Source organism: Streptomyces sp. NPDC058751, from assembly GCF_042746485.1.
Classification (GTDB): Bacteria; Actinomycetota; Actinomycetes; order Streptomycetales; family Streptomycetaceae; genus Streptomyces.
The window spans coordinates 779-50560 of record NZ_JBHYPZ010000062.1; the positions used below are offsets into that span (position 1 = coordinate 779).

Genomic DNA, 49782 nt, shown 5'->3' on the forward strand with positions numbered 1-49782 from the left:
CGCGGTAGGGGTGTAGGTCGGGGGGGGCTGCCGCGGGGGGGTCGCTCTGTTTCACTGGGGGGGGGTCCCCCCCGGGGGGGGGGGCAGGGGGGGGGGTGGGTCCCCGCCCCCCCCGCGCGGTGGGCCTGCCAACCCTCCGGCGGAGTGTCTCGTTTGACCTCAGGTCCACCGCTTCGAACCGTAGACCAAGGAAGCGATATGTCGGAGACCCCGTCCATCCTCACCGCCCCTCTTCCACCGCTTTCCGCCCAGGCAGCACGCCTCATCGAGCTTGGCGTGCACGAACTCGCGGGGATTCCCGCAGACGACCTGCACGCCTTCGCCGAAAGCGCCGACTGTGAAGAGGGCGACGCCCTGCTCGCCGTCCTCCCCGGTCGCGCCCCTGCTTCCACCCTCGCGCCGTTGCTTGACCGTGCCGGTAAGCAAGGCTTCGTTGTCACCGACATGACTGACGTCGACCGCTTCACCCCCTGTGCCGTTGAACTGCCCGACGCTCCTCTTTACCTCGTCACAGGCCTCGACCGCGGTGACCACCTGGCCAACTGGAGCCCTGACGAAGCACTGCCCGCTCTCGCCAAGGAGAGCCGCACCCCGCTGCTGCTCACCGAAGGCATCCACTGGATTCTCCAGCAGCCGGCGATCCTCGAGCGCAACCGCTGCTTCATGACCATCGGCTCCCGGCTGCGCAAGGACAACGGCGCCCTGGACGCCCGCACACCGGCGATCTGGATCAGCAACGGCACGGGACGAGACGGCCGCGAGCGACGCAACGCCCCGAAAGTCGGCTGGTGCTGGTGGGGCAACCGTCACACCTGGCTGGGTTTCGCCTCCGCCATGGACCGCAGGATCTAGCAGCACGTCATAAGACCCCAGGCCAGAAACCGTCCGGACGATCATATGACTGCCCCCTGGCTGGGTAACTGACATGAGTATGGGACGGGGTGATCTGGCGGATGCCGCGTGGCAGCGACTACGACCGTTCCTGCCGGTCGGCAGTGGACGTTGCCTCCTTGCTCAGCCTGCCCGCGCGATCGGTCAGCTTGCCGCTTCTTCTCGGCGATGTGCCGCAGGCTCTCCTGCAGAGCGGCGACCTCGCCCGGCCACCGGATCCGATGGGCCTCTTCAAGTCGTCGACAAGTGTTCGCCTCGATCTTCATCAGCCACGGGGCCTGGGCCGAGTCGAGTCGAGTCGAGTCGAGTCGAGTCGAGTCGAGTCGAAGCATCGGACAGCGGACGCACGCTGCCCTGCCCTGAACTACCGCTTGGATATCGCCGAATGAGCTGTCGAGCTCAGCCATGCCGGTAGGCGGTCGGGCACGGGCCCTACGACTCTCAGTACATCTTCCCGATCTCCCATGCTCGCGCCCGCTCTCCGGCGTTCTCCGGGTGGATTCGCTCGGCCAGGCACTGCCGGTGGGAGATGACGGTGTGGCTTCCTGGGCCGTCGTTGCTCCGCGAGTCCAGGACGAGGGCGTCTCCACCTGGGCTCAACGTGATCCGTTCACCACAGAAGTCGCAGCGCCAGGCCAGCGACTCCAGGTCGGCAGGCCGGATGCTGAGCCGCACTGACACCGGCGGACGCCAGCACTGTATCTGCTCGATCACCGCATCGATCTGCGAACCGACGGGTGGAAAGAGCGCGAGCAGTTCGGCATGGCTGCTCGTGGTCCGGGAGAACTGCTGGATCATGTCGATGGAGGCCGACAGACCGGCGTTCTCGTAACCGACGATCTCGACAACCACACCCCACGGGTGATGGCTGAGGACCCTGGCCTGAACCTTCTGGCCAGGCATGAGCGCCAGACTCTCCGTCTCGAACCTTTCCATGAACCCCTTCCCCGTCCTTATAGTCGCAGGCCTTGCGCTGTGGTTGCTCGAAGACGTCCCAGGTCACTTGGTCTGTTCTTCGTGGTCCGGGCTCAGACGCCCTGCTTCCGCGCCGTCAGCTGGAAGAGCCGAGCGGTGTGCATGTAGGGCGGACGCGCGGTCGTGGCGAGTTCCAGTTGCTCGAGGTCGGCGTAGAACGCCGGGTCGTACTTTCGCGCGTCGTCGGTGATGTAGTCGCAGAAGCTGCGGATGCCGTAGTGCTGTACGTCCTGGCAGCCGAGGCTCCGCAGGACAGGGATGATCTCTTCGGCCGTGTGGAGTGTCACCGCCGAGTCGAACGTCTGGGCCCGGGACCGGTCCGTGCCGAGCGCGGCCAGCGCGGCGGCGGGGTCGGTCTCGCGAACGGCGATGTTCAAGGCTGCCGAGTGACGGTTGATCGCCATCATCGAGAACAGCCCGCCGGACTTCAGCGGGGCGAGGGCCGTGGCGAGGACGCCCGGCACGTCGTCCACGTACTGGAGAAGGTTGTGGCACAGGACCACGTCGAACGCTCCATCGGCGATATCGGCGGGCAGAGCGGTCACGTCGGCGTGCACGCATGTGATCAGCTCCGTCAGGCCGGCCGTCGAGGCCCGCTCGGTCGCGGCGGCGAGCATGGCGGGTGCGTGGTCGACGATGGTGACGTGATGTCCGCGGGCGGCCAGGCGCATCGCGTCACCGCCGTCGCCTCCGGCGAGGTCGAGTATCCGCAACGGACCGTCGCCCAGGTCGTCGAGATGACGGGCGAGGTTCGCCTCGGCGATCGCGTACCGCAGACGGCCCCAGGGGGCGTCCTGCCATTCCTGCCAGGTGGTCATCGCGCTGTTGAACTTCTCGGGAGCTCCAGGCATCCGGCGACGATAACCGAGTGACGTCGCCCGCGTTCCCGCCGGCCGACGACACCGTGAGCGGGGCGTTCTCGCTCGGTGACGAGGTCCGCGGGGTGACCGTCCGCCACACGGATCTCGAGGACCAGGAGCAGAGGCACACCTTCGAACGCTCCTGGGCGGAGCGAGATCCCGGCATGGAGCTGGTGCGGCCGGCGTACGAGCGGTGTGGTCCGGGCCGTCCCACGGCCGCCTACGTCCATGAGGCAACCGCCGCGACGGTCTCGTCGAGGGTGCGGATCAGCGGCCGTAAGAGCCCCGTCAAGGCCGGATGCGCCGCCGTAAGGGAGCCGTCAACGGCGGCCGGATCCGGTCACGGCGGCGGTTTCCTCTAACTGTCCGATCAACCGAACCTCACTTCAGGAGTTCGCGATGGCCGATCTGGCCTTCGTCGTCACCGTGCTCGCGGGTTTCGCGCTGGTGGCCCTTGTCGCCAAGGGGGTGACGAAGCTGTGACCGCCGAGAACGTCGTCGGCCTGATCGTGGCCGTCGCCCTGCTGGGTTATCTCGTCCTCGCCCTGGTTTTCCCGGAGAGGTTCTGACGGTGACATCAGCTTCTGTCGCAGCGGACGGCATGAGCCCTGTCCTCGCCGGCGTCCTCCAGTTGCTCGCCCTCACAGGCGCGCTGGCGCTTGCCTACATCCCCGTCGGCAATTACATGGCCCGGGTCTACTCCTCCACCAGGCACCTCAGGGCGGAGAAGTGGATCTACAAGGGCATCGGTGCCGATCCCGACGCGGAGATGACCTGGCCCGCCTATCTGCGCGGTGTCCTGGCCTTCTCCGCGGTCAGCGTCCTGTTCCTGTATCTGCTCCAGCGGCTGCAGGGCGTGCTGCCGGGGTCGTTGCACTTCGACTCGGTCGACCCGGCACAGTCGTTCAACACGGCCGTGTCGTTCGTGACGAACACCAACTGGCAGTCGTACTACGGCGAGCAGACCATGGGCCACGTCGTGCAGACCGCCGGTCTGGCCGTGCAGAACTTCGTCTCCGCGGCCGTCGGCATGGCGGTCGCGGTGGCGCTGGTACGGGGCTTTGCACGGTCGCGCACCGGTGAGCTGGGCAACTTCTGGACCGACCTGGTGCGCGGAACGCTGCGCATCCTGCTTCCGGGTGCCGCGATCGCCGCGGTGGTCCTCGTCGCCTGCGGGGCGATCCAGAACTTCTCCGGCATTCACGAGGTCGGACAGTTCACTGGTGGCTCGCAGCAGTGGAACGGCGGCGCGGTCGCCTCCCAGGAGGCCATCAAGGAGCTCGGCACCAACGGCGGCGGCTACTTCAACGCCAACAGCGCCCACCCCTTCGAGAACCCGACCCCGTTCACCAACCTCTTCGAGATCTTCCTGATCCTGGTGATCCCGTTCTCACTGACCCGGACCTTCGGCGTGATGGTCGGCTCGGTGAAGCAGGGCTACGCGATCCTCGCCACGATGGCCACCATCTGGATCGGCTTCACCGCGCTGATGATGTGGACCGAGTTCGCCCACCACGGTCCCGCGCTGCAGGCCGCGGGCGCCGCGATGGAGGGCAAGGAGACCCGCTTCGGTGTCGGCGCCTCGTCGATCTTCGCCGTGGCGACGACACTCACCTCGACCGGCGCGGTGGACTCCTTCCACTCCTCGTTCACCGGGCTCGGCGGCGGCATCACCCTGCTGGGCATGCAGCTCGGCGAGATCGCGCCCGGCGGCACCGGGTCCGGTCTCTACGGCATGCTGATCATGGCGGTCATCGCGGTGTTCATCGCCGGTCTGATGGTCGGCCGCACCCCCGAGTACCTGGGCAAGAAGATCGGCGGCCGCGAGATGAAGCTCGCCGCCTGCTACATCCTCATCACCCCCGCCTTGGTGCTGGTCCTCACCGCCGCCTCCATGGCGCTGCCGACCCCGCCGCACTCGATGCTCAACTCCGGCGCGCACGGATTCTCCGAGGTGCTGTACGCCTTCACCTCGGCGGCCAACAACAACGGCTCGGCCTTCGCCGGTCTGAACGCGAACACCGACTGGTACAACACGACGACCGGGCTCGCGATGCTGCTCGGCCGTTTCCTGCCGATGATCTTCGTGCTGGCGCTGGCCGGCTCGCTCGCCGGACAGCAGCCGGTCCCGGTGACGGCCGGCACCCTGCGCACCGAGAAACCGCTGTTCACCGGTCTGCTGGTGGGCGCGATCCTGATCATCACCGGTCTGACCTACTTCCCGGCCCTCGCCCTGGGCCCGCTGGCCGAGGGGCTGGCGTGATGACGACCCGCACAGAGAACCCAGAGGACTCCATGTCCGCAACCACACCCACCATGGCGCCGCACCGCGACGTCCTCACCGGGCACAAGCCGGCCGAGGGCCGTGTCGGAGCGGGCCTGTTCGACCCCAAGCAGCTCATCAGGTCCGTACCGGAGGCGTTCCGCAAGCTCGATCCGCGGGTGATGGTCAAGGCGCCTGTGATGTTCGTGGTGTGGATCGGCTCGGTCCTGACCACCGTGTTCTCCTTCCAGCACCCGGGTGACTGGTTCGGCTGGACGATCAGCGCCTGGCTGTGGCTCACCGTCGTCTTCGCCAACCTGGCGGAGGCGGTGGCCGAAGGGCGCGGCAAGGCGCAGGCGGACACCCTGCGCAGGGCCAAGACCGACACGGTCGCCCGCCGCCTGCTGGAGGACGGCGCCGGTTCCGAGGAACAGGTGCCGGGCACCGCGCTGACGATCGGCGACCTGGTCGTCTGCGAGGCCGGTGACATCATCCCCGGCGACGGTGACGTCGTCGAGGGCGTGGCCTCGGTGGACGAGTCGGCCATCACCGGTGAGTCGGCCCCGGTCATCCGGGAGTCCGGCGGCGACCGCTCCGCCGTCACCGGCGGCACGAAGGTGCTCTCCGACCGGATCGTCGTCAAGATCACGACGAAGCCCGGTGAGACCTTCATCGACCGGATGATCAACCTGGTCGAGGGCGCGGCCCGGCAGAAGACACCCAACGAGATCGCGCTCAACATCCTTCTCGCGTCCCTGACGATCGTCTTCCTGCTGGCCTGCGCCACACTGCCGCCGCTCGCGGACTACGCGGGCACCCACCTCACGATGGTCGTGCTGGTGGCCCTGCTGGTCTGTCTGATCCCGACCACCATCGGCGCCCTGCTCTCCGCGATCGGCATCGCCGGCATGGACCGGCTGGTGCAGCGCAACGTGCTCGCCATGTCCGGACGGGCGGTCGAGGCCGCCGGGGACGTCTCGACGCTGCTGCTGGACAAGACCGGCACCATCACGCTCGGCAACCGGCAGGCGTCCGAGTTCGTCCCGGTGACGGGGACGACCGAGGCCGAGGCCGCCGACGCCGCCCAGCTCTCCTCCCTGGCCGACGAGACGCCCGAGGGCCGCTCCGTCGTCGTCCTGGCGAAGGAGAAGTACGGACTGCGCGAACGCCACCAGGGCGAGCTCACGGGCGCCGAGTGGGTCGCCTTCACCGCCCAGACCCGTATGTCGGGCGTCGACGTCGGTGGACGGAAGATCCGCAAGGGCGCCACCGCCTCGGTCGTCGCCTGGGTCGAGGAGCAGGGCGGGACGGTCTCCGAGGACGCGGACGGCATCGCGGGCGGCATCTCCGCAGCCGGCGGCACCCCGCTGCTCGTCGCCGTGTCCGACGCACGCGGTGCACGGATCCTCGGTGTCATCCACCTCAAGGACGTCGTCAAGGACGGCATGCGCGAGCGGTTCGACGAGCTGCGCCGCATGGGCATCAAGACCGTCATGATCACGGGCGACAACCCGCTGACGGCCAAGGCGATCGCCGAGGAGGCGGGCGTCGACGACTTCCTCGCGGAGGCCACCCCCGAGGACAAGATGGCGCTCATCAAGCGGGAACAGGCAGGCGGCAAGCTCGTCGCGATGACCGGCGACGGCACCAACGACGCCCCCGCGCTCGCCCAGGCCGACGTCGGCGTGGCCATGAACACCGGGACCTCGGCCGCCAAGGAGGCCGGGAACATGGTCGACCTGGACTCCGACCCGACCAAGCTCATCGAGATCGTCGAGATCGGCAAGCAACTGCTCATCACCCGGGGCGCGCTGACCACGTTCTCCATCGCCAACGACGTCGCCAAGTACTTCGCGATCATCCCGGCGCTGTTCGCCGCGGTCTACCCCAGCCTGGACAAGCTCAACATCATGGACCTGTCCTCGCCCGACTCCGCGATCCTCTCCGCCGTCGTCTTCAACGCACTGATCATCATTGCGCTGGTCCCGCTGTCCCTGAAGGGTGTGCGCTACCGCCCGACGAGCGCCGACAGGATGCTCCGCCGCAACCTCGGGATCTACGGCCTCGGCGGGCTGGTCGTCCCGTTCGTCGGCATCAAGATCATCGACCTTCTCGTCTCCCTCGTTCCCTGGCTGTAACTCCTCGAAAGCGTGCTGACGCCATGAACAACTCCGTGACCAACACCGCCCGGCTGCTCGGGGCGGGCCTGCGCGCCCTCCTCATGCTGACCCTGGTGACCGGCGTCGTCTACCCGCTGGCCGTCACCGGCATCGCGCAAGGGCTGTTCGGGAACAAGGCGAACGGCTCCGAGATCAAGGCGGACGGCAGGGTGGTCGGCTCGTCCCTGATAGGGCAGTCGTACGACCTGCCGCCGAAGAAGGGCCAGGAGACACCCGACCCGGACCTGAAGTGGTTCCAGGGCCGCCCCGCGAACGGGCTCGGCACCAACAGCGTCAACACCCGGTACAAGCTGGTCCTTTCCGGCGCCACCAACCTCGCCGCCGACAGCAAGGACCTCGTCCGGCAGGTCGAGGACGCCAAGGCCGCCGTCGTCGAGGACAACTCGGTGCCCGGCCACGAGGTCAGGCCCTCGGACGTCCCCGCGGACGCGGTCGCCTCCTCCGGCTCCGGCCTGGACCCGGCCATCTCCCCTCGGTACGCCGAACTGCAGGTGCACCGGGTCGCCGCGAAGAACGGACTGCCGGTCGGCGCGGTGCGGAAGCTGGTCGAGGAGCGGACGCAGGGCCGCACCCTCGGCTTCATCGGCGAGCCGCGGGTGAACGTCCTGGAACTCAACATCGCGCTCAAGGAACTCGTGGCGAGGAATTGACCGCCTTGGAAGACATCCGCCACGAACATCGACGGTATCCCGGCCCCGGTGAACGTGCAGGTCGTCGTCGATGCCGACAGCCACACCTGCGCCATCGGCCTCGTAGGCGGCCGGCCGCCCTCCGGCGCAAGACCAAGATCGCTCCTTGGGGTTCGACCCAGCGGCATCACGGGTGGACCCTGCCTCTCGGCGTCATCTTGTATCGGCTCTTTGACACAAGATTCCGTCTACGGCATCTTGTACTAGTCACTTGATACAAGATGATCCGAGGGGACCTCTCCATGCTCGAAACCGCCCCGCTCCAACGCCGCTTCCTCGAGCACGCCGATCACTTCGCCCGCTGGTCGGGGCTGGCCGTCGGCATCATCACCGCGCAGGCGATCTCCACACTGGGGAACGTCGAATTCGAGCAGCGCGTCGTCTTCTGCATCACGGCCTTCGGCCTGTGCGCGGTGGCAGGCGTGCTTCTCGCCGACGCGCTGACCCTGGTCCCTCAGGACGTGGTACGCACCGCGAGTCTCGTCCCTCGTCTGGTCAGAAACCACGTACCACCACGCATGGGTCCCCTGATCGCCCTTCAGGGGATCTCACTCACCGCGCTGCTGGCGATCACGGCCGTCACGGCTTCCGTCGACCCCGACCGCGTCTTCAGCACGGGGAAGGTCGTAGCCGTCACCTGCAACGGGATGCGGACGACGCTCGGTCCCTGGCCCGGCCTGTACTACAGCCTTCCGATGTTCGGCGCGCTCGCCATAGCCACTCCGACCTGCGTGTGGGCCCTGCGCCGCATCGCCGACGGAGCAGGCGGGGAGCAGCAGCGTCGCGACCGTGCGTGGGCGGTGACCGGGGCCTGGGGCCTGCTGGTGTCGAGCCAGCAGTTGTACGCCGTACTGATGGTCTCCGTCTCACTGACGGACACGGGCTGTGCCGGTGCGATGGGCGCACTCACCTTCTGGGTGTTCTACCCTCTGGCACTGCTGAACCTGTTCACCGTCGTCTGGTCCCTGGTCACCCTCGTGACCCCGAGGGCCGTGAGCGACGACGGGGCCGAGGAGTTCCCCGACCATGAATGATCCCGCCGTCCGCGTCGACACCACCAGTCAGGTGCCCCCGTACGCTCAGATCCGCGCCCAGCTCGGCGCGCTGATCCTCACCGGACGGCTGGCCGAGGGGGACCGGCTGCCGACCGTGCGCCAGTTGGCCACGGACCTCGGTCTCGCCCCAGGAACCGTGGCCCGCGCCTACCGTGAGCTGGAAGCCGCAGAGCTGATCCGCACCCGCCGCGGGGCGGGTTCCCGGGTCGCGGCACTCCCGGCCGGCCCGGCCCGGCCCCACCCCTCCCAACTCACCACCCTCGCACGCGACTTCACGTCGGCCGCCCGTGCGCTGGGCGCCGACACCGAAGCCATCCTGACCGCCGTCCGCGAAGCCCTGGACCCGAACCGTCCCTAGTACTCCCCAGGTGGTGCCCCACGGCCCGGTCCGGGTCGGAGAGAAGGTCCCCAAGGTGATTCCGTCGCTCGGAGAGCTGCCCGATCGTGATCGTTCTCGGTTCGTCGGGTACGTCGGGTACGTCGTGGAGTTCATCGCCCGACACGGGCCAGAAGCAGTCGTGCTCGAGCCTCAGCGCCCTGGCCGCACCGGTCGCGCGGGTCGGCCCGTCACTCGTAGCGGTACTTCAGCGAATCCGCCTCCGCCCGCTCGATGTCGGCGATCGTCAGCTCCGGCGTCCGCAGCTGGGCCAGCGTCACCTCGGCCGAGGCCGGCTGGGCGTCCGCCGGCGGCCACTGCTCCGGCTTCCAGGCTCCACTGCGCAGGAGCGACTTGGGGCAGTGCGGGTAGACCTCCTCGATCCCCAGCACCAGCGCACTGGCCGGGGGTTTGCCCACGGCGGTCAGCCGCGACAACAGCTCCGGGCGGGTGGAGACACAGGCCCGGCCGTTCACCCTGAGCGTCGTGGTGCGTCCCGGGATGACGAACAGCAGCCCGGCCCGTCCGGTGGCGACGACGTTCTGCAGGGTGTCCAGACGCTTGTTGCCGGTCGCGTCCGGTATCGCCACCGTCCGCGCGTCCAGGACGGCGACGAACCCGGCGGGACCGCCGCGCGGGGAAACGTCGCAGTTGCCCTCGGCGTCCGTGCTGGCGACCAGGACCAGCGACGAGCAGCCGATCAACCGTCGGGTCTGCTCGGTGAGTTCGGCCGTCTGCTTGCGTACGGCCGTGTCCTTGGGCAGTTCGTAGACCCGGCGCAACGCGTCCTGATCGGGCACGGCGTCGAGGCGGAGCGAGTCGAATGCACTGCTTGCAAGGGATGTGGTCATGCCGCCGACCCTAACGGGCCGTCCTGCGACTGATCTTGGTCGATGAGCGCGGGGACACGGAGACGGTCGTGCCTGCGGATCTCGTCGGCGGTCACACTCCGACGAAGCTCACCGTCTCCGTCATGTCCGCCCGCCCGGTACGCAGCCGGGGCACACCTTCCCTCTCGAATCCCACCGAGACACCGCAGAACAGCACGAGCCCGTCATCGGCTCCGACCGTCTGGCCGACGGTCCTGCGGTACATCGTCCACATCACCTGGGGACAGGTGTGCACCCCTTCCGCCCGCAGCAGCAGCATGACCGTCTGCAAGTACATCCCCGCATCCCCCCATTGCCCGGGACCCATCGTGCGGTCGAGGTAGCAGAACAGCACGACCGGCGCCCCGAACGCCCCCGAGTTCAAAGCGGCGATCTTCATGGGTCTGCCGGGGTCGTCACGCTCGATTCCCAGCGCTTCGTACCGCTGGGCGGCCGCGGCGGAGAAGCGGTCCAGATACGGCGAGGACAACTCGGCCGGATACATCGGATACTCCCGCTCGTCGCCCGGGTCTCCCGCGAGCGCCCTGGCCGTCGCACGCTTCTTCAGCTCGGCCAAGGGCTCGCCTGCCACGACATAGACATGCCACGGCTGGAGATTTCCGCTCGACGGAGCCCGCGCGGCAGCGGCCAGCACTCGTTCGAGAACCTCTTTGGGCACCGGCTCATCACTGAACGCCCGCACGGCCCGGCGGCTGTCCACGGCTTCGTACACATCCACGTGACTCTCGTCCTCTCGCTCGACGACAACCACCTCTCTACCCTCTTGAGCACGCGTCAGGGGAGTTCGCCGACGGGGCGGAGGGGCGACGCCGTGCCGTCGGCGCCCGGAGATGTCAGTAGCGCCAGGCGAAGGCGGCGCCCTCCCGCGGGTCACCCGGGCAGACGGCCTCGGCGACCCGGTGCGCGAAGCGCCGGTAGGCGGCCTCCTGCCCGGTGGTCAGCACCCGCGGGACCGGTTCGCCGACATCAGCCCGAACGGGCGCCGCGAGCAGCGGCCGCAGCAGGGCCAGGTCCTCCGGCGCGGGCTCGGGACGGAGCGTTTCCAGCAGGATCCGCAGGTGGCCGCACAGGCTGGAGGCGGTGGAGGGGCCGAGCGGGTAGGGGTGGTGTTCGGCGATCCGGTCCAGCAGCGCGGCGCCGTGCAGCCGCCCGGCGAGGGCCTGCGCCAGGCGGTCCAGCACGGCCGCGAGCGTGTCCAGGTCGCGCACCGCGAGCTCCACCAGGTACACGGGTATGTGTTCGCGTCCGTCGGGTCCGCGCAGGCCACTGCCCCGGGCGACCCGGTCGCGTTCCGACACGGCCTGCCGGTACACGCGGTCGCTCACCGATTCCGCGGGGTCCGTGCGTTCCACGGGTTCGGCGAAGTCGTCGGCGGGCTCGGGAACGTGGGTACGCAGCGCTTCGGGGAGGGCGGCGCGCAGCGCCTCCCACGCCGCCAGGGCCGCCACCGGGTCGATGCCGTCCGGCAGCCGCGCCGGATCCCGCTCGGCCGCGGCGGCGAGGGGGCGAGGAGCATGGAGTGCGCCCGGTGGAAGTCCCGGAGCCACGCGGGGTCGCCCGGCACGAGGCGCTCGCAGCGGACGGCCGCCGTGCCGGGAGTGTCTTCGCCGAGCGCCACAGGATCCTCCGGAGTCAGACGGTTTCAGGCAAGCGCGGACGGTCGTACGTACGGACCCGTCCGACGGCACCATCACCATATCGTCAAGATGACGATATGCGAGAGGTTTCCCTGGACCTCCCTGGTTCCGGCCCGGCTCGGCGGCAGCGGCCCGTCGTACGGCCTCCACGGCGGTCGGACTCCCGTTGCCCGGGTCAGGCGCCGACGTGTTCGGTGAGGCAGACGTACTGCGGGGGTTGCCGGCCGTCGAGGCTGCCGTAGTCCAGGACCGCGGGGTAGGTCAGACGGGTTCCGGGGTACAGGGCCGTGCAGTTCTGCTCGGTGTCGTAGAAGACGATCGCGTAGTCCCCCGACGCGTCCTGGGCACCGGCGGGGTCCACCAGGTCGGCGCCGCACTGGTAGCCGGGGGCGTTCATCAGCAGCACGCCGTCACGGGAGGTGTCGCTGCCGCTGCCGGTCCAGGCCACGCAGTAGAAGACTCCCGGGTCTCCGCCCGTGGACGGCTCGGAGATGATGTTGACCCTCTGCAGGACGGGCGGGCCACCGCACAGGCTGTCGATGTCCTTGACGTAGTACGGGGAACCGACGGCGCAGACCTTCTCCTTGGACTCGCAGACAGCGTCGCCCGTGGGGGTCTTGTAGGTGACCGGCAGGCACGTGGCGGACCCGGTCGCCGCCGGGGCCTTCTTCTCCTGACCGGCTTCCGGAGTGCCCGCCGCCCGGGAGGCGGTCGCCGCTTCCGGCGATGTGGTCACCGCCGCGGAACGCCGACCCGGGGATGCCGTGGCGGAGGCCGTCGTGCCCGCCCCGGCCCGCGTACCCCGCTGTCCGTCCCGGTCCTGTTCCACGATCAGGCGGACGCCGGCGGCGGCCACGGCGAACCCGGTCACGGCGGCCGCGGCAGTGAGCCAGAGGCGGCGGCGGGCGACCCTGCGCAGGGCCAGGCTCCAGGCCGGGTCGTCCTCGACGGCGGGCAGGCCCTCCCACCCGGCCGTCACCAGGTCACCCGCCAGGGTCGGCGCCTCGGCCCCGGGCTGGAGGACCTGCGTGCTCTGGACGGCGAGCAGTGCCGTGCACCGCCCGGCCAGCGCGGCGGCCGCGGGCCGCTCCTCCGGCGTTTTGGCCAGCGCGGACGTCACCAGGACCAGGAGGTCCTCGGGGACCCCGGCGAGGTCGGGGTCGGCGGACATCACCCGGGCCGCGACCGCGTCCGGCGCGCCGGTGCCGAACGGGAGGCGTCCGGTGGCGGCGTAGGCGATCAGTGCTCCCCAGGCGAAGACGTCCCCGGCCGGCCCCACGGCGCCGGTGCGGTAGCCCTCGGGGCTGATCCAGCCCGTGGTGCCGGTCATCACGCCGGTCCGGGTGACCGAGGTGCCGTCCAGGGCGTGGGCGATGCCGAAGTCCAGCACCCTCGGCCCGTCCGGGGCCAGGATGACGTTGCCCGGCTTCACGTCGCGGTGCACCACCCCGGCCTGGTGGACGGCCGCCAGCGCGGCCGCGGTCCCGACCGCCAGCGCGTACAGCCGGGCACCGGACAGGGGGCCGTGCTCGGCGATGTGCTCGCCGAGCGTGGGGCCGGGCACGTACGGGGTGGCCAGCCAGGGAACGGCAGCACCGGGGTCCGCGGCGAGCACCGGCACCAGACAGGGCCCCGTGATCCGCCGGGACACCTCGACCTCCCGCTTGAACCGGGCCCGGAACTCCTCGTCGCCGGCCTGCGCCGGGTGGACCACCTTGACCGCCACACGCCGCCCGCCCGGATCCAGGGCCGCATGGACCGTTCCCATACCGCCCGAACCCAGCCGGCCGATGACCCGGTACGGACCGATCCGGCCCGGATCACCGGGCCGCGCAGAACGAACACGCATGGACAACGACGCCCCCACAGACAAGAACACCCCGACCGCGCCGATCGGGCCCGCAACTGTCTCACGCGCCGTCCGGCCGCGACCGAGCGGTGCGGGACAGCCGGAACCCCCTCCCACGTCCTGCCGAAGAAGGGAAGGAACGCCCCGGAACCTCCGGTCCAGAACGCGTGCGCCCGTGCGTACGGCGCCAGGCGGACCGCCTACGCTCCATCACATGCGCAGCGTTCTCGTGTTCCCCGCAGGTGAGCGGACCGAGACCATCGCCTCGCTCGATCAGCACCTGCCCCAGCGGCGGAATCCATGGACTCTGGACGGCAACGGCCAGAGGGGTGTCGGCCGTCGGTTCGGATGCCCCGGGCAACAACACGAGTTGCCTCGGCGTCAGGTTCGTGCGCCGCCAAGAAGGCGGTCTCGGGCAGGTGGGTCCCCTCCGCACGACAGAAACCACATTCGAGATCATGAGGAGCTCCGGCGAGAGCTCCGGGCTCCGGAAGACGGTCCCGAGGTGAAGCGGCTCGGCGTCGTGGGTGAGGGGTTCTTCGAGTCGTCGGTCGATGCGGAGACGCCCAAGGAAGGCAGTGGGATCGCCGGGGCGGCCGGGTTGCGATGCATGCCGGAAGTGATTCCATGGAAGAAGGCGTCGGCGCACCGCGAATCCTCCGTCCCGAGAACCGCTCCCGGAACTCGCAAGGAGAACGCACCATGACGAGCGTCGTCCGCCACCCACCCGGCAAGGAGCGACCACGCGCCGCGCCGATGGCGACACTGGACGTCCGACGGGCGGGAACCCGGATCGGACAGGGTCTCGTGGGCCGCTGGCACAGCCTGACGATCCGTCTGGAAGCCCGCCGCGGGGCCACCCGGCCCAGGAAGTGGCGCCGGTACCTCTCCTACGCCAACGTCACCAGGACGATCTGGCTCGTCGCCGTGCTGGCACTGCTCGCCTGGGTCGGGGAGGGCCTGTACATCGTCATCTCACAGCAGACGACCGGCTTCGAGACCTGGCGGCAGGGCAACGACGGGTTCGACACCGTCTTCAAGTTCGTCGGTCCGATCCTCGCCGCCTCGATCGCCGCCACGCTCTTCCTGTTCTGGTGGTACCGCTGGACCAAACGACGCTACCTGACCAAAGCACTGAGGGATCCCCACAAGTTGGTGCCCACCGCAGGGCACGACACCGCCGAGATCGTGGGCCGCGAGGAGATCGCCCAGGTCATCGCCGAACGGCTGCGGGAGCGTGCCACCCGTCGGCCTTATCTCCTCGTCGGCGGCGTCGGAGCCGGGAAGACCGCCGTCCTCGTACGGCTCACCGAACTCCTGGCCCGCCAGAACGCCGTACCGGTGCCGATCCGGCTGAGGGACGCGGCCGACGGGTCCGACCTGAACTTCGAACGCCTCGCCAGGCGGCGCTTCGCCGAGGAGGCTCCCAAGGGCATCCTGGCGCGCGGCAAGACCGACCGGGTCTGGCAGCAACTCCTCGCCGACGACAAACCGGTGGTGCTCGCCGACGGCCTCGAGGAGGCGCTCCTCGACGACGGCCGGGGACACAACCGGGACAACATCATCCGCCGAGCCATCGAGCGGGCCCACGAGGAGAAACTGCCCCTGGTCATCGCCTCCCGGCCGCACAGCCCGCTGGAGAGCACCTCCGCCGCGATCGTCGAGCTGGAACCGCTCAGCGAGGAGGTGGCGCTGCGCTTCGTCGAAGCGGGCGTACCGGAGACCGACGAGCGGCTCGTGGACTGGATCGTGGAGACGGCGGAGGTGACCGAGTCACCGATCTACCTCCAGCTCGTCCGCGAACTCCACCGGCACGGAGCCCTGGAGCACGAGCGTCCGGGCGACGACCCTCGGCATCCGAGCACACGCGGCCCCGACCGCGCCGCCCTGCGGCTGTGGCTGCTGGAGACCTGGGACGAGGCGCTGTGCGAGGGGAGGATGCGAGAGCACGTCGCACTGACCCCGCGGGAACGCCGCGACACCCTCGAGGTGGTCTCGGCCCTCGCCTGCGTCGGACTCCTCCAGGACAGCCTGGAGGTCGGCTTCGCGGAGCTGCTCCACCCGGACGTGCAGCATCCCGGCACGGGGCGTCGGGCCCGGGCCCGGGCCGAACACCTGTGGGCCGGCCGGCGCGGCTTCGACCGGTACGGCAAGCGCGGCAACGACCTGACCGAATGGCACCGCCAGCAGATCTGGAACGCCCTCGGCGAGCGGATCGGCGGCGAGGAGAGCCGGCGGCTGCGCGAGGGCAACCTCGACCAGTGCCGCGCCGCCCTCGCCCGCTTCGCGGCCCGCGCGAACCAGCTCGAGCTGGTGGAGGGCTCCGCGCGCAGGGTCCGATTCCCGCACAGCATCCTCCAGGCCTACTTCGGCTGCCGAGTGCTGAACCACCTGGGAGAGCGGGGCGTCGGCGAGCTGGTCGAGCGGGCACTCCAGCCGCCCGGACCCAGTCGTGAACTGCTCATCGCCCTGGTGCTGCTGTCCCGTCGGCGGGCGGCGGCGCGCCCCGCGCGGGGCGGCGGTGTCCGGGCCGGGGTGCGCAAGGAACTCGCGGGGCTGGTGCGGCAGACCCCCGTGCGCGGCCGCCCTCTGGCCCATCAGCTGTGCACGGCCGCAGGCCGCCGCACCGGCGACCCGAAGGCCCTCGACCTCTACGCGGCGGCCCTGGAGATCGCGAGCGTGGACGACGACCCGAAGCTGCTGGGCCACATCGTCGAGGCGGTGCGCGAGCGCTGGTCCGGGATCAAGGGCGACCGGCGCACCCTGGAGGACGCCAAGCTGAGGCTGCTCAGGCAGCTGGGAGCCGCCCTGCGCAAGGCCTCCGACCGGACGGACACCACCCCGCTGTACTGGCAGCTCTTCCGGCTGGGCATCGACGAGCCCTCCTACTCCATCCGCCTGGCCGCCGCCCAGGAGTTCGGCACCGGCGGCAACGCGGCGTTCGCCGTGATCCGCGAGCGGGGCGGCCTGAACATCGACCCCGTGAAGGAGTACAACGACCGGCTCGACACCCTGAAGGCGTGGAAACGGGGGGAGTACGAGTCATGGGCCGCGCGCATGGGGCGGGCCAGGACGGCCGGCACGTCGTCGCGGGCCGCGTCGTCCGAGAGCATCAGGCGGCTGCAACAGGAGCGGAAGGCGCTGAACCGGCGCTACCGCGAGCAACGGGTCGCTCTCTTCCGGGAGTTCGTGATGCGGGCCTGGATGGTCCCCATGCTGCTGGGCTCCGTCGACGAGGCCCACCGCGACGAGGCCAGGGAACGCCTCACCAAGTGGCTGCGCCACCTCGACCCGAACTTCACCGGCGGTGCCCCCGATCTGCCGCTCGCCCTCGAGGCCGCGCTGGCCCAGGGCTTCAAGTACGCGGCCAACCGGCGCCAGCGGCACCCGCACACCGATCCGGGCGGCCGCGCCGACCTGATCCGGCAGGCGGAGGCCGTCCTCCAGCAGTCCCGGTGCTGGTACGCGCAGCTCAGCCTGCTCCAGGCGCTGTGCCTGTGGGAGCTCGCGGACAGTACCGGCGGCCACGACCACCGGGGGCACGCCACCCCGGGGCGGGACAGCGGCCGCTCCAACGGGCACGAGCCGTTCCAACCGCTCGGCGGGGCCGCCGCCGTACGGACCGTGCGCCGCTGGCTGTCGATGGCGGGCACGGTGAACGCGTCGTCGGGACGGTCCGATGCCCGCGGTGAACCGGCCCGGCGGTGCCTGCACCCGTTCGTCGCCGAGGCCGGGGACCTGGCGGCTCTGGCCCTGGAGACCGGGCAGCCCGAGCGGTTCCTGTGGATCGACGAGAAGGGCGTCGCCGACAACATCGGCTCACGCTCGGACAACACCGGGGGATACCGCAGGCACAGTCTGTGGATTCCGCCGTCGGTCGGCTGGAGCACCCTCGACTCCCGTGCCCAACGCCTCGTCGCCGACGTGCTGGTCATGCTGAATCTCATCGAACGGGACGGGCACCCGGACGAGGTCGAGGAGCGGCTCGCCCGTGCGGAGCAGCCTGGTATGCCGCTGCCGCCGTGCATCCGTGCGGACCGGGAGCCCCTGAAGCCCGGACTGCGGATCGGCACCTCCACTCCGCCCGCACCGGGCTCGAACTGTCTGCCCGACTGCAAGTTCCAGCTCTGCCCATACCCTCCCCGGGGCTGGGTGCCCCGGGGAGAGATCCGCGAGCCGTTCTGCCGCCAGCAGCAGGCCCTGCTGCCCGGCAGCGTGCGGCGCTGGCTGCCCAGGGGGCTGCGCAGGAAGACACCGCGCTGGGTCGGCATGCGCGTCCGCGAGCTGGACCGCTTCTGGGACGCGATGGCCGGCCGGACCCGCGACTAGCCTCCGTCCGGTCGCTCTTCCCGGGGACGGGATGCCGGGTGCCGCGCTGTCGCGGGTGGGGGCGGACCCAGCGCCGAACCGCGCTGCACCGCGCGGCAGTTGATCACTTTCCAGATGCACGGCGGGACGTTTCATGAGAATCTGGTGACTAGGCCGTACGGCCGCTTCGGGCCGCCCGTCAACGGCCGACCGACCGTCACACCGGGGCCCAGGGATTCCCCTTCCGGAAAAGCCTCCTCGTGACCGTCCCTGTCTCCAACTTCGCAGCCGGTCAGGCCTGCGGCGACGGCCACTGTTTCCATGACGAGGGCGACGGCTTCTTCTGAAATTCCCGGCTCCGCCGGATCCATGGTGAACGTTTCGGGCACGGCGGCCGAGGGCGTGGGGCGGCCGATCCGGGCAGAAATCGTTTCACCGGACCAGGGATTGATTTCCTGGCATCGCACACAGAACTGAAGAGATAGGACGACCCATGGCATTCGGAATGTTCCCCAAGGATCAGGAACAGCTCAGGCTGCCGCCGGGTGCGACGACCGGACTTGTCGAGTTCACCGTTCCCCAGACGGCGGGCACGATGTTCCTTCGTATCGTCGCTGTCGGATCCGGCTCCGAACCCCTGGGCGGTGCGGCACCGACCATCCAGCTCCGGGCGGGCGCGGGTGTCATCGCGACGGTTCCGGCCGAACCGGCCGCCCGGGTGCCCATCCACGACGAGAACGCCGAGACCGTGGCCGGGGCGTCCTGGGTCCGCGAGGCCAATGACGTCTTCAAGGTGAGCATCGTCATCAGCAAGAAGGCGGAACGCAAATGGAGGCTCAGAATCACGAACGAAGACCCTGAGGAATTGGGTTTCGTCTGGGTGACGTCGACCGAAGAGGCAGAGACCCTTCAGCCACGCATCTCGCCCGCGGGAGGGCAGAGGTCATTCGTGACGAAGGCGGTGTTCGACAAGCCGCTCCCGGTCATAACCGTGGTCGTCGCGAATATCGGCACCGGTGAACTGAAGATCACCGACCCGCCCGACAAGGACATCGGGGGCGGATTCACCCTGTTGGCACGGCCCAACAGGATTCAGGCCAACCATTCCGACTCCCTCGCGTTCAAGGCACAACCCGTCGCGTTCGGGACTCCGGAGAACAAGCTGCGAACTCAGTTCGTCATCGGATCCGCCAGCGACAGCACGGTGGCCGAGAGAACGATCACGCTTTCCCGTGTCGGGGTCTCGCCGCCTCCGCCGGAGAACCCGAAACCCTCCAAGGACACCAAGGACAGGAAGGACGACAAGGACGGCACGATAGAAAAGGGGCCCGGATCGCCTCCGGAATACACCGGCGTCGCCGGGCCGGTCGACGTGGATTCCCTGTTCGGGGTCGGCGAGGAAAGCATGGCACGCCAAATCGTCGAACTGGAGAAGACGTTCGCGACACTCGCCCACTTCATCCCGCCCGAACAGCGCCCGGACATGTCCGCGAACCTCCTCGCCCGGGAGACGGAAACCCCGACGGGACCGGGCGCCGACGAGGTCGAGGACAGGCCTCAGGAGGGCAACTGACCGCCATGTGGCTGGTACTCGGCGATCCCGCGGACCGTGCCGCGGTCTGGGCGTACGAAGGGCTGCGGAAGCGCGGCCTGGCACCGCTGGAACTCCTCACGTCGGACGCGCTGATCCGCTCGGCACGGCAGGAACACCGCGTCGGACCCGACGGGGCCGGCTTCCGCATCCGCCTCGCCGGCGGGCGGCCGCTGGAAAGCGGTGACGTACGAGGGGTGCTCAACCGGGTCGTCCGCGCCCCGGTCCGGCCACCGGTACTCGCCACGCCGGCCGACAGTGACTACGCCGTGGGCGAGTTGAACGCGCTGATGCTCAGCTGGCTCCTGTGCGTCGCCCCGGTCGCCGTCAACCGGCCCTCCCCCGTGGGCTTCTGCGGGGCGTGGCGCTCGGCGGCGGAGTGGGCCGTGCTCGCGGCGCGGGCCGGCCTGCCCGTGCCGGTCCTCGCCCTGTCCGGCCGCACCGGCGCAGCTCCACAGAACCGACCGGCGACCCACTCCGTCGTGGTGTTCAAGGAGCAGGTCTACGGAGGTGAGCGCCTGCCGGACGCGCGGTGCCTCCCCGACGTCGCGCCGGCCTGCGTCCGGCTCGCCCGGCTCGCCGGCACGCACCTGCTGGGCGTCGGCCTGCACCACGACGGGAGGTCGGTGAGCTTCACCGGGGCGACTCCCGTGCCCGACCTGCGGATCGGTGGAGGTGCCCTCGTCGACGGGCTGCACCGGCACTTCACCGGGACGGCGGTGACGACCGGATGATCGCCGTCTGCGGGATTCCCAGCGATCCACCCACCGCGCTGGTGATCGCCGCCCTCGAACGCATGGGGTTCCCCCATGTCGTCCTGCACCAAAGGCGGTTCCAGGACACGTCCGTCGACGTCGAGATCTCCGGCGGAGAGATCCGGGGGCTGCTGTTCGACGGCCCCGGACATCCGCCTGTCGATTGCTCCCAGGTGACCGGTGTCTACACCCGGCTCATGGACTGGCGCCTGCTGCCGGAGGTGCGCGAGGGCTCCGAGGAGACAGCGCAACGGTGCCAGGTCTGGCACGACGCGCTGAACAACTGGACCGAGATCGCATCCGGTTGCGTGATGAACCGCGCCACCGCATCCGCCTCCAACCGGTCGAAGCCCTACCAGTCCCAGCTGATCCGCCAGGCAGGCTTCTCGGTGCCGGACACCCTGGTCACCAATGACCCGGACTTCGTGCGCGACTTCAAGGCACGGCACGGCCGGCTGATCTACAAGTCGATCAGCTCGGTGAGATCCATCGTCCACGAACTCGACGACGAGGCGACCCGAAGACTCCCCCTCATACGCGGCTGCCCGGTCCAGTTCCAGCGCTACGTCCCCGGAACCAACGTACGGGTGCACGTGGTCGCCCAGAACGTGTTCGCCACCCGAGTGGACACCGACCAGGTCGACTACCGCTACGTCCAGGAGGAAGGCGGGCGAACGGAGTTCTCCACCTGGGAGTTGCCCGACGACCTGGCGGAGCGGTGTCGGAAACTGGCGAGCGGGCTGGGCCTCGCCCTCGCCGGTGTCGACCTGATCCTCACCGACGACGGAGAGGCGTACTGCCTGGAGGTCAATCCCAGCCCCGGCTTCAGCTGCTACGAGAGCCGTACCGCCCAGCCGATCTCCGACGCGGTCGCCTTGGCCCTGCAACGGGGATGAGGCCGGGCCACAGGGTGGCCAGAACCAGGACCGGAGCCCGTGACGGATCGTGGAGCAGGGGCCGCAGGCTCGTGGCGACCTTTTCGCCGAGCCCGTCGGGGAACAGGTACTCCTGGGCATCGTTCAGCCGGATCACGGTGCGGGGAGCGACATCGGTCAGTGGTCGACCGGGCCGCATCTGCTCCAGAACCGACCTGGCTCGCGCTGCCTCGACTGCGGTCCGGGTGTCACCCGCACGTCAGCGGTCTTCACGTACCAGACGGTATTGGCAGCAGATGTCCAGTAGTTGAGAGCACCTGATCTCGAGGATCTCGTTCAACCCTTCGAGTTCCACATCCACCAGCACATCGCCGTCAGGGGCCTTCGCGAAAAATAACTCAACGCGCGAATCGCCCTCGATGACGACGTTGAACCAGTCGTCGTCGTCTGCATCCGAACGGTCCACACCGGTGGCGATCGCGGTCAGGTCGTCCCGGCACCGGGTCATTCCGGCGATCGCCTGGACGAACGGCAGCAGGTTCGAACCCAAAATCCAGCCGTGCATCGTGCCACGTGGCTCCGTTCGCATCACACCAATCTACTGCGGGTTCGGCCTATGGCCGGGGGGAGGAGGGGGAGGTCGTAGCTGATCCACTGGAGCACTGCACCCGAGACTGGTGACAGCCGATGCCGGCCGGCCAGCGTGTCGGCGCCCTGTTCCGCAGTGGGACCGCACGCCACTAGGGATCTTCGGCCACCGCGCCGGGCGCCGCAGTGTCGGCGGCACCCGGCTGCGTCACCGAGACCAAGAAGGTGAACTATGGTTACGGAACGATCACCGTGTGCGTCAACGAGGACGGCTCCGCCCGGGCCTACAGCGACCTCCGCTGCGTCGCGTTCGGCGCCGTCATCGTGATATGGGAAGTCGACTGGAAGACGACCTCCGGTGTCAAGGTCTCGGAGGTGGCATCGGCCGGCTGGAACCACAACGACATCGCGTTCGACGTCGACCCCTCGACCGGCACGAACGGGATCAAGGGGATCATCGGAGTGGACGAGATCCGCCTGTCCACGCTCTACATGTGCCCCCGGCCCGCGCGAGCGTGATGTCGGCCCACCCGCTCCGACGAGGTCGCCCCTCCGGCGTCTGTCCCGGCGCGTGTGCGGCGGGGTCATCCGGGCCTGCAGCAAAGTGGCGCGGGGCAGTTCAGCTCCTTCTTGTGCTCCTCGTCGAACAGGGCGGTCGTGCCTCGGGAGCTTTCCGGTGCTCGTGCAGGGCGGCGGCGCCGAGCTCGTTCAAGAGCTGGTCGACGAACAAGGTGTGGTGCAGGACTGACGACGCAAGTTCCGCGCCGTCGGCCGGGAAGCCGGCACCGCAGGCAATCATGCGCTCGGCGGACAAGTCGTTCCTTCCCGTCGGCGGCTGTCCATTCGACACCCGAGTCCTATGTCTTGGTTCGTGCGCGAATTGCGCAGGCTGCCGAACCCGCGAAGAGGGCCGTCCTGTCGGGCGCGACGTAGAGCTTGCCGCCGCCGCGGGCGGCGTGCACGAGGCAGACGCCGAGACCGTCGGGGAGCTCGACGACGCTCAGCACCGGATCGTCCGCGAGCGTGGCGAACAGGGCGTGGTCGACCGCGACCAGCCCGTTCTCGTCGGAGACGGGGGTGATCGGGTCGGAACTCCTGAATGCCGTCATGCATGTCTCCCACGGACCGGCGCGCGCCGCAACGGCACGCCGGGCGACTCGCACGGCGCGTCGGCCGGGACCGTCCACCTCCGGCAACCGGTTGTCTCGGGGAGTCGACCGGGACCGCGCCTTGGAGCCCGGGGGAACGCTCCCCGTCAGCCACGCCCCGGATGCGCCGGAACGTCGACCCCGACCTCGACGAACGGGGCCACGAGCACCTCGTACTGCTCGGGCGTCAACTGCGCCATCTTGAGCACGGCGCGCCCGGCGATCACGACGCCGCTCTTGGCGTCCGCGTGAAGACCCCCGCGGACGGCGTTCAGCTCGTCCGCCCTCGGAAGCAGAACCTCGCGGACGGCGTGCTCGAGCTCGGAGTTCTCGGCCGCGGACGGCTTCGTGGCCCGGCTCGCCTCTTTGCCGCCGACGCGGCGAAGCGCGACGGCCCGGTCGAACGCCGCGGCGAACGACTCGGCCGACAGCGCGCGAACCTGGTCGATGAACCGTTCGGCGGCCGCGTCGAGCATGGACCGGTCCCTTCGCTCATTCGGGAACGGCGATGGGCGCCATCGCCTTGGTCTTGTCGAAGCTCGGCGTGTGCCGGTCCGCGCGGACCTCGCCGGTACGCCTGTCGATGAAGATAGCGAAGTTGCCCCACCGACCGAACACCTCCCGGCCGTCGACGAGGAACTCCCGCGCACCCCGGACCGGCAGGTGGTCCAGGTTCAGAAGGACGGCGTGACCTGGTGCGGCCGCCCCCGCCGTACGGCGCCGACCTGTTCCTCGGTGGCCCGGCCGGCCGGGTCCGCAGGAGACCGCACGCCACTTTGGAACAATGCACCAACTTGGATCGCCGTACCAAATGCGCCACCATCAAGGCATGACGACGCGAGCACGCCGGCCGCAGCGGCGCAACCAGGTGCTCTCACGGGAGCAGATCATCGACACCGCGGTCGGGATGCTCGATGCGGGCGGCGAGAGTGCGTTGACCATCCGGGCGCTGACCGAACGGCTGTCCACCGGTTCCGGGGCGATCTACCACCACGTGGGCACCCGTGACGAACTGCTCGACACGGCGACGGAAACCGTGATCGGCGCGGCGCTGGCGGCCCGGCCCGCCGGGGCCGCGGCCACGCCCGGGGACGAGGTCCGTGTCGTCGCGCTGGCGCTGTTCGACGCGATCGCCGCACACCGGTGGCTCGCCACGCGGCTGACCCTCCAGATCATCCGGAATCCGTTCGGCCCGGTGACGGTGGGGATCTTCGAGCGGATCGGCGGGCAGATGGGCGCCCTGGGCGTGCCGCGAGCCTCCTGGTTCGACGCGGCCTCGACGCTCGTGCACTACGTCCTCGGAGCCGTCAGCCAGAACGCCCGCATCGAGGGGGACACCTCGGGCATCGACCCCGTCGGGGATCGCGACGAGCTCTTCGACGCGACATCGAGGGCGTGGCAGGAACTCGACCCGGAGACCTACCCGTTCATGCACGCCGTCGTCGGCCAGATGAGGGAGCACGACGACCGCGAGCAGTTCCTCACCGGCATCGCCGTCATCCTCGACGGCCTCACCCATCTGCGCTGACCCGGCGGATCCGGCCGGGTGACCCGTCGTCCGTCTCTCGAAAGGACGCCTCCCATGCATGACGTCGTGATCGCGGGCAGTGGCCCGGTCGGTCTGTTCCTGGCCGGTGAACTGGCCCTGTGCGGCTGCTCGGTCCTGGTTCTTGAGCGGGACCCGGAACTCACCTCGCCCCTGAAGGCGTTACCGCTCGGGCTGCGGGGTCTGAACGCCGGATCGGCCGAGACGTTCCACCGCCGCGGCCTCCTGGAAGCGATGGCGCAGGCTTCGGGAGTCGACCTGCAGAAGGTGGGCGCGGATCCGGAAGCGGTCGAGGCGCCCGCCCCTCGTGAGCTGAGCCATTTCGCGGGCATGACGCTCACCGCGGCCGGCATCGACACAGCCGCCCTCCCGCCCCGGCTGCCCGGTCCGACGATGGAGGGGTTCATGACGAGCCTGGAGGCGGCCGGGTCGGTACTGTGCGAGCGGGCCACCGCGCTCGGAGCCGAGATCGTCCGGAACGCTCCGTCACGGCCGTGGCGCAAGACACCGGATCCGTCCTCGTCACGGCAGGCGGCCAGGAGTACCAGGGGTGCTGGCTGGTGGGCTGCGACGGCGGGCGCAGCACCGTACGCCGGCTCGCCGGCTTCGAATTCGTGGGTACCGAGCCGCTGTTCACCGGCTACGTCGCCAAGGTCGCCTTCGCCGACGTCGGGCGGCTGCCGCTCGGGTTCAACCTGACGCCGAACGGCATGTACCTGCGTACACCCCTCGAAGGGCACCTGGGCATGATGGACTTCGACGGCGGCGCCTTCGACCGGTCCCGGCCGCTGACCCGCGAACACCTCCAGACGGTCCTGCGCCGCGTCAGCGGCACCGACGTGACGCTGGACGAGGTCCATCTCGCCTCCAGTTTCACCGACCGCGCGATGCAGACGACGACGTACCGCGAGGGCCGGGTGCTGCTCGCCGGCGACGCGGCACACATCCACTCGCCCCTGGGCGGCCAGGGCCTCAACCTCGGCATCGGTGACGCCGTCAACCTCGGCTGGAAACTCGCCGCCACCGTGCGCGGCCGGGCGCCCGAGGGCCTGCTCGACACCTACACCACCGAGCGGCACCCCGTCGGCGCCGCCGTGCTCGACTGGTCCCGCGCCCAGGTCGCGACCATGAAGCCGGGCCCCAACGCCCCCGCGCTGCGCCGGCTCGTCCACGACCTGATGCGCACCACGGACGGAACGACCCACGTGTACCGGAAGACGTCGGGGCTGTTCGACCGCTACGACCTGGGCGGCGAACAGCCCTTCACCGGCCGCAGCGCCCCGGACCTCCGCTTCGAGGACGGCACCCGCCTCGGCGAACTGCTGCGCCGGGGGCGGGGAGTCGTGCTCGACTTCAGCACCGACCGTGCGCTGCAGGCCGCGGCCAAGGGATGGGAAGGCCGGATCTGCTACGCGGCCGGTCCGGCGCGCGACGCCCTCGGGCTGGGTGCCGCGCTGGTCCGGCCCGACGGCGTCGTGGCCTGGGCTGGCGAGCCCGCCCCGGACCGCGACGCGTTCGAGCAGGCGGCCGCCCAGTGGTTCGGCGCGCCGCAGAACCAGGGCCTGTCGTCAAATTCCCGTAGTCGCCCGGAGGGCGGTCCTGCGGCGTCATGGGGGTCCCCCCTGCTCGAGCGGAGCCGAGAGCTCGGGGGAGCGTGCTCTGGGGGTACCCCCTGCTCGAAGAGCTCGGGGGAGCGTGCATGGCGTCGCGGGACAGACGGGAATTTGACGACAGGCCCTAGTGCCGCGGCGCTGGAGCGAACGGCCGCTGCCAGGCGTAGGTCCGGGCGCGGTGCCGTTCGCCGACCGCGGACCGGCCTCCCCTGCGCCAGAGCGTCGCTCCGGAAGCCCAGGACCGTGAAACGCGAAAGAGACCGAGGCGCCCCTCCCCCGCGTCGGGCAAGGCCGCCCGGCGTCGAACTCGTCGAGCACCAGCACCTCGAACACCGTCGTCATACCCGCCGACCGAAGGGCAACGACCGTGGACGGCGTCATCAACACCCCCTCCGACCTTGAAGGTTCGGCCCCGCACGCAGGCGCATGGGTTCGCACCTGGGGCGCCTCTCCGCAGGCACCGGACAACTCCGTCAGTTGCGTCGAGCCCTTCGAGAACGCGACGCTGCGGCAGATCGTCCGCGTCACGGGCGGCAAACACCGCGTGCGCATCCGCGTCAGCAACGAGTACGGAACCGCACCGCTGACCATCGGCGCCGCCCGTGTCGCCGTCACGGACACCGACGACAAGATCCAGCACGGAAGCGATCACACGGTGACCTTCAGCGGCCGGCCGACCGCCACCGTGCCGGCGGGCGCACCGATCCTCAGTGATCCCATCGGTCTGCGGACCGCCGCGCTGTCCCGGCTGACCATCAGCCTGTACCTGCCTGGCCGGGTCGACACCGCAACCTGCCACGGGACCTTCCACACGCTCGGCTGGATCGTCCCCGGGGACGCTACCGCCCTCGTGTCGCTGCCCGCGGACGCCTCCCCCTGTCGGCGCAGGCCCTGATCACGGCCGTGGAGGTGCAGCCCGGGACACCGACCCGGGCCATCGCCGTGATCGGCGACTCCCGCGTCGACGGCATGGGATCCACTCCCGGTACCGACCGGCGCTGGACGGACGTGCTCGCGCGGCGTCCGGCAGCCCGCGGCGGACAGGCGCTCTGTGTGGTCAACCAGGGCATCAGCGGCAACCGCATGCTCACCGACGGCATCGGCACCGCGGCCCTCGCCCGCTTCGACCGTGACGTCCTCGCCACTCCCGGCCTCGGCCACGTGGTGATCGCCGTGGGCAACGACCTCGTCTTCTCCTTCGCCCCGCGCACCGAGGAGAGCGCCGGATTCCTCTCGATGTTCCCCGGCTCGCCCGTCGGCGTGGACGACATCGTCGCGGCCCACCTCCAGCTGGCGGCACGGGCCCGCGCACACGGTGTGAAGGTCCACGCCGTGACCATCGCCCCCTACGGCGGTTCGGAAATGTACTCGGCCGAGGGTGAGAAGGCGCGCGAGCAGGTCAACGCGTGGATCCGTACGAGCGGCGCCTTCGACGGCGTACTCGACTTCGACGCCGTCTGGCGCGACCCCGCCGAGCCCACCCGCATCCGTGGCGACCTGCACATGGGTGACAGCCTCCACGGCAGTGACGCGGGCTGTGCCGCTCTCGCGGAATCCGTGGACCTCTCCCTCTTCGACTGATCCGCGATCGAGCAGGGCCCCGACGGCGGCGCCCGGCCGAAGCGGAGTTCCCCGGCGACCGCCACGAAGTAGCGCAGGGTCCGTAGCTCCCCCTGCAGTGATACCCACCAGGTATCGGCACCGCGGGACAGGTCTTGGACAGCCCCGGGGTACCGGCGGTGAACTCGTGACCATGACCGAAGAAGCGAAGACCCGCGAGCCGCAGACCCACCCCGCTGTGTCGGTGGTGGGTCCCGGCGGCGGCGAGACGATCGTTCTGGGCACCACGCGCATGCGCGTCCTGGAGGACGGCAGTCACACCGGGCACCGTCTCGCGATCGCCGAGTCCGTCCTCGCCCCGCACACCCAGGGACCGCCGCAGCACCGCCACGCCCGACACGACGAGGGCTTCTACGTCCTCTCCGGCACCGTGCGGTTCACCGTCGGGGACGAGGACCACGACGCCGTCGCGGGCACGCTCGTGATGGTTCCGCCCGGTACCCCGCACACCTTCGCCAACCCGACCGACCGACCCGCCGTCATGCTCAGCACCTTCTCCCCCGACCTGTACGTGCAGTACTTCCGAGACCTCCAGGAGGCGTTCGCCGACGGCTGGCCGCTGACGCCACGGGCCGCCATCGACGCGATGAGCCGCTACGCGACCGAGCCCGCCGACGGTGTCGGCCTCGGCTTGTCACCAGACGTCTGACTCAGAGCCCATTGCGCCGAGGCTCTGTGCTCGGCGTTCATCGGTTGGCGTCGAACGTGAGCCGAACTTGAGAGGTCCTTCCGCGGTTCAGTGGACGGGAGGGCCCTGGCACGCTTTCAGAGGAAGACGCGCGCCAGCTCCAGCCACTTCCGGGCGTCCTCGCCGGTCGCCGTCATGTCGGTCTCGGACCAGGGGCGACGCCGGGTGACGCACAGACAGAAGTCCATGGCGCTGCCCCGTACCCGTTGCGCGGCGGTCTCGGGGCCCCACGCCCAGGTCCGTCCGTCAGGTGCTGTCAGCTCGACGCGGAAGGGATCAGCCGGCTCGGGCAGTCCGACGGCGGCGAAGGACAGCGCCCGTCCCAGCACCCCCAGCGACGCCACGTGCCGCAGCCGGTCCGTCGGACGGTGCGCCACGCCCAGGGCGTCGAAGACGTCCTGCCCGTGTGCCCAGGTCTCCATCAGGCGAAGGGGGGTCATCAGGGCCGGGGTCACCTTCGACATGTACCAGGGGAACGCGTGGTCCCACGGCGTGTCGCGCAGTGCCGCCGCCAGTTCCGCCCGACCGGTCCGCCACTCCTCCAGGAGCACCGGCCGCGGTCTGGCCGCTCCCGCGGCGGCGGCCCTGTCCGCGTACTCGCCGCCTTCGGCCTCCGCCCGCCCGAGCTCGGTGCCGAACGCGTCCGGAGTGCGCAAGGCGCCGAGTACGTTCGCGTCCGCCCACGCGAGGTGGGCTATCTGATGGGCGACCGTCCAGCCCGGTGCCGGTGTCGGTAAGGACCAGTCGTCCACTGCCCCGACCAGGACGTCGAGCTCGTCGCCCTCGGCCACCAGCGCGGACAGGACACCGGCGTCGTCCACGTCGGGGACGGCGAGGTTGTAGTTCAGCATGTGCGCCATGGTGCACTCCTCCCCGGCCGGCGGAGGAGACGAAATGCGGGCAGACTCCGATGTCGCCGGAGTCCGCCCACGATCGGTCCTCGGTGAGACCGAGGAGGGCTCGGTGTTCGGTCTCGTCTACGGGGGCCCAGCTCTGCTCGGTGCCGGCCCAGGTGACGGCGTACCCCTGTCGGCGGGTGCGCGACCGGTGGGGCACGGACGTGTGCGGCCACCGGTCGGTACGGGTCCACCGGAGCGTGACGGCAGGTCACCGTCCCCTTGCCGGAGCTGCGTTGTCAGTGGTGGGAGATACGTTCGAGGTCTTGGAACCGCTGTTGCACGACAGGAGTGGACGATGACCGAGAGCAGTGTGCTGCCCGCGCTCAGGGTGGTGCTGACGGACGTCAACGAGCGTGTGGTGGAGGCGTGGCGCGCCGCGTTCGCCGACACCCCCGGCATCGAGATCCGCAAGGGCTCGATCCTCGACGAGGACGTCGACGCCTGGGTCACCCCCACGAACTCCCGGGGCCGGATGGACGGCGGGGTCGACGCCGTCATCAAGCGGTACCTGGGGTCCGGCATACAGGTGCGCGTCCAGCGGGCGATCCGTGACCGGTTCGCCGGAGCCATGCCGGTGGGCAGCGCGGTCTGCGTCCCGTCCGGCGCGGCCGTCCCCCGGTACCTGATATCGACGCCGACGATGGTGCGGTCCTCGCAGAACGTGAGCGCCACGCTGAACGTGGCGCTGGCGTGCGCGGCCGCCTTCCAGGCCGTCCACCGGCAGAACCGGAAGAAGCCGGGCAGCATCCGGTCCGTGGCGCTGGTCGGGTTGGGGGCGCAGACCGGCCGGGTGCCGGCCCGGGTGTGCGCCAATCTGATGTGGACCGGCTACACGCTCTTCCACGACCACTGGTTCGAGGACGACGACGAGCTGCGTTCCACGATCATCTCCCAGCTGCACGGGATCGAGAACGCGCCCGTCGACCAGCGGGTGCGCATCGTGCCGCCGGCGGCCGTCACGCCCGTCGCCCCTGCGTCGGCGCCCGCGCCCGAAACTGCGGCTCCCACTCCCTCCGCCGCCCCCTCCTCTCCCCCTGCCACGACGAGCGAAAGCGCCTCCGCCATGACCGGATCGACGACCGGCGTCCCGGCTCCGGGACAGCCGCCGCAGTCCCAGCCCGATGCGAACGACCCCCTCGCCCTGACCGAACTGTTCGACGGCGGTGGAGAGACCTGGCTCCCGCTGCTGAAGCCGGTCATCGAGGCGCAGCCGGACGCCGCGCGGTTCATCGGGAAGGGCCGCAGCCCCGAGGTGGTCCCGGTCCGCGAGCTGACGTTCCAGGCGCTCAAGCCGAACCCGCCGCACAAGTGGAAGGTCGTGGTCTTCGGCCAGAACCCGTACCCGCGGCCGGAGAGCGCCACCGGCATAGCCATGTTCGACAACACCTTCAGCGACTGGAAGGACAGCCAGTTCGGCCGGGTCGTCAGCATCCGGTGCCTCATCAAGGCGGCGGCGATGTGGAAGTACGGCATCGTCAAGAAGACCCCGATCGCCGACGTGCGGGCGCTGTTGAAGGAGCGGGACACGGTCCAGCCGCCGGAGTGGTTCCAGGCGATGCTGACGCAGGGCGTGCTGCTGCTGAACGCGTCGCTGACCGCGAGCGGTGACGGGGCGATGGGGGCCGACCAGCACACGGCGTTCTGGCGGCCGGTCGCCGAGCGGATCGTCGAGGAGATCCTCAAGGCCAAGCAGGACGCCCCCGAGGAGGACCGCGGGGTCGTGTTCGCGTGGTGGGGGGCGCACGCCCGCAGTCTGAAGCGGGTCGTCCTGCGGCTGCAGGAGAAATACCCGGACGTAGAGGTCCGGCACCTCGACCACGCGAACCCGGCGGCGCAGGGCGACATCTTCTGCGAGGGCGACCACTTCACCCAGGTCAACGACGCCCTGGCCTCGCTGGGCGCCGACGGCGTCGACTGGCTGCCGAGCAAGGGGTGGAACGAGACGGCGGCCGGCGCGGGCGGTGCGGACGGGGGTGTCGCGGCGCGCATGGGCGCTTTCATCGAGTCGACCATGAACCTGCACCAGCTGTACCTGGAGCGCCTCACCAGCGTCAAGGACGAGGGCCTCGTCCTGCCCGCGATCACCGGTGTCTTCGACACCCCGCTGATGGACTTCCAGGACGCCGTCGCCCCGGTCTCCGCGGCGCTGTCCGGGCTCGCCGGGCACATCCTGCGCTCCCACGACTTCGGCAAGCAGCGTGCGGACCAGGTGGCCGGTGGCGGTCTGCCCGCCGACGCGATCGCCGCGCTCCACCTCTACACCTGCGAGTCGGCCTTCTACCGCGAGATCAACAGCGTTCTGCGCTCCCCCGACCGCGCCAGGGTCACGCCCTACCTGCCGTACCTGCGGCTGCTGTTCTCGGCGGTCTCGAAGCTGCCGGCCTACACACAGCCGCTGTGGCGCGGGGTGTCGCTGGACCTTCGGGCGCAGTACCCGGTGGGCCGGACGGTGACCTGGTGGGGCGTCTCCTCGTGCACCTCCGAGCTGAAGGTGGCCAGGGCGTTCCTGGGCAGTCGCGGCAAGCGGACCCTCTTCGAGGTGACGCCGGCCCGGGCGGTCGGGATCAAGAGCTTCTCCGCCTTCACCGGCGAGGAGGAATACATCCTCACGCCGGGCACCCAGCTCAAGGTGACGGAGGTGAAGATCGAGCCCCGCGGGCTGTGCACGGTCCGGCTGAGCGAGGTCACGGACGCCGCTCCCGTGGTCTCCTGAACCGCCCTCGTTCCGCGGTGGCCACGGTCTTGGTCGCCGGACGTTCGCGCCCGGCGGCCACGTGGCGAGGGCCGGTACCGGTTTTATCCACACCCCTGCTGCGGCCTGGGGTTTCCCTGCCCTGGCCGCGGGAACCGGATCGCGACCGGTCGCCTCACTCGTAGTAGGCGGCGTACCGGGCCGAGTACTCCTCGACGCAGAAGTCCTCGAAGTCGCCCGCCTCCTCGCACTCGCGCAGCCGCTGGCGGGCCTCCTCCGCTTCGGGTGTGCGGAGGAGCGAGAGATAGGCCTTCGTCTCGGCGAGTCCCCGTCCGCACAGCAGCTGGACGTCGATCGAGCAGGCCGCGTCCATACTCGCGGTCTTCGCGCTCCAGATGAGAAGTACGTCGTCGATGACGCCGGCGTTGAACAACTGGACGCAGCAGAGCTTCATCAGCAGCGTGTCGCCCCTGCCCTGAGAGCGTCGCTCACGCTCCGTCTGGTCCCTCAGCAGTTCGCGCACTTCGTCGAGGTCGGTGCCGACCGGGTGGAGACCGTAAAGGCGCATGCTCTCGTCCTCGTCCACCAGTACCACTCCCTCTCTCGCTCTCGGCCTCGGCCTCGGCCCCACACTCTAGTTGTCAGGGATTCACGGAGATGCCATCGGATGGGCGGTCCGTGCCGCAGGACAGCCGTCCTCCTCTGGTCTGTCAGGGGACGGTCGTTCGCCCGTCCAGCCGTTGCCGTCATGTTCTAATCGCCGGATGGCGAAGATCGAACCAGCGCTGATACGGCGTTGGCTGAACGGCTGGACCGCGGCTCGCTCCCTGCCGGAGGCCGAGCCGGTGGAACCCGCCGGGGACGGCCTGCGGTCCGAGTGCGACCAACCCGGCCGCGAGGTCGAGGTGTTCGCGCTGCGTGCGGATGACGAGCCCGAGTCCTTGACACGGCTGGCGGCAGCCGTCGCCACGGCGAGGCAGACCACCTGGCTCACGGTGCCCACGCTGCGCCCGGACACCGTCGAAGCCCTCGTCGGCGCCGCCGGACTGGAGTTGCTCCACCGGTCCGAGTGGTTCATGACGACCGATCTGACCGAGCACCCGCAGCACGCACCCGCCGCGCCGTACGAGCGCGAGGTCCGCACGGAGGGACCGGTCACGGTCGTCTCCCTTCACGGCCCCTCCGGAGAGGTGGCGGCGCGCGGCGCCATCGCCGTGGTCGGCGCCGATGCGATCGCCGATCGCATCGAGACGGACGTGGCGCACCGCCGACGCGGCTTGGGCCGCGCCCTGATGAGCGCTCTGGTGGAGGCGGCCGTGGCCCAGGGCGCCCGTACCGGTCTTCTCATCGCCAGTGAGGAAGGCCAGCGCCTCTACTCCTCCCTCGGCTGGCACCACGAAGCCGACGTCCTGATCGCCCGGGGACCGGTGGTTCCCTCCGGCCGGTAGAACCGGCTCACTCCGGCCGAGGCGTTCGGCGTCGTCTATCCTCGCTGCCGCGGCTCCGTCGTGAGCACCCGCCCGGGCGTCTCCCCCGTGACGGCTGTCCCGGGTTCACGCAGACCTCGCGCGGCCTCCGGCGTGCCCGAACGCTCCAGCCACGCGCGGTAGGCCGGTGCCTGACGGGCCACCTCCCAGTAAGCCTCCACCAATTCCTCGTATCCCTGGTCGAGTTCGGCCTCGGAGCGGGCGGCGAGCAGCAGGCGCACTCCTATCGGGTCGCCCTGCAGAGGACGGACCACGACATCGGAGCGCGGGCGCGCGGTGGGCTGGCTGACCGTGACGACCTCTCCGGTGGCGGCCAGGGAGTACGCCGTGAGGTAGTCGCCGTGCAGCAGGTCGGGTTCGATCCCCGCGTCGCGCAGGACCCGGCAGAGGCCGTCCCATTCGCCGTCCACGGTGGAGTCCACCATCCAGTGGTCGTCGGCGAGATCGGCGAGGCGCACCTCGGAGTGCTCCGCCGCGGGGTGGTCGGGGGCGAGGGTGACGAACTGCGGTTCGCGTTCGACCAGGACGCGCAGACAGAGCCCGGGCGGAACGTACAGGGGGCTGCCCTCGACCTCGTGCACGAAGGCCAGTTCGAGCCATCCCCCGGCGACCATCCGCAGCAGGGAGTTCGCGGAGACGTCCATCCGGAGTGTGGGATCGGTACGGGGAACGCGGGCGCGCAACCGGCGCAGCCAGCCCGGCAGGGCCCGGCTCGCCGTGGCGCCGATGCGCAGGACGTCCGCGTCCGCGGCTCGGGCCACCGCCGCCCTCGTCTCCGTGACGATCGCGGCGAGTTCGGCGACGAGAGGTCTGGCGCGGCTCAGCACCGCCTGGCCCAGTGGCGTGGGACGGCAGCCCGTACCCGCGCGGACGAAGAGCTGTGCGCCGAGCGCCTGCTCGATGCGGCGCAGTTGGGTGCTCAACGAGGGCTGGGCCACCCCGAGTTCCCGGGCCGCCTTGTGCAGGCTGCCCGCGTCCGCGATGGCGCACAGGGCGCGTAAGTGCCTCACCTCGAGCTCCATGCGGGAAGAGTATGGGGACTCGATTCAGCGCACCAGATGTTCAAATCGCGACGAAGCCAGACGAGTTGACTCCCCGATAGTTTCGCACTATCCCCGGTTGCCATCATCCACAGCTTCCCCGGCCTCCCCGAGACTCCTGCTGAACCAATCGTTCACCACCCCACACGAACGAGTAGGAGTACCACGCATGCTGTCCTCCCGCATGAAGTCGAAGACCTCCAGGAGACTCCTGGCCCTCACGCTCGGCCTCGGTCTGGCATCCGCAGCGCTGGGCACCGCGGCCCCGGCGAGCGCCCGGTCGGCCGAGTCGGCCCCGGCGGGTCACGCCGCCACCGTGAACGCCCGGTACTCCGGTTCGGCGGAAGGCACCGCGGGCAACAAGGCGTTCTTCGACGCCGTGCTGAAGTCGGTCGCCAAGAGGCAGGCGGCCAACCCCTCCCTCGCGTCGGTGACCGTCTACTACAACGCCTCCCAGGCTCCGTCCTTCCGCTCCCAGATAGCGAGTTCCGCCTCGATCTGGAACAGCTCCGTGTCGAACGTCAAGCTCCAGGCGACGACGAGCGGCGCGGACTTCACGTACTACGAGGGCAATGACTCACGCGGGTCCTACGCCTCCACGAACGGTCACGGCCGCGGCTACATCTTCCTCGACTACGCGCAGAACCGGCAGTACGACTCGACCCGTGTCACCGCTCACGAGACCGGCCACGTGCTGGGTCTGCCGGACCACTACAGCGGTCCGTGCAGCGAGCTGATGTCGGGAGGCGGCCCGGGCACGTCCTGCACCAACCGCTACCCGAACGTGGCCGAGCGCTCCCGCGTCAACCAGCTCTGGGCCAACGGCCTCGCGGCGGCCGTAGCCAAGCTGGACAAGACGCGCTGACCCTGCGACACGGTCCGCCGGGACGGTGATGCGACCGGTCGCATCACCGTCCCGGCTCGTGTTCGACGAGGGCGGGACCGAGCGGTACGGGATCGGCGGGTGCCGACAGGTCTGCCCATACCTCACACCTCGTAACCGTGCCGGATTCAGGGGGAATTGGCCCCTGCGCGTGCGCCCCCGCGTACCCTGCGGAGCACAGGCACCAGCAACGGGGGACGACATGAAGGACACCTACGAGCTGTACCGCCACGCCGTCGACGACGTGTGGAAGGGCTGGTGGGTGTCGTGGCCGCTGTCACAGCGCGTCGCGCTGGGCGACGTCCTGCACGACGCGGACGGCCGGGTCCGAACCGCGGGCACCCTCGTCGACCGGGGCATCGCCTTCGACTCGCGCCCCGGAACGCCCGAGAACACCTACAAGCATGACGCGCAGGGCTCCGTCTCCGTGTCCCTGAAGGCGGCGGGATCCGCCGCGGACGGCTTCGCCTCCCTCGCCGTCGCCGACGCCGGAGCCCGCATCGGGTTCACGAAGGGCAACACGGCCTTCGTCGTCTACGACGGACTGACCGAGACCACGGTCGCCGATACGCGCGCGCTGGCCTCCGCTCTGGTGAGCCGCGGCTGGGAGGACTGGGACGACTCGCTGCTCGCCGTCACCGGCGTCGTAGCGGCCGCCTCCGGGACGGTGCTGACCACCACGGAGAGCGGGGCCTTCGCCGAGCTGCGGGTGAGGGCGGGCGCCGGACCCGTCCAGCCCGTGCTCGCCGATCTCGCGGGGAACGCGTCGATCGAGGGCCGCCAGGCGCTCGGCCTGGAGTGGCTGGGCACCGACCTCACTCCCTTCTTCCGGGTGGTCCGCCTGCGCAAGGCGTGGTTCGGCAAGGTGAGGAAGGACTACGGCCCGCGTCAGCCAGGACGCGGCGCCGCTCCCGTGCCCGTCCCTCCGGTGCTCCTCGAGGAGGCGCAGGACGACCCGGGCGCGGTCCTGGAGGACGTGTCCCCCGCCGAGCAGCCCCCGCTCGGCTTCACCACGGCATAAGCACTTCGCGAGGATCCCGATGGCAAGCGGCACACGCACCGAGGCCGGCGCGGACGACATAGAACTGCGCGTCACCGGAGCCGCCGACGGCTCACCCGGATACGTCGTCCGGCTGTCGGCACCGGGCCGCCCTCCGGTGTCGGCCGGACTCGGGCCGCTGGAGGAGCCGGACACCCTCGTGAGGGCCTTCGAGCGCGGCGCCGGTGAGGCGGACCGCGAACACGCCGGCGAGTGCCTGTACACGGCGCTGCTCGGTGGGGCTCTCGCCGAGGAGTGGCTGTCCGCGACGGCGTCGCACGCGGCACCGCGGCGTGTACGCCTGGACGTGGAGCCCCCCGAACTGCGATTACTGCCCTGGGAGTTGATGCGGCACCGGGGCCGGTGGCTGTGGCGTCACCCCGAAACGCTGTGGAGACGCGGCTGTTCCGTCGTCCCACGGGCCGACGACCCTTCGGCACAACTCGGCCCGCTGCGCGTCCTGGTGGTCATCTGCACGCCCCTTCAGGACGAACGGCTGCTCGCGGAGCAGGAACTCGCCGCGATATCCGGCGCTCTGGAGCGTTCGCCCGGACGCACCTACCTGGAGGTCCTCGACGTCCCCGCGAACGCCGCCGTGCTCGCCGAGCGCATCGACAGGCTGCGTCCGCACGTCGTGCACTACATCGGGCACGGCATGCCCCGTCCGGGAAGAGGCAGTCCCGTGCTCGTCTTCACCCCGGGCGAGGCGCGACAGCCGGGCCCCCAGCCATGGGAACTGGAAGCAGGGGCCGTCGCCGACCTCACGGCGTGGAAGCCTCTGCTGGTGGTCCTCAACGCCTGCCACGCGGGCAAGGCCGATCCGGCGGACTGGGTGGGCGGGATGGCCCGGGCCTTCCTGGACGCGGGATCCAGGGCCGTGGTGTCGATGCAGGACGACATCGCCTCGGACTGTGCGGTCGTCTTCTCCCGCACGTTCTACGAGAGGCTGGGCGCCGACCAGCCCGTCGACACGGCGGCGGCCGCCGCACGCTCCGAACTGGCCAGGCAGGCGCCCAAGAGCGGCGCGTGGGCCCTGCCCGTCCTGCTGACCTGCGAAGACCCCCGGTCGGTGCTGCCGATCACCTTCGCGCCCCCGCCCACGGCCTCGGTCCAGGACATTCTGCGCTACAAGCAGTACGTGGACCTCGGGCGGTTCGTGGGACGTACCGACGAGCGGCGCCGGGCCTGGTGGGCCCTCGACGATCCCCGGCAGGCGACGGACGCGACCGACCGTCCGGTGCTGGTGATCAGCGGCCACTCGCAGGCCAATTTCGCCAAGACGGGCAAGAGTTGGCTGACCAACTGGTGTCTGGTCACCTGGTTCCTGCGCGGACACCGCGTGGTCTCGGTCAACCTGGCCGCGCAGTTGGCCGCTTCGGCACGGGCGGATGGCACGGACGCGTACCCACGGCACAAGGACTGGCTCACGGCGCTCCGGCTGATACGCCAGGAGGCCACCTCTCCCGAGCAGTTGTGCCCCCTGCCCGCGCAGGCCTTCGGCGAGTTCAACGCGGTCGTCAATCACCTCGTCGAGGCCCCCGTCCTGCCGAACGGCACGCTGGAGCCGGCCGACGACGAGGGACGGCGCTTCAACGACGAGATCGGTGACCCCCGTGACGGGCGCAAGGAACGCATCGTCGGCGAGTTCCTGCACGCTCTGCAGAAGGCGAGCGACGGACGGCCGCTGGTCATCGCCCTCGATCACGCCGAGAGCGTCATGCAGGGCGCCTTCACGCAGGTGCTCTACAAGTCCCTGGTACGTCCCGTCGCCTACGGGCAGGCGTCGCCGTTGCGGCTGATCCTCGTCGCCCCGGACTCATGGGTGGGCGGGGCGCTGCCGGAGTCCGACGCCCACATGATCACGCGGGTCAGGGTGGGGGACTTCGACAGCGCGCACTTCATGCGGCTCGCACGGCTCTACCAGAGCCGTCTGCGCGTCCAGCCCGACGAAACGGTCGTCGAGCTGCTGGAGGCACTCCACAAGAACCTCGAACAGCACTTCAACGTGGAACTCTTCTCACAGCTGGTGGGGATCGTGCCCCAATGGGGTGCGGCGCACCTTCAGGAGGCACGGCGATGACCGACGTCCTCGCGGAGATCACCCGCCGACTCGCCTCCGGTGAGAGCCTGGAGGCCATCAGCCGCTCGCTGCGTCCGGCGCACTGGACCGCCGCCCTGCGGGCCTGCGCCGTCGCCCGCACCTTCGACACGGCCCTCTTCGAGGAAGTGCTGTATCCGCACGCCCTCGCCGAGGAACCCGCGAGTCCGGGGCTGGAGGAACTGGTCCGCGCCCACGCGGTGGAACCCGTCGGCTCCGAGCCCGGCCGGTTCGCCCTGCCGGGCGCGAACCGGCGTGCCTACTTCCTCGAATGGGCGCAGGAGTCGGGCGGCGACACGCTTCCCGCCGGACTCCTCGCGCTGGAACTCCGGATCGCCGGCGTTCACCGCGGGGTCCGCGACCACGCGGAGGAGGTACGGCATCTCCTGCTGGCGCAGCCGGAGAACGCCCTCGCCCTCTTCCACGAACGGTTCACCGCGGCGGACGCCCGGCGTGACTTCGCCGCGTGCAAGGACCTGGTGGACGCGCTCGGCGACCCCGACCGGCTCTCGTTCACCGACGACGGCGTCGACCGACTGCGCCTGGACTGCGCCGGATACGTGCGCGCACGCGACTACTGGGCCGCCGACTACTCGCGCTCCGCCCAGTTCCTCCAACCCGCCGGACTGGTCGAGGACGCCGAACGCCTCCTGGCCGGACAGCGGCGGGTGTGGCAGATGCACGCCCCCGGAGGCGCCGGGAAGACCATGCAGCTCCGATGGCTGGTGGCCCGCTTCTGCGTACCGAAGGAACGGGACGTCCTGTGCGCCCGGATCGACTTCGACGTCGTCAACACGCACGCGGTGGGCCGGCATCCGTGGCTCCTGCTGCTGGAGATCGCGGAGCAGCTCGAACTGAGGCTTCCGGGCCGGGCCTTCGAGAGGCTCGACTCCTACTCCGCGTACAGGATCCTCCTCAGCCGTCATTCCTCCGCGCCCGCGCAGGAGACCGCCGCCCACATCGACACCCTCGACACCGAAGCGGTGCAGGAGGAGGTCCTGGAGGCCTTCGCCGAGCGTCTCAACCGGGCACGTCCCGATCGTCCGGTGGTCCTGGTGGTCGACACGCTGGAAGAGCTCCTGCTGCACGGCCACGGCGAGACGGAGCGGACGCTGCGGATGCTCGGCCAGCTCGTCAGGCTCTGCCCGAACCTGCGGCTGGTCCTCGCCGGCCGCTACAACCTCCGCCGGCACCTGCCCCAGGCGCTCAGGGCCTTCCGGCGCAAGGAGGTCCAGCACATCCAGGTCCGCAGGTTCAGCACGGCCCAGTCACACGCCTACCTCGCGGGGCTCCGCGGCATCACGAACAGCGCTCTGGTGCGGGTCGCCGCACACAGGTCCAAGGGGCTCCCGTTCACCCTGGCCCTGTTCGCCGATCTCATCGAGCAGGATCCGACGATCGGGGCCGCGGACCTCAAGGCCTGCCAGGAGCCCCTGGTGCGCTACTTGATCGAGCGGGTGGTGCAGCGCATCGACGACCCGGCGGTGCGCTGGCTGCTGCGTTACGGGGTGGTCCCCCGGCGTCTGCGCCGGGAAGACGTGTTCACGGTCATGCGCTCCTGGCTGGCCCAGGGCATGACCGACACCTCGGACGCGGACGACCCGCGTCACGACGACCACCACCTTCGGGGCAGTGACGCCGTCTTCCCCTTCGCGGCGGCCGAGCCCACCGACGAGGAACTGGACCGCGCCTGGCAGCGGTTGCTCGACTACGCCGGCACCTCGGCGTGGGTCTCACGGCACGCGGGTGACGACGACACCGTCATCTTCCATCCGAACGTCCTGGCACCGATGCGCCTCCTGATCTCGGGCCACCAGGTCTTCGAGCGGCTGCACCGGGCTTTCATCGCGCACTTCGACGAGTTGGGCAGGGCACACCCCGAGCAGTGGGTCACGTACATGAAGGAGGCGACGTACCACCGGTTCCAGGCCGGAGACCCGCAGGCCGACTCGACGTGGGCGAGCGCCGTCCGGAAGGCCGACGCGGACGGCAGCCGGGTCGAGCAGGTCCTGGAGCTGTGCGAGGAGGTGCTCGGCGACGAATACCTCGACGAGGGCCTTCCCCGGCTCCGCCTCGACGGCCGGCTGCTGATCAGCCACAGGGCCGTCGCCGACGCCCACCTCGCCATCGCCGCGGTCGCCGCGCGCAGCTATCTGAACGTTCCTTCCGTCAACCCGTCCGACCCCGCCTGGAACGAGGTCGAACGCCGGCTCGCCCTGGTACGCAGACTGCGCCGGGTGGCGGACCGGCCGTTCGGCATACTGGATCGCGAGGCTTATCTGCGGGCGCTCGTCCTCTACGGCCGCGGCCACCTCGGCAGGGCGGCGCAGGCGGTCGGGAACGCCCTCGAGACCGGGGTGCGCGACGAACTGCGGGAAGAGTTCCAGGTGTTGCTCTCCCGCATCCAGGCCCGGACGAGCGACCCGCAGGCCGAAGTCAGTTACCGGGCCGCGATCGACACCGCCCGGACCCGGGGCGGCGCCGAGAGCGAGGCCCGGATCTCGCTGGAACTGGCCGCGAACCTCCAGGCCCAGGGCCACATCGGCCAAGCCGTCGTACTCCACAACCACGTGGCCACGTCCTACGGTCCGGGCATCGGCGCGCAGCAGCCCTCCACGCGACTGCAGAACCGGGCGCTGCTGCGCAGAGCGGGTGCCGAGCTCGCCTCGTACTCTCCGAGTGCCGCCCTGCGCACGCTGCGGGACATCGACGTGAGCGCGCTGCGTCCGGCCGAGCGCGTCGAGGCCCATCTGGCCGAGGCCCGGGCGCACCTCCTGCTGGGGCGCTCGATCCGCACCCTGAAGGCCCTGGACAAGGCGGAAGAGACCTCTCACTCCGACATCCACGACTCCACTCGGTACCACGGGCTGGCCGAGTGCGCCGTGGTGCGCGCGGTCGTCGAGGGGCGCTTGCTGGCGGTGGACGAGGCGGAGCGGTCCTTCGCCCGAGCCGCGGGACTCTGGAGCGATCTGGGACACCCGGACGGCCATCCGCCGACGTTGCTCGCCTACGCCCGCTTCCTCACCCGGTCGCTGGGCGACCTCCACCGGGCGGCGAACATCCTCGGACAACTGCGGACGGTGGACACCTCCGGGGAACTCGCCGTTCCCGCCGCGCTGTTGTGGCGCGAGATGTCCCGCAGGGGGTACGCCGTGGCGGACCCCTCGCTCCTGGAGGTCCCCCTGCGCTCGCGCAAGGACCTGCTCGACGGCGGCGTGGCCGCCGTCATCGCCGACCCTTCACGCGCCCCGGCCCTGGCCGAGGCCCTCGCCGCCGTGGAACCGCCCGAAGCCCGCTTGGGCGCGCTCGAAGCCCTTTCGGGCTGCCCCGCTCCCGAAGGCGACCCCGTGCCCGAGCTCGAACGGCTCCGGCCGCTTTTCGCCCCTTTGACCGACGGGCCGCACACGGACGTCGACCACTGCCTCCGGCTGGCCGAGCTGGCGGAGTTCGAGCGTGTGTCGGGCCGTCACCAGGAGGCGAACCGGCTGGTGGCAGCGGCGTACCGGGTCCTCGCGGATTCGGCGGACACGCGGGATCCCCTGCCCACCTGGGCCTGGGCACGGGCCCAGATCCGTGTCATGGGCGTCCCCGAGGGCCCGCTCAGCCGCTCGCTCTGCGCCAAGGCCGCCACACAGCGGTCCCCCCTGCTGAAGGCGACCGCGCACTGGATGCTCGCGCTGACGGAAAGCGACGCCGACGGCAAACGGGCCTTGTTGACGCGTGCTTCGGAGCACGTGAGCGAGGTGCACCGGCCGTCTCTGTGGACGCAGTACATCCTGCGGTCCATCGCCCTCGTGAACCACGACGAGTCGACGCGCCTGGCCGCCCTGCGCATGTCGTCCACCCTCGGGTACCCACCGGAGGACGACTCCCCTCCCTCGGTGGAACTCGCCCGGTCCGAGCACGAGGACGTCTACCGCGTGGACCCCTCCTTCCGGATCACCTACGCGCCGCTGCCGACGGCTCACGCCCTGTACGCCGACTGGCGCAACGCCGTGTCCGCCAATTCCTCCTCCCTGCAGCGTCACGCACGGGCCACCCCACCGGTCGACACCGTCAGGATCCAGACCGACGACGCCTGGCTGCACGCCTTCCCCTGGGAACTCGCGCTCCGGGACGACACCGCGGCCGTCTACCGCACGCTGCCGCAGGCGGCGGAGACCGTCGACGTGCGGGCGGTCCAGGCGGTGCTCAACGCGAACAGGACGAGCAGGACGGACAGGAAGCTGACCACCGACGGTGTCTGGGGAACCAGCACCCAGATGGCCGCCGCGGGCGCGCTCGGAGCCGCCGTGGCCGCGGTGGGCGGGCCGGTCCTCGCGATCGAGGCCGTGGCCGTGGCGTGGAGGCTCATAAGGAGGGCCCGAGAGCTCGCGCAGAAGCGTTCCGGTACCCGGACGGTCCTCGTACTGCACGACGGCTCGGCCGAGGACGACGCCTCGGCCCTCTCCTCCACCGCCCGCCTGATCGGCTACCGCATGCGCGGCTTCGACGTCCGGGTGATCCACGCGTCAGCAGGTCTGCCCACCCTGAAGAGTCCGCCGGCCGTGGTGCACGTGCATGCCCCGCTCCGCCTCAAGGGGGGCACCGTTCCCTGCTTCGAGCTGTCCGCCACCCGCCTGAGCCACGGGGAACGGCTCGCCCGGGCGGCCATGGGCTCCGATCTCACACCGGACCTGCTCACCGAGTGGCTGACGCAGTTCGAACCGGGCACACAGCCGCTGGTCGTCCTCGATCCGCCGCCGCCCGGATCGCCCGCGGACATCCCCCTGCAGGTGGTGCTCCGCAATCTGTTCGCGGCCACCCTCTTCTCCTCGGGATTCGCGCCGACGGTGCTCGGAGCGGGGCTCCTCACCCGGGCAGGCAGCCGTCAGACAGAGCTCCTGGCACGGGCCGCCGCCGGAGACATCTCCCTGTTGCAGTTGTCCTCACGACTGCGCCGTGCGGCCGACGGCACGGCACTCGACCCGGCGGGCGCGGACTGGGGCGACGGCGTCCTCGAAGCGGCCTGCGTCTCGCTGTTCGCGAGCCCCGCCGCCCTGAAGATCTCCGAACCCGAAACGGCCCCCGCACCTTGACGGCCGACCCCGACACCGGTCGTCCGGCGGAAGACGCCGGCTACCGCGCCCGTCGTGAAGCCGAGGTACGCCACCTCACCAGCGGCCTGACGGACGAGCTGGAGGACTGGATCCTCGCCGCGAGGCGGAAGGACCCATGGGAAAAGCACCGGTCCCAGATCGAGAGTGCCGCACGGGTCGTGTCCGGGGCGCTCCGGCGACTACAGGAGTTGCCGCCGGCCGAGCACGAACAGCGCGCGCCCGAACTCGTCCTCGACCTCCACCACTTGTGGGACTTCTTCCGCACCAAGCTGCTCGCCCGCCACATCCCGCGCTACCGGACGTTCCTCGACGCGGCCGACGAACTGGCCTGGGCCGTCTACGGCCCCGTGCGCGACGCCGTACCGGACCGTTCGGGCCTCAAAGAGCCTCCGCTCGTCTTCCTGAACCGGCACCCCGTGCCTTTCGCCACGCCCCGGGGCAGCGATTTCGAGGACCTGCTGCCCGCGGGAAGGCAACGCACCCTCGGCGGACGCCGGGCGAGCCGGTACCTGCCGTTCCCGCTCGTCGGCGTCCCCTGGTCCGCCGGCCACCACCTGCCGACGCTCCTCGCCGTCGCGCACGAGACCGGCCATCACATCGAGGACGACTTCGCCCTCGCCGAGCCGCTGCGCACCCGCCTGGAGGAGCGCTCCGGGCTCGCGGAGGAGGGCATCGCGCGCTGGAAAGGGTGGCTGGGCGAGACGTTCGCCGACGTGTGCGCGACACTCGCGTGCGGAGAGGCCTACGTGTGGGCGCTCGGCGACATGCTCAACGGCGCCGGACGGACCGGCGGAACGGGCGACGGCACCTATCCGCCGCTCCGCACGCGCCTGCTCGTCTGCCGAGCCGCACTCGCCACCGGTCCCGGCGGCGCCACACCCGTACTGCCGCCCCTCGGAAGCCCTCAGCCGGAAGACACGGAGACGGAGGCGGTGGTCGCTGCGCTCACCGGTGAAGGGTTCGCGGAGCTGGGCGGGGCGACGCTCGGCTCGCTGATCGGTCTGCGTCGCACCGACGGCCTGGGAGAGGCCGTCGACCGGCTCCTCGCCGGTCTGTGGTCCCGGCGCGGCGATGTCACGGGGGTACTGGCTGCGGCGACCCTGGCCTTCGTCCGCAGCCCGCGGCTGTACGACGGACAAGGCGTCGGCGACCGCGCACTCGCCGAAGTCCTGTCCCTCGTACCCGACGGACCCCGCGCCGCCCCGGCTCCCGACACGGAGCCGGCACGACGCGACGACACCGCGGGCCGGGAGTTGCTCGACCTCCTCGTCTCCGGCGGATGACCACCGGGACCGGTTCCACGGCACGCCTGTCACGCCGGGACTCCGCGACCGTCGAGCAGGAGCTCAGACGGACGGCGTGACCGGAGGCCGCGAGCCGAGCCACTGCTCGGCGTCCCAGGCGCGGAACCGCTCCACCTCGGTGAACCCCAGCTTCGCCGCGAGGCGCATCGAGCCGACGTTGGCGGTCTGGGTGGTGAGCACCACCGGCTCGCCGGGAAGGACGCCGTCGAACCAGTCGAGTGCCGCCGCGCACGCCTCGGCGGCATACCCGAACCCCCATGCCTCCGGCAGGAACAGGTAGCCGAGATCGGCCTTCCCCGCGGCAGCCGGGCGACGGTGCTCCGTCGCCCTCCTGAGCAGGATCTGGCCGATCATCGCCCCGTCGAGATCGACGACGAAACTCCCCGGCCACCGCGCGGGCACCTCGGGCATCTCGCGCTCCAGCTCGTCACGCGGCCGGGGACCGCCGAGGTAGGTGTGCACCTCCGGCGAGGCGTGCAGCTCGATGAACGCCGCACGGTCCCGGGCCTCGGGCTCGCGGAGCACGAGCCGCTCGGTCCTGATCGGGGCGGGCGGCCAGGCGACGGATCCGAGTCCCGTCATCCCGACCACCCGAACGGCAGCAGGAACAAACCCACCCCGACCAGTGATTCCACGACGCCCCTTCCCGTGGCTGAAGCCCCCGTGCGGGCCTGCGGAGCTGGCGCGTCGCCCGGCATCGACGGTGCGCGACACCCCGCTTGCGGCCGCCGCCAGCCTATCCCCGGGGCAGGCCGGGGGAGATCGTTTTCGGCTCCCTCCCCATGAACCCTCGACGGCCTGCCGTCGACTCGGCCCGCGGGCCCCGTGCGCCCCGCCCGGCAACCGGACGTCGGCACTGCGGAGGGCTCTCGCGACCGCGTAGGCTTCGCCGGGCACGAACCAGGACGGGGGCGAAACGCATGAAGTCCGAGGGATCCGAGGGAACACGGCGATGGGCGTCGACGCTCGACGCGGTCGTGGTGTACGCGCAGGGTGCGCTCTGCAGCAGGGTGGCCCGGGGAACCGTGCCGCCGGACGGCAGGGTGCGGGTGGCGGGGCTGCCCCGCTCCATGGACCCGGACTCGCTGCGCGCCAAGGTCGTCGGCGGCGACGGTGTCCGTGTCACCGAGGTACGGGTGGAGGTGGACGCCGAACCGTCCGGCACCGGCACGGCCGACGCCCTGCGGCACGAGATGGAGCGGCTGCGCGACGTCTGCGCCGCCGTCCGGGCCCGCCGTGACCGGCACGAGGGTCTGATCGCCGAGGTGGCGGCACTGCGTCCGGTCCCGCCGGCCCGCAGGCGCGACGACCCGCACCGTTCCACACCCGTGGACGCGTGGCTGCGACTCGTCGACTTCGTCGACGAACGGCTCGCCGGCCTGCATCGGCGTCTCGCCGAGCTCGAGGAGGAACTGCGCCTCGCCGAGCACGAGTTCACGATCGCCCTGGACCGCTGGAACCGTGCCTCCACCGACGCGCCGTCGCAGCACGTCGACACCACGGTCTGCGCGGTACTGACGCTCGAGGGATCCGGGGACGTGGAACTCGAGCTGGAGTACGGGGTACCGGGGGCCGTCTGGGTACCGGCCTATCGCCTGGCCCACCGTCAGGGTGACGGTTCCGGCACCCTGGTCCTGCGTGCCTCGGTCGCCCAGCGCACCGGAGAGGACTGGGCCGGGGTGCGCATCGCCCTGGCCACCGCGGACCTGCGGCGCCGCACCGATCTGCCCCGGCTGCGCTCCCTGCGGGTCGGAAGGCGGCAGACCGCCCCCGCGCCCTCCGGCTGGCGTGAGCCACCGGCAGGGCTCGCCGACCTGTTCACCGGGTACGACGCGGCAGGACCCCGCCCGGCTCCGGCCGGCCTGGCCGGGGCCGTCGCCGGGGCCGCCGTGCCCGTGGCCTCCGCCGGACCCGTCCCACCGCCGCAGGCACCACCGGTGTACGGCACACCACTGCAGGCACCACCGGCATACGGCATGCCGCCCGCCGCGCCCATGGCACCCGCCGGGGCCGCGCCGCAGACCTTCGCCGGTGCCGCGCCGCAAGCCTTCGGCGGTGCCGCGCCCGACGCGGCGCGGCCCGTGGGGGCGGGACCGGGCAGGCCCGGCGCCCGCGCCCGGCGCGCCGCCGCCCCCGCCGGCCTGGCACCTGCGGCTCCCGCGGCTCCCGGATGGTCGGCCGCGCCGCCCCCGCCGCCCGCCCCCGTGCCGGTGACGACGGGTCCGCCGCGGCCGAGCGACACGGAGCTCGACTACGCCGCTCTCGTCCTGTCCGGACCCGACGTGCCCGCGGACAGCCGGGGAAGGCTGTTCCCCCACACCCCCTTCGACCCCGTGGCGGTCGAGTACCGACGGCGTGCCGAGGCGGTGTCGGCGCTGCCGCTGCCCGGACACGCCGTACGGCCCCGGGAGTCGGCGGGCTCCTTCGACCACCGCTTCGACGCCACCGCACGCACCGACATCCCCTCGGACGGCACCTGGCACACGGTCACCGTCACCGAGATCCCGGTCGGTCTGCGCACCGAGTACCTGTGCGTACCGGCCGTGGAGCAGACGACGTACGCCACTCTGGTGCTCTCCAACGTCACCGACCAGGCCCTGCTCGCCGGTCCGGTGGAGGTCACCGTCGACGACGAGTTCCTGCTGACCGCCGCGCTGCCCACCCTCGCCCCCGGCGGTGTCCGCCGGATGGGGCTCGGACCCGCCGAGGGCATCCGGGTCACCCGGCGGACGAACCTGCGCGAGTCGACGTCGGGCCTGCGCGGCAACACCACCGTGCTCGACCATCGCGTGCACGTCGAACTGGCCAACCGGCTCGCGCGGCCCGTCGTCGTCGAGGTCCACGAACAGGTGCCGGTCACCTCCCACGCCGACGTCCGGATCGAGGAGCGGGCCGACTGGACGACACCCCGGCAAAACACCGGACCCGACAGCCTCGCACCGGGCACCCGCGTCTGGCGGGTGGACCTGCCCGCCGGGGGCGGTGCCGCCCTCGACGGCGGCTACGAGATCCGTGTCCCGGCCGCCAAGGCCATCGTCGGCGGCAACCGCAGGAGCTGACCCACCATGCCCACGTACCCCCAGCCGATCCCGCTGCCCGTCACCGCCGTCACCTGTCTCGAGGACCGCGCCCACATCGAGCGCACCACCGACCTCGAACTGAGCGCCGGTGTCCAGCAGTTGCGTCTCGGGCCGATCAGCGCGCTCGCGGTCGACCGTACCCTCCACGCCGAACTGGCCGGCGAGCACCGGCCGACCGTCCTGGACGTGCGGATCGTCCGCGCCTGGACGCCGCGCGGGCCGCTGCCCGCCCCCGACGACTCCGCCCTGCGGCTGCGCGCGCAGGCGCTCGAGGACGAGCGACTCGCCCTCGGCAGGCGTCGCGACCGGCTGCACGCCCGCCTCGAGGCACTCGGCCGGCTGGCCACCGATCTGCTGCGTGACATCGCCGAAGGGACCGGCTTCGGGGAGCCGGACGAGGGCCGCTGGACCCGTGAACTGGACCGCGTGGACAGCGAGCGTGACACGTACGGCGAGGAACTGCGCTCCGTGGAAGCCGAGTTGGAGAACGTGTCCAACGAGATCACGGACACGTACAGCGCACTCGACCTCGCCGAGGAGCAGCCCGCCGAACTGCTCGGCCATGTCGAGCTGACCGTACGGGCCACGGAGGCGGGGCCGGCCCGGCTGCGTCTGAGCCATCTCACGCCGTGTGCGCTGTGGCGCCCCGCCTACCGGGCCGTGCTCGACGGGGACTCGCTGGCCCTGGAGACCGACGCGATGGTCTGGCAGCGCACGGGCGAGGACTGGTCGGACGTACGTCTGACGCTGTCGACGGCCCGCTCGGCCCTGGCCGGCGAACCGCCGCGGCTCACCGAGGACCGTCTCACGCTCACGGACCGCACCGCCGCCGAACGCCGCACGGTGGACGTGGAGTTCCGGGAGGAGGAGATCGCGGAGATCGGCCCGGTTCCGGTACTGGGACTGCCAGGGGTCGACGACGGCGGGCAGGCTCGCGTGCTGCACTCCCCCGTGCCCGTCTCCGTGCCCACGGACGGCCGTGCGCACCGGGTCCCGGTCTCCGCCGCCACCTGCGCCGCGACGAGCGAGTACGCCTCCTCCCCCGAGCTGTCACCGCTGGTCACCCGGGTCGTGCGGTTCGACAACACGTCCGGTCACGCACTGCTGGCCGGGCCCGTGGACCTCGTGCGTGACAGCGGGTTCACCGGCCGCGGCGCACTGGACTTCACCGCTCCCGGTGCCCCCGTCGAGCTCGCCTTCGGCAGCCACGACGACTACCGGGTCGTCCGGCGGACCGAAGAGACCCGGGACACCGCCTCGCTGACCCAGCGAACCGTCGTCACCCGTACGGTCAGGATCCATCTGTCCCGCTTCTCGGCCCCCGGCGAACAGGGCGAGCAGGTCGTCTCGCTGCGGGAACGGATCCCGGTCTCCGAGGTCTCGGCGGTGGAGGTGCGGCTGCGCAAGGAAGCGTGCGCGCCGGAGCCCGACGGGGTCGACGCCGACGGCATCGCCCGCTGGGACGTACGCCTGTCACCGGGCGGACACCGCACGGTGACGCTGGTCTACGAGATCTCCGGGAGCGGCAAGGTCACGGGGCTCTGAGCGACCGCGTCCACGCGGCGCGCGACGGACCTCCGTCCCGCCCGGACGGCCGCTCCCCGACGAGGGGCGTCCGAAGAGCGGCGGAACACGAAACGGAGAGTGGCCCCGGCGGTCGACCGGGGTCCGAGCCGACGGCCCCGCCCGGACATTAACCAGTAGGAGCGGGGCCGCGGTGGGAAACGCCCAAAGCAGAATTCACCAGGTACCCCGGGGGGATCG

41 protein-coding genes and 1 pseudogene are annotated in these 49782 nt (G+C 70.8%); 28 read left to right on the top strand and 14 right to left on the bottom strand.

Going from position 1 to position 49782, the window contains the following annotated elements:
* Positions 1 to 198: 198 nt before the first annotated feature.
* The gene (locus ACFW6B_RS37665) at positions 199 to 852 is read left to right on the top strand and encodes a DUF5701 family protein (RefSeq protein ID WP_386603740.1); all 654 of its coding nucleotides are present in this window, start codon (positions 199 to 201) and stop codon (positions 850 to 852) included.
* A gap of 480 nt (positions 853 to 1332) precedes the next feature.
* Here ACFW6B_RS37665 and ACFW6B_RS37670 read toward each other — a convergent pair whose 3' ends face one another.
* Both ACFW6B_RS37670 and ACFW6B_RS37675 read right to left on the bottom strand, forming a co-directional pair.
* Complete coding sequence (locus tag ACFW6B_RS37670) at positions 1333 to 1827, bottom strand: hypothetical protein (protein WP_386603742.1); 495 nt, start codon at positions 1825 to 1827, stop codon at positions 1333 to 1335.
* 92 nt (positions 1828 to 1919) lie between these two features.
* Positions 1920 to 2717 carry a class I SAM-dependent methyltransferase gene (locus tag ACFW6B_RS37675; protein ID WP_386603744.1) on the bottom strand — a complete coding sequence of 266 codons (798 nt, stop codon included), beginning with the start codon at positions 2715 to 2717 and terminating at the stop codon, positions 1920 to 1922.
* Positions 2718 to 2734: 17 nt separating this feature from the next.
* Between ACFW6B_RS37675 and ACFW6B_RS37680 the strand changes: the two genes are divergently transcribed.
* The 7 genes from ACFW6B_RS37680 to ACFW6B_RS37710 all read left to right on the top strand — a co-directional run bounded on the left by ACFW6B_RS37680 (position 2735) and on the right by ACFW6B_RS37710 (position 9271).
* On the top strand, positions 2735 to 3088 hold the full coding sequence (locus ACFW6B_RS37680; RefSeq protein WP_386603746.1) for a hypothetical protein: 354 nt from the start codon (positions 2735 to 2737) through the stop codon (positions 3086 to 3088).
* A 117-nt stretch (positions 3089 to 3205) separates the two neighbouring features.
* Positions 3206 to 3295, top strand: a complete 90-nt coding sequence (kdpF, locus tag ACFW6B_RS37685) for a K(+)-transporting ATPase subunit F (protein WP_037896654.1) — start codon at positions 3206 to 3208, stop codon at positions 3293 to 3295.
* Positions 3296 to 3327: 32 nt separating this feature from the next.
* The gene (kdpA, locus tag ACFW6B_RS37690; protein WP_386603749.1) at positions 3328 to 4989 is read left to right on the top strand and encodes a potassium-transporting ATPase subunit KdpA; all 1662 of its coding nucleotides are present in this window, start codon (positions 3328 to 3330) and stop codon (positions 4987 to 4989) included.
* Between the two features lie 32 nt (positions 4990 to 5021).
* A complete protein-coding gene (kdpB, locus tag ACFW6B_RS37695) occupies positions 5022 to 7127 on the top strand; it encodes a potassium-transporting ATPase subunit KdpB (protein ID WP_386603751.1) in 2106 nt (701 codons plus the stop codon).
* A gap of 23 nt (positions 7128 to 7150) precedes the next feature.
* A complete protein-coding gene (locus ACFW6B_RS37700; protein ID WP_386603753.1) occupies positions 7151 to 7819 on the top strand; it encodes a potassium-transporting ATPase subunit C in 669 nt (222 codons plus the stop codon).
* Positions 7820 to 8100: 281 nt separating this feature from the next.
* Positions 8101 to 8892, top strand: a complete 792-nt coding sequence (locus tag ACFW6B_RS37705) for a hypothetical protein (protein ID WP_386603754.1) — start codon at positions 8101 to 8103, stop codon at positions 8890 to 8892.
* Positions 8885 to 9271: a GntR family transcriptional regulator gene (locus ACFW6B_RS37710; protein ID WP_386603756.1), complete on the top strand. Its 387-nt coding sequence runs from the start codon at positions 8885 to 8887 to the stop codon at positions 9269 to 9271. Before ACFW6B_RS37705 ends, ACFW6B_RS37710 begins: the two co-directional genes overlap by 8 nt.
* A 209-nt stretch (positions 9272 to 9480) precedes the next feature.
* Here the strand turns inward: ACFW6B_RS37710 and ACFW6B_RS37715 are convergent, their stop codons facing one another.
* The 4 genes from ACFW6B_RS37715 to ACFW6B_RS37730 form a co-directional block, all read right to left on the bottom strand.
* A complete protein-coding gene (locus tag ACFW6B_RS37715) occupies positions 9481 to 10140 on the bottom strand; it encodes an MSMEG_1061 family FMN-dependent PPOX-type flavoprotein (RefSeq protein WP_386603757.1) in 660 nt (219 codons plus the stop codon).
* Positions 10141 to 10231: 91 nt separating this feature from the next.
* Positions 10232 to 10897 (bottom strand): nitroreductase, encoded by a 666-nt coding sequence (locus ACFW6B_RS37720; RefSeq protein WP_386603819.1) that lies wholly within the window; start codon positions 10895 to 10897, stop codon positions 10232 to 10234.
* A gap of 115 nt (positions 10898 to 11012) precedes the next feature.
* Positions 11013 to 11726, bottom strand: a complete 714-nt coding sequence (locus ACFW6B_RS37725) for a hypothetical protein (protein WP_386603759.1) — start codon at positions 11724 to 11726, stop codon at positions 11013 to 11015.
* 265 nt (positions 11727 to 11991) lie between these two features.
* Positions 11992 to 13584 carry a serine/threonine protein kinase gene (locus ACFW6B_RS37730; RefSeq protein ID WP_386603761.1) on the bottom strand — a complete coding sequence of 531 codons (1593 nt, stop codon included), beginning with the start codon at positions 13582 to 13584 and terminating at the stop codon, positions 11992 to 11994.
* A 586-nt stretch (positions 13585 to 14170) separates the two neighbouring features.
* Between ACFW6B_RS37730 and ACFW6B_RS37735 the strand changes: the two genes are divergently transcribed.
* The 5 genes from ACFW6B_RS37735 (at position 14171) to ACFW6B_RS37755 (ending at position 21215) form a co-directional block, all read left to right on the top strand.
* Positions 14171 to 14371 (top strand): hypothetical protein, encoded by a 201-nt coding sequence (locus ACFW6B_RS37735; protein ID WP_386603762.1) that lies wholly within the window; start codon positions 14171 to 14173, stop codon positions 14369 to 14371.
* Entirely contained in the window at positions 14368 to 17994 is a 3627-nt protein-coding gene (locus ACFW6B_RS37740) for an ATP-binding protein (RefSeq protein WP_386603765.1), read from the top strand. The genes ACFW6B_RS37735 and ACFW6B_RS37740 overlap by 4 nt, the downstream gene beginning before the upstream one ends.
* A gap of 472 nt (positions 17995 to 18466) precedes the next feature.
* Positions 18467 to 19546, top strand: coding sequence for a hypothetical protein (locus tag ACFW6B_RS37745; protein WP_386603767.1), 1080 nt, complete (start codon positions 18467 to 18469; stop codon positions 19544 to 19546).
* Positions 19547 to 19551: 5 nt separating this feature from the next.
* Entirely contained in the window at positions 19552 to 20298 is a 747-nt protein-coding gene (locus ACFW6B_RS37750; protein ID WP_386603769.1) for a hypothetical protein, read from the top strand.
* Positions 20295 to 21215, top strand: a complete 921-nt coding sequence (locus ACFW6B_RS37755; RefSeq protein WP_386603771.1) for an ATP-grasp domain-containing protein — start codon at positions 20295 to 20297, stop codon at positions 21213 to 21215. The genes ACFW6B_RS37750 and ACFW6B_RS37755 overlap by 4 nt, the downstream gene beginning before the upstream one ends.
* A 238-nt stretch (positions 21216 to 21453) precedes the next feature.
* Here ACFW6B_RS37755 and ACFW6B_RS37760 read toward each other — a convergent pair whose 3' ends face one another.
* On the bottom strand, positions 21454 to 21783 hold the full coding sequence (locus tag ACFW6B_RS37760; RefSeq protein ID WP_386603774.1) for a hypothetical protein: 330 nt from the start codon (positions 21781 to 21783) through the stop codon (positions 21454 to 21456).
* A gap of 185 nt (positions 21784 to 21968) precedes the next feature.
* On the opposite strand from ACFW6B_RS37760, the gene ACFW6B_RS37765 reads away from it, so the two are divergent.
* On the top strand, positions 21969 to 22301 hold the full coding sequence (locus ACFW6B_RS37765; RefSeq protein ID WP_386603776.1) for a hypothetical protein: 333 nt from the start codon (positions 21969 to 21971) through the stop codon (positions 22299 to 22301).
* 338 nt (positions 22302 to 22639) lie between these two features.
* Here ACFW6B_RS37765 and ACFW6B_RS37770 read toward each other — a convergent pair whose 3' ends face one another.
* The 3 genes from ACFW6B_RS37770 to ACFW6B_RS37780 all read right to left on the bottom strand — a co-directional run bounded on the left by ACFW6B_RS37770 (position 22640) and on the right by ACFW6B_RS37780 (position 23548).
* Positions 22640 to 22891, bottom strand: a complete 252-nt coding sequence (locus tag ACFW6B_RS37770) for a hypothetical protein (RefSeq protein WP_386603778.1) — start codon at positions 22889 to 22891, stop codon at positions 22640 to 22642.
* Positions 22892 to 23037: 146 nt separating this feature from the next.
* The gene (locus ACFW6B_RS37775; protein ID WP_386603779.1) at positions 23038 to 23406 is read right to left on the bottom strand and encodes a hypothetical protein; all 369 of its coding nucleotides are present in this window, start codon (positions 23404 to 23406) and stop codon (positions 23038 to 23040) included.
* A gap of 16 nt (positions 23407 to 23422) precedes the next feature.
* Complete coding sequence (locus ACFW6B_RS37780) at positions 23423 to 23548, bottom strand: hypothetical protein (RefSeq protein ID WP_386603781.1); 126 nt, start codon at positions 23546 to 23548, stop codon at positions 23423 to 23425.
* Positions 23549 to 23759: 211 nt separating this feature from the next.
* On the opposite strand from ACFW6B_RS37780, the gene ACFW6B_RS37785 reads away from it, so the two are divergent.
* The 5 genes and pseudogenes from ACFW6B_RS37785 (at position 23760) to ACFW6B_RS37805 (ending at position 28358) form a co-directional block, all read left to right on the top strand.
* A complete protein-coding gene (locus ACFW6B_RS37785; protein WP_386603783.1) occupies positions 23760 to 24458 on the top strand; it encodes a TetR/AcrR family transcriptional regulator in 699 nt (232 codons plus the stop codon).
* Positions 24459 to 24512: 54 nt separating this feature from the next.
* Positions 24513 to 26023: pseudogene (locus ACFW6B_RS37790) on the top strand (FAD-dependent monooxygenase); the annotation flags it as partial.
* A 433-nt stretch (positions 26024 to 26456) separates the two neighbouring features.
* Positions 26457 to 26984 (top strand): hypothetical protein, encoded by a 528-nt coding sequence (locus ACFW6B_RS37795; RefSeq protein WP_386603786.1) that lies wholly within the window; start codon positions 26457 to 26459, stop codon positions 26982 to 26984.
* Between the two features lie 8 nt (positions 26985 to 26992).
* On the top strand, positions 26993 to 27670 hold the full coding sequence (locus ACFW6B_RS37800; RefSeq protein ID WP_386603788.1) for an SGNH/GDSL hydrolase family protein: 678 nt from the start codon (positions 26993 to 26995) through the stop codon (positions 27668 to 27670).
* Positions 27671 to 27842: 172 nt separating this feature from the next.
* Positions 27843 to 28358, top strand: coding sequence for a cupin domain-containing protein (locus ACFW6B_RS37805; RefSeq protein WP_386603790.1), 516 nt, complete (start codon positions 27843 to 27845; stop codon positions 28356 to 28358).
* Positions 28359 to 28474: 116 nt separating this feature from the next.
* Here ACFW6B_RS37805 and ACFW6B_RS37810 read toward each other — a convergent pair whose 3' ends face one another.
* Positions 28475 to 29257 carry a TIGR03084 family metal-binding protein gene (locus ACFW6B_RS37810; RefSeq protein ID WP_386603792.1) on the bottom strand — a complete coding sequence of 261 codons (783 nt, stop codon included), beginning with the start codon at positions 29255 to 29257 and terminating at the stop codon, positions 28475 to 28477.
* A gap of 334 nt (positions 29258 to 29591) precedes the next feature.
* Between ACFW6B_RS37810 and ACFW6B_RS37815 the strand changes: the two genes are divergently transcribed.
* Positions 29592 to 32009 carry an ADP-ribosyltransferase domain-containing protein gene (locus ACFW6B_RS37815; RefSeq protein ID WP_386603794.1) on the top strand — a complete coding sequence of 806 codons (2418 nt, stop codon included), beginning with the start codon at positions 29592 to 29594 and terminating at the stop codon, positions 32007 to 32009.
* Between the two features lie 154 nt (positions 32010 to 32163).
* Here ACFW6B_RS37815 and ACFW6B_RS37820 read toward each other — a convergent pair whose 3' ends face one another.
* Positions 32164 to 32574, bottom strand: a complete 411-nt coding sequence (locus ACFW6B_RS37820) for a hypothetical protein (protein ID WP_386603796.1) — start codon at positions 32572 to 32574, stop codon at positions 32164 to 32166.
* 178 nt (positions 32575 to 32752) lie between these two features.
* Between ACFW6B_RS37820 and ACFW6B_RS37825 the strand changes: the two genes are divergently transcribed.
* On the top strand, positions 32753 to 33436 hold the full coding sequence (locus ACFW6B_RS37825) for a GNAT family N-acetyltransferase (protein WP_386603798.1): 684 nt from the start codon (positions 32753 to 32755) through the stop codon (positions 33434 to 33436).
* A 35-nt stretch (positions 33437 to 33471) separates the two neighbouring features.
* Here ACFW6B_RS37825 and ACFW6B_RS37830 read toward each other — a convergent pair whose 3' ends face one another.
* Entirely contained in the window at positions 33472 to 34497 is a 1026-nt protein-coding gene (locus ACFW6B_RS37830; protein WP_386603800.1) for a LysR family transcriptional regulator, read from the bottom strand.
* 187 nt (positions 34498 to 34684) lie between these two features.
* Between ACFW6B_RS37830 and snpA the strand changes: the two genes are divergently transcribed.
* The 5 genes from snpA to ACFW6B_RS37855 all read left to right on the top strand — a co-directional run bounded on the left by snpA (position 34685) and on the right by ACFW6B_RS37855 (position 44917).
* On the top strand, positions 34685 to 35380 hold the full coding sequence (gene snpA, locus ACFW6B_RS37835; RefSeq protein WP_386603802.1) for a snapalysin: 696 nt from the start codon (positions 34685 to 34687) through the stop codon (positions 35378 to 35380).
* Between the two features lie 220 nt (positions 35381 to 35600).
* Positions 35601 to 36419, top strand: coding sequence for a hypothetical protein (locus tag ACFW6B_RS37840; RefSeq protein WP_386603804.1), 819 nt, complete (start codon positions 35601 to 35603; stop codon positions 36417 to 36419).
* Positions 36420 to 36438: 19 nt separating this feature from the next.
* Entirely contained in the window at positions 36439 to 38517 is a 2079-nt protein-coding gene (locus tag ACFW6B_RS37845) for a CHAT domain-containing protein (protein WP_386603806.1), read from the top strand.
* Complete coding sequence (locus ACFW6B_RS37850; protein WP_386603808.1) at positions 38514 to 43613, top strand: hypothetical protein; 5100 nt, start codon at positions 38514 to 38516, stop codon at positions 43611 to 43613. The genes ACFW6B_RS37845 and ACFW6B_RS37850 overlap by 4 nt, the downstream gene beginning before the upstream one ends.
* Positions 43610 to 44917, top strand: a complete 1308-nt coding sequence (locus ACFW6B_RS37855; RefSeq protein ID WP_386603810.1) for a hypothetical protein — start codon at positions 43610 to 43612, stop codon at positions 44915 to 44917. The genes ACFW6B_RS37850 and ACFW6B_RS37855 overlap by 4 nt, the downstream gene beginning before the upstream one ends.
* A 63-nt stretch (positions 44918 to 44980) precedes the next feature.
* Here the strand turns inward: ACFW6B_RS37855 and ACFW6B_RS37860 are convergent, their stop codons facing one another.
* Positions 44981 to 45520: a GNAT family N-acetyltransferase gene (locus tag ACFW6B_RS37860; protein ID WP_386603812.1), complete on the bottom strand. Its 540-nt coding sequence runs from the start codon at positions 45518 to 45520 to the stop codon at positions 44981 to 44983.
* Positions 45521 to 45858: 338 nt separating this feature from the next.
* On the opposite strand from ACFW6B_RS37860, the gene ACFW6B_RS37865 reads away from it, so the two are divergent.
* Both ACFW6B_RS37865 and ACFW6B_RS37870 read left to right on the top strand, forming a co-directional pair.
* Complete coding sequence (locus tag ACFW6B_RS37865) at positions 45859 to 47997, top strand: DUF4139 domain-containing protein (protein ID WP_386603814.1); 2139 nt, start codon at positions 45859 to 45861, stop codon at positions 47995 to 47997.
* A gap of 6 nt (positions 47998 to 48003) precedes the next feature.
* Entirely contained in the window at positions 48004 to 49563 is a 1560-nt protein-coding gene (locus ACFW6B_RS37870) for a mucoidy inhibitor MuiA family protein (protein ID WP_386603817.1), read from the top strand.
* The last annotated feature ends 219 nt before the right edge of the window (positions 49564 to 49782 follow it).

Excerpts from the sequence above, each read along its gene's own strand:
- ACFW6B_RS37665 (WP_386603740.1), top strand. The coding sequence starts at position 199 with ATGTCGGAGACCCCGTCCATCCTCACCGCCCCTCTTCCACCGCTTTCC.
- ACFW6B_RS37670 (WP_386603742.1), bottom strand. The coding sequence starts at position 1,827 with ATGGAAAGGTTCGAGACGGAGAGTCTGGCGCTCATGCCTGGCCAGAAG.
- ACFW6B_RS37675 (WP_386603744.1), bottom strand. The coding sequence starts at position 2,717 with ATGCCTGGAGCTCCCGAGAAGTTCAACAGCGCGATGACCACCTGGCAG.
- kdpA (WP_386603749.1), top strand. The coding sequence starts at position 3,328 with ATGAGCCCTGTCCTCGCCGGCGTCCTCCAGTTGCTCGCCCTCACAGGC.
- kdpB (WP_386603751.1), top strand. The coding sequence starts at position 5,022 with ATGTCCGCAACCACACCCACCATGGCGCCGCACCGCGACGTCCTCACC.
- ACFW6B_RS37700 (WP_386603753.1), top strand. The coding sequence starts at position 7,151 with ATGAACAACTCCGTGACCAACACCGCCCGGCTGCTCGGGGCGGGCCTG.
- ACFW6B_RS37705 (WP_386603754.1), top strand. The coding sequence starts at position 8,101 with ATGCTCGAAACCGCCCCGCTCCAACGCCGCTTCCTCGAGCACGCCGAT.
- ACFW6B_RS37710 (WP_386603756.1), top strand. The coding sequence starts at position 8,885 with ATGAATGATCCCGCCGTCCGCGTCGACACCACCAGTCAGGTGCCCCCG.
- ACFW6B_RS37715 (WP_386603757.1), bottom strand. The coding sequence starts at position 10,140 with ATGACCACATCCCTTGCAAGCAGTGCATTCGACTCGCTCCGCCTCGAC.
- ACFW6B_RS37730 (WP_386603761.1), bottom strand. The coding sequence starts at position 13,584 with ATGGGAACGGTCCATGCGGCCCTGGATCCGGGCGGGCGGCGTGTGGCG.
- ACFW6B_RS37740 (WP_386603765.1), top strand. The coding sequence starts at position 14,368 with ATGACGAGCGTCGTCCGCCACCCACCCGGCAAGGAGCGACCACGCGCC.
- ACFW6B_RS37745 (WP_386603767.1), top strand. The coding sequence starts at position 18,467 with ATGGCATTCGGAATGTTCCCCAAGGATCAGGAACAGCTCAGGCTGCCG.
- ACFW6B_RS37750 (WP_386603769.1), top strand. The coding sequence starts at position 19,552 with ATGTGGCTGGTACTCGGCGATCCCGCGGACCGTGCCGCGGTCTGGGCG.
- ACFW6B_RS37755 (WP_386603771.1), top strand. The coding sequence starts at position 20,295 with ATGATCGCCGTCTGCGGGATTCCCAGCGATCCACCCACCGCGCTGGTG.
- ACFW6B_RS37760 (WP_386603774.1), bottom strand. The coding sequence starts at position 21,783 with ATGCGAACGGAGCCACGTGGCACGATGCACGGCTGGATTTTGGGTTCG.
- ACFW6B_RS37770 (WP_386603778.1), bottom strand. The coding sequence starts at position 22,891 with ATGACGGCATTCAGGAGTTCCGACCCGATCACCCCCGTCTCCGACGAG.
- ACFW6B_RS37775 (WP_386603779.1), bottom strand. The coding sequence starts at position 23,406 with ATGCTCGACGCGGCCGCCGAACGGTTCATCGACCAGGTTCGCGCGCTG.
- ACFW6B_RS37785 (WP_386603783.1), top strand. The coding sequence starts at position 23,760 with ATGACGACGCGAGCACGCCGGCCGCAGCGGCGCAACCAGGTGCTCTCA.
- ACFW6B_RS37805 (WP_386603790.1), top strand. The coding sequence starts at position 27,843 with ATGACCGAAGAAGCGAAGACCCGCGAGCCGCAGACCCACCCCGCTGTG.
- ACFW6B_RS37810 (WP_386603792.1), bottom strand. The coding sequence starts at position 29,257 with ATGGCGCACATGCTGAACTACAACCTCGCCGTCCCCGACGTGGACGAC.
- ACFW6B_RS37815 (WP_386603794.1), top strand. The coding sequence starts at position 29,592 with ATGACCGAGAGCAGTGTGCTGCCCGCGCTCAGGGTGGTGCTGACGGAC.
- ACFW6B_RS37825 (WP_386603798.1), top strand. The coding sequence starts at position 32,753 with ATGGCGAAGATCGAACCAGCGCTGATACGGCGTTGGCTGAACGGCTGG.
- ACFW6B_RS37830 (WP_386603800.1), bottom strand. The coding sequence starts at position 34,497 with ATGGAGCTCGAGGTGAGGCACTTACGCGCCCTGTGCGCCATCGCGGAC.
- snpA (WP_386603802.1), top strand. The coding sequence starts at position 34,685 with ATGCTGTCCTCCCGCATGAAGTCGAAGACCTCCAGGAGACTCCTGGCC.
- ACFW6B_RS37840 (WP_386603804.1), top strand. The coding sequence starts at position 35,601 with ATGAAGGACACCTACGAGCTGTACCGCCACGCCGTCGACGACGTGTGG.
- ACFW6B_RS37845 (WP_386603806.1), top strand. The coding sequence starts at position 36,439 with ATGGCAAGCGGCACACGCACCGAGGCCGGCGCGGACGACATAGAACTG.
- ACFW6B_RS37850 (WP_386603808.1), top strand. The coding sequence starts at position 38,514 with ATGACCGACGTCCTCGCGGAGATCACCCGCCGACTCGCCTCCGGTGAG.
- ACFW6B_RS37860 (WP_386603812.1), bottom strand. The coding sequence starts at position 45,520 with ATGACGGGACTCGGATCCGTCGCCTGGCCGCCCGCCCCGATCAGGACC.
- ACFW6B_RS37865 (WP_386603814.1), top strand. The coding sequence starts at position 45,859 with ATGAAGTCCGAGGGATCCGAGGGAACACGGCGATGGGCGTCGACGCTC.
- ACFW6B_RS37870 (WP_386603817.1), top strand. The coding sequence starts at position 48,004 with ATGCCCACGTACCCCCAGCCGATCCCGCTGCCCGTCACCGCCGTCACC.